The sequence below is a fragment of the Geodermatophilus sp. TF02-6 genome (assembly GCF_003319115.1).
Lineage (GTDB): Bacteria > Actinomycetota > Actinomycetes > Mycobacteriales > Geodermatophilaceae > Geodermatophilus.
In genome coordinates this window covers 56,434-113,623 of record NZ_QOHF01000001.1, presented here as the reverse complement: position 1 = coordinate 113,623, position 57,190 = coordinate 56,434, and the positions used below count along the sequence as shown (strand labels likewise).

The 57,190-nt window shown below is 74.5% G+C and carries 51 protein-coding genes and 1 pseudogene (2 of these 52 running past the window's edge); 22 read left to right on the top strand and 30 right to left on the bottom strand.

Features of this window, described 5'->3' with window-relative positions:
• Both DQ238_RS00550 and DQ238_RS00545 read left to right on the top strand, forming a co-directional pair.
• Positions 1–825, top strand: the 3' portion of a protein-coding gene (locus DQ238_RS00550; RefSeq protein WP_113779359.1) for a Gfo/Idh/MocA family protein. 198 nt of this gene lie to the left of the window's left edge; the window shows 825 of its 1,023 coding nt (coding positions 199–1,023); the start codon falls outside the window, past its left edge; it ends in the stop codon at positions 823–825.
• Positions 822–1,955 carry a Gfo/Idh/MocA family protein gene (locus DQ238_RS00545; protein ID WP_113779358.1) on the top strand — a complete coding sequence of 378 codons (1,134 nt, stop codon included), beginning with the start codon at positions 822–824 and terminating at the stop codon, positions 1,953–1,955. Before DQ238_RS00550 ends, DQ238_RS00545 begins: the two co-directional genes overlap by 4 nt.
• Here DQ238_RS00545 and DQ238_RS00540 read toward each other — a convergent pair.
• Both DQ238_RS00540 and DQ238_RS00535 read right to left on the bottom strand, forming a co-directional pair.
• A complete protein-coding gene (locus DQ238_RS00540) occupies positions 1,930–2,928 on the bottom strand; it encodes a sugar phosphate isomerase/epimerase (protein WP_113779357.1) in 999 nt (332 codons plus the stop codon). The genes DQ238_RS00545 and DQ238_RS00540 overlap by 26 nt on opposite strands.
• 22 nt (positions 2,929–2,950) lie before the next feature.
• Positions 2,951–4,138, bottom strand: a complete 1,188-nt coding sequence (locus tag DQ238_RS00535; RefSeq protein ID WP_113779356.1) for a Gfo/Idh/MocA family protein — start codon at positions 4,136–4,138, stop codon at positions 2,951–2,953.
• A 174-nt stretch (positions 4,139–4,312) separates the two neighbouring features.
• On the opposite strand from DQ238_RS00535, the gene DQ238_RS00530 reads away from it, so the two are divergent.
• Together DQ238_RS00530 and DQ238_RS00525 are read left to right on the top strand one after the other, a co-directional pair.
• Positions 4,313–5,332, top strand: coding sequence for a LacI family DNA-binding transcriptional regulator (locus tag DQ238_RS00530; protein ID WP_113779621.1), 1,020 nt, complete (start codon positions 4,313–4,315; stop codon positions 5,330–5,332).
• A 171-nt stretch (positions 5,333–5,503) separates the two neighbouring features.
• A complete protein-coding gene (locus DQ238_RS00525; protein WP_233495600.1) occupies positions 5,504–7,792 on the top strand; it encodes a cytochrome P450 in 2,289 nt (762 codons plus the stop codon).
• 124 nt (positions 7,793–7,916) lie between these two features.
• Here DQ238_RS00525 and DQ238_RS00520 read toward each other — a convergent pair whose 3' ends face one another.
• On the bottom strand, positions 7,917–8,918 hold the full coding sequence (locus DQ238_RS00520) for a LacI family DNA-binding transcriptional regulator (RefSeq protein WP_113779355.1): 1,002 nt from the start codon (positions 8,916–8,918) through the stop codon (positions 7,917–7,919).
• 113 nt (positions 8,919–9,031) lie between these two features.
• Between DQ238_RS00520 and DQ238_RS00515 the strand changes: the two genes are divergently transcribed.
• Both DQ238_RS00515 and DQ238_RS00510 read left to right on the top strand, forming a co-directional pair.
• Entirely contained in the window at positions 9,032–10,036 is a 1,005-nt protein-coding gene (locus DQ238_RS00515; protein WP_113779354.1) for a Gfo/Idh/MocA family oxidoreductase, read from the top strand.
• Positions 10,033–10,836 (top strand): TIM barrel protein, encoded by an 804-nt coding sequence (locus DQ238_RS00510; RefSeq protein WP_113779353.1) that lies wholly within the window; start codon positions 10,033–10,035, stop codon positions 10,834–10,836. The genes DQ238_RS00515 and DQ238_RS00510 overlap by 4 nt, the downstream gene beginning before the upstream one ends.
• A gap of 46 nt (positions 10,837–10,882) precedes the next feature.
• On the opposite strand, the gene DQ238_RS00505 is transcribed toward DQ238_RS00510, so the two are convergent.
• The 11 genes from DQ238_RS00505 to iolC form a co-directional block, all read right to left on the bottom strand.
• A complete protein-coding gene (locus DQ238_RS00505; protein WP_158550665.1) occupies positions 10,883–12,217 on the bottom strand; it encodes an aromatic acid exporter family protein in 1,335 nt (444 codons plus the stop codon).
• A 256-nt stretch (positions 12,218–12,473) separates the two neighbouring features.
• Entirely contained in the window at positions 12,474–13,892 is a 1,419-nt protein-coding gene (locus DQ238_RS00500) for a sugar porter family MFS transporter (protein WP_113779351.1), read from the bottom strand.
• A gap of 108 nt (positions 13,893–14,000) precedes the next feature.
• Entirely contained in the window at positions 14,001–14,210 is a 210-nt protein-coding gene (locus DQ238_RS22615; RefSeq protein WP_158550664.1) for a helix-turn-helix domain-containing protein, read from the bottom strand.
• Positions 14,211–14,693: 483 nt separating this feature from the next.
• On the bottom strand, positions 14,694–16,187 hold the full coding sequence (locus DQ238_RS00490; protein WP_113779349.1) for a CoA-acylating methylmalonate-semialdehyde dehydrogenase: 1,494 nt from the start codon (positions 16,185–16,187) through the stop codon (positions 14,694–14,696).
• Positions 16,188–16,198: 11 nt separating this feature from the next.
• Positions 16,199–17,074, bottom strand: a complete 876-nt coding sequence (locus DQ238_RS00485; protein ID WP_113779348.1) for a sugar phosphate isomerase/epimerase — start codon at positions 17,072–17,074, stop codon at positions 16,199–16,201.
• Complete coding sequence (locus DQ238_RS00480) at positions 17,071–18,144, bottom strand: Gfo/Idh/MocA family protein (RefSeq protein ID WP_199506040.1); 1,074 nt, start codon at positions 18,142–18,144, stop codon at positions 17,071–17,073. Before DQ238_RS00480 ends, DQ238_RS00485 begins: the two co-directional genes overlap by 4 nt.
• On the bottom strand, positions 18,141–19,142 hold the full coding sequence (locus tag DQ238_RS00475) for a sugar phosphate isomerase/epimerase (protein WP_113779347.1): 1,002 nt from the start codon (positions 19,140–19,142) through the stop codon (positions 18,141–18,143). The genes DQ238_RS00480 and DQ238_RS00475 overlap by 4 nt, the downstream gene beginning before the upstream one ends.
• Positions 19,143–19,166: 24 nt before the next feature.
• A complete protein-coding gene (gene iolD / locus DQ238_RS00470) occupies positions 19,167–21,095 on the bottom strand; it encodes a 3D-(3,5/4)-trihydroxycyclohexane-1,2-dione acylhydrolase (decyclizing) (RefSeq protein WP_113779346.1) in 1,929 nt (642 codons plus the stop codon).
• Entirely contained in the window at positions 21,092–21,970 is an 879-nt protein-coding gene (gene iolB, locus DQ238_RS00465) for a 5-deoxy-glucuronate isomerase (protein WP_255417998.1), read from the bottom strand. Before iolB ends, iolD begins: the two co-directional genes overlap by 4 nt.
• A 118-nt stretch (positions 21,971–22,088) precedes the next feature.
• A complete protein-coding gene (locus tag DQ238_RS00460; protein WP_113779344.1) occupies positions 22,089–23,003 on the bottom strand; it encodes a class I fructose-bisphosphate aldolase in 915 nt (304 codons plus the stop codon).
• On the bottom strand, positions 22,996–23,970 hold the full coding sequence (iolC, locus tag DQ238_RS00455; RefSeq protein WP_199506039.1) for a 5-dehydro-2-deoxygluconokinase: 975 nt from the start codon (positions 23,968–23,970) through the stop codon (positions 22,996–22,998). The genes DQ238_RS00460 and iolC overlap by 8 nt, the downstream gene beginning before the upstream one ends.
• A gap of 221 nt (positions 23,971–24,191) precedes the next feature.
• Here iolC and DQ238_RS00450 point away from each other — a divergent pair, with 221 nt between their 5' ends.
• Together DQ238_RS00450 and DQ238_RS00445 are read left to right on the top strand one after the other, a co-directional pair.
• Positions 24,192–24,929, top strand: a complete 738-nt coding sequence (locus DQ238_RS00450; RefSeq protein WP_305037547.1) for a GntR family transcriptional regulator — start codon at positions 24,192–24,194, stop codon at positions 24,927–24,929.
• 47 nt (positions 24,930–24,976) lie between these two features.
• Positions 24,977–25,219 carry a hypothetical protein gene (locus DQ238_RS00445; RefSeq protein WP_113779343.1) on the top strand — a complete coding sequence of 81 codons (243 nt, stop codon included), beginning with the start codon at positions 24,977–24,979 and terminating at the stop codon, positions 25,217–25,219.
• A gap of 138 nt (positions 25,220–25,357) precedes the next feature.
• Here the strand turns inward: DQ238_RS00445 and DQ238_RS00440 are convergent, their stop codons facing one another.
• A complete protein-coding gene (locus DQ238_RS00440) occupies positions 25,358–25,618 on the bottom strand; it encodes a hypothetical protein (protein ID WP_113779342.1) in 261 nt (86 codons plus the stop codon).
• A gap of 246 nt (positions 25,619–25,864) precedes the next feature.
• The gene (locus tag DQ238_RS00435) at positions 25,865–26,167 is read right to left on the bottom strand and encodes a helix-turn-helix domain-containing protein (RefSeq protein ID WP_113779341.1); all 303 of its coding nucleotides are present in this window, start codon (positions 26,165–26,167) and stop codon (positions 25,865–25,867) included.
• Between the two features lie 66 nt (positions 26,168–26,233).
• Between DQ238_RS00435 and map the strand changes: the two genes are divergently transcribed.
• The 3 genes and pseudogenes from map (at position 26,234) to DQ238_RS00420 (ending at position 28,346) form a co-directional block, all read left to right on the top strand.
• Complete coding sequence (map, locus tag DQ238_RS00430) at positions 26,234–27,016, top strand: type I methionyl aminopeptidase (protein ID WP_113779340.1); 783 nt, start codon at positions 26,234–26,236, stop codon at positions 27,014–27,016.
• Between the two features lie 70 nt (positions 27,017–27,086).
• Positions 27,087–27,188, top strand: a pseudogene (locus DQ238_RS00425) (IS481 family transposase); the annotation flags it as partial.
• Positions 27,189–27,296: 108 nt separating this feature from the next.
• Positions 27,297–28,346 carry an intradiol ring-cleavage dioxygenase gene (locus DQ238_RS00420; protein ID WP_113779616.1) on the top strand — a complete coding sequence of 350 codons (1,050 nt, stop codon included), beginning with the start codon at positions 27,297–27,299 and terminating at the stop codon, positions 28,344–28,346.
• A gap of 38 nt (positions 28,347–28,384) precedes the next feature.
• Here DQ238_RS00420 and DQ238_RS00415 read toward each other — a convergent pair whose 3' ends face one another.
• On the bottom strand, positions 28,385–29,587 hold the full coding sequence (locus DQ238_RS00415; RefSeq protein ID WP_113779339.1) for an acetate/propionate family kinase: 1,203 nt from the start codon (positions 29,585–29,587) through the stop codon (positions 28,385–28,387).
• A gap of 51 nt (positions 29,588–29,638) precedes the next feature.
• The gene (gene pta, locus DQ238_RS00410) at positions 29,639–31,702 is read right to left on the bottom strand and encodes a phosphate acetyltransferase (RefSeq protein WP_113779338.1); all 2,064 of its coding nucleotides are present in this window, start codon (positions 31,700–31,702) and stop codon (positions 29,639–29,641) included.
• A 211-nt stretch (positions 31,703–31,913) separates the two neighbouring features.
• Between pta and DQ238_RS00405 the strand changes: the two genes are divergently transcribed.
• Complete coding sequence (locus tag DQ238_RS00405; protein ID WP_113779337.1) at positions 31,914–32,327, top strand: ANTAR domain-containing protein; 414 nt, start codon at positions 31,914–31,916, stop codon at positions 32,325–32,327.
• 113 nt (positions 32,328–32,440) lie between these two features.
• Here DQ238_RS00405 and DQ238_RS00400 read toward each other — a convergent pair whose 3' ends face one another.
• The gene (locus DQ238_RS00400; RefSeq protein ID WP_113779336.1) at positions 32,441–35,353 is read right to left on the bottom strand and encodes an FAD-binding and (Fe-S)-binding domain-containing protein; all 2,913 of its coding nucleotides are present in this window, start codon (positions 35,351–35,353) and stop codon (positions 32,441–32,443) included.
• Between the two features lie 107 nt (positions 35,354–35,460).
• Here DQ238_RS00400 and DQ238_RS00395 point away from each other — a divergent pair, with 107 nt between their 5' ends.
• The gene (locus DQ238_RS00395; protein ID WP_113779335.1) at positions 35,461–35,913 is read left to right on the top strand and encodes a nuclear transport factor 2 family protein; all 453 of its coding nucleotides are present in this window, start codon (positions 35,461–35,463) and stop codon (positions 35,911–35,913) included.
• Between the two features lie 106 nt (positions 35,914–36,019).
• Here DQ238_RS00395 and DQ238_RS00390 read toward each other — a convergent pair whose 3' ends face one another.
• Entirely contained in the window at positions 36,020–37,651 is a 1,632-nt protein-coding gene (locus DQ238_RS00390; protein ID WP_113779334.1) for a glycoside hydrolase family 13 protein, read from the bottom strand.
• A 182-nt stretch (positions 37,652–37,833) separates the two neighbouring features.
• Here DQ238_RS00390 and DQ238_RS00385 point away from each other — a divergent pair, with 182 nt between their 5' ends.
• The 3 genes from DQ238_RS00385 (at position 37,834) to DQ238_RS00375 (ending at position 39,077) form a co-directional block, all read left to right on the top strand.
• Positions 37,834–38,295: a helix-turn-helix domain-containing protein gene (locus tag DQ238_RS00385; RefSeq protein WP_113779333.1), complete on the top strand. Its 462-nt coding sequence runs from the start codon at positions 37,834–37,836 to the stop codon at positions 38,293–38,295.
• A 77-nt stretch (positions 38,296–38,372) separates the two neighbouring features.
• Positions 38,373–38,699: a DUF86 domain-containing protein gene (locus DQ238_RS00380; RefSeq protein WP_199506038.1), complete on the top strand. Its 327-nt coding sequence runs from the start codon at positions 38,373–38,375 to the stop codon at positions 38,697–38,699.
• A gap of 156 nt (positions 38,700–38,855) precedes the next feature.
• Complete coding sequence (locus DQ238_RS00375) at positions 38,856–39,077, top strand: hypothetical protein (RefSeq protein ID WP_113779332.1); 222 nt, start codon at positions 38,856–38,858, stop codon at positions 39,075–39,077.
• A gap of 109 nt (positions 39,078–39,186) precedes the next feature.
• Here DQ238_RS00375 and DQ238_RS00370 read toward each other — a convergent pair whose 3' ends face one another.
• From DQ238_RS00370 to DQ238_RS00360, 3 genes are all read right to left on the bottom strand, one after another.
• Positions 39,187–39,942, bottom strand: a complete 756-nt coding sequence (locus DQ238_RS00370) for a succinate dehydrogenase/fumarate reductase iron-sulfur subunit (RefSeq protein WP_113779331.1) — start codon at positions 39,940–39,942, stop codon at positions 39,187–39,189.
• Positions 39,943–40,015: 73 nt separating this feature from the next.
• The gene (locus tag DQ238_RS00365; RefSeq protein WP_199506037.1) at positions 40,016–41,812 is read right to left on the bottom strand and encodes a fumarate reductase/succinate dehydrogenase flavoprotein subunit; all 1,797 of its coding nucleotides are present in this window, start codon (positions 41,810–41,812) and stop codon (positions 40,016–40,018) included.
• A 16-nt stretch (positions 41,813–41,828) separates the two neighbouring features.
• Positions 41,829–42,659 (bottom strand): hypothetical protein, encoded by an 831-nt coding sequence (locus DQ238_RS00360; protein WP_113779329.1) that lies wholly within the window; start codon positions 42,657–42,659, stop codon positions 41,829–41,831.
• A 207-nt stretch (positions 42,660–42,866) separates the two neighbouring features.
• Here DQ238_RS00360 and DQ238_RS00355 point away from each other — a divergent pair, with 207 nt between their 5' ends.
• The 5 genes from DQ238_RS00355 to nhaA all read left to right on the top strand — a co-directional run bounded on the left by DQ238_RS00355 (position 42,867) and on the right by nhaA (position 50,043).
• Positions 42,867–43,280: a TIGR03618 family F420-dependent PPOX class oxidoreductase gene (locus DQ238_RS00355; protein WP_113779328.1), complete on the top strand. Its 414-nt coding sequence runs from the start codon at positions 42,867–42,869 to the stop codon at positions 43,278–43,280.
• Positions 43,277–44,029 carry a glutamine amidotransferase gene (locus tag DQ238_RS00350; protein WP_113779327.1) on the top strand — a complete coding sequence of 251 codons (753 nt, stop codon included), beginning with the start codon at positions 43,277–43,279 and terminating at the stop codon, positions 44,027–44,029. The genes DQ238_RS00355 and DQ238_RS00350 overlap by 4 nt, the downstream gene beginning before the upstream one ends.
• A 271-nt stretch (positions 44,030–44,300) precedes the next feature.
• The gene (locus DQ238_RS00345) at positions 44,301–45,161 is read left to right on the top strand and encodes an NmrA family NAD(P)-binding protein (protein ID WP_113779326.1); all 861 of its coding nucleotides are present in this window, start codon (positions 44,301–44,303) and stop codon (positions 45,159–45,161) included.
• Between the two features lie 734 nt (positions 45,162–45,895).
• On the top strand, positions 45,896–47,413 hold the full coding sequence (locus DQ238_RS00335; RefSeq protein ID WP_113779324.1) for an MFS transporter: 1,518 nt from the start codon (positions 45,896–45,898) through the stop codon (positions 47,411–47,413).
• Positions 47,410–50,043, top strand: coding sequence for a Na+/H+ antiporter NhaA (gene nhaA, locus DQ238_RS00330; protein WP_113779323.1), 2,634 nt, complete (start codon positions 47,410–47,412; stop codon positions 50,041–50,043). Before DQ238_RS00335 ends, nhaA begins: the two co-directional genes overlap by 4 nt.
• A 256-nt stretch (positions 50,044–50,299) precedes the next feature.
• Here nhaA and DQ238_RS00325 read toward each other — a convergent pair whose 3' ends face one another.
• The 6 genes from DQ238_RS00325 to DQ238_RS00300 all read right to left on the bottom strand — a co-directional run bounded on the left by DQ238_RS00325 (position 50,300) and on the right by DQ238_RS00300 (position 56,649).
• Entirely contained in the window at positions 50,300–51,388 is a 1,089-nt protein-coding gene (locus tag DQ238_RS00325; protein WP_113779322.1) for a hypothetical protein, read from the bottom strand.
• Positions 51,385–52,074 carry an ABC transporter ATP-binding protein gene (locus DQ238_RS00320; RefSeq protein ID WP_113779321.1) on the bottom strand — a complete coding sequence of 230 codons (690 nt, stop codon included), beginning with the start codon at positions 52,072–52,074 and terminating at the stop codon, positions 51,385–51,387. The genes DQ238_RS00325 and DQ238_RS00320 overlap by 4 nt, the downstream gene beginning before the upstream one ends.
• Positions 52,075–52,199: 125 nt before the next feature.
• Positions 52,200–52,982: a triacylglycerol lipase gene (locus tag DQ238_RS00315; RefSeq protein WP_113779320.1), complete on the bottom strand. Its 783-nt coding sequence runs from the start codon at positions 52,980–52,982 to the stop codon at positions 52,200–52,202.
• A 70-nt stretch (positions 52,983–53,052) separates the two neighbouring features.
• Positions 53,053–54,075 (bottom strand): acetamidase/formamidase family protein, encoded by a 1,023-nt coding sequence (locus DQ238_RS00310; protein ID WP_113779319.1) that lies wholly within the window; start codon positions 54,073–54,075, stop codon positions 53,053–53,055.
• Positions 54,072–55,532, bottom strand: coding sequence for an APC family permease (locus DQ238_RS00305; RefSeq protein WP_113779318.1), 1,461 nt, complete (start codon positions 55,530–55,532; stop codon positions 54,072–54,074). Before DQ238_RS00305 ends, DQ238_RS00310 begins: the two co-directional genes overlap by 4 nt.
• Before the next feature lie 79 nt (positions 55,533–55,611).
• Entirely contained in the window at positions 55,612–56,649 is a 1,038-nt protein-coding gene (locus DQ238_RS00300) for an ABC transporter substrate-binding protein (RefSeq protein WP_113779317.1), read from the bottom strand.
• A gap of 20 nt (positions 56,650–56,669) precedes the next feature.
• On the opposite strand from DQ238_RS00300, the gene DQ238_RS00295 reads away from it, so the two are divergent.
• A complete protein-coding gene (locus tag DQ238_RS00295; protein WP_113779316.1) occupies positions 56,670–57,116 on the top strand; it encodes a MarR family winged helix-turn-helix transcriptional regulator in 447 nt (148 codons plus the stop codon).
• 3 nt (positions 57,117–57,119) lie between these two features.
• Here DQ238_RS00295 and DQ238_RS00290 read toward each other — a convergent pair whose 3' ends face one another.
• Positions 57,120–57,190, bottom strand: partial view of a hypothetical protein gene (locus DQ238_RS00290; protein ID WP_113779315.1) — the 3' portion only. It continues 238 nt past the right edge of the window; 71 of the gene's 309 nt are visible here — the last part of the coding sequence; its start codon lies beyond the right edge, outside the window — the gene reads right to left on this strand; it ends in the stop codon at positions 57,120–57,122.

Below are 57,190 nucleotides of genomic sequence, written 5' to 3'. Positions count from 1 at the left end.
GACGCGGTGGTCGTCACCTCCTGGGGACCGACGCACGAGCCGTACGTGCTGGCCGGCATCGCCGCCGGCAAGCCGGTGTTCTGCGAGAAGCCGCTGGCTCCCACGCAGGAGGCGTGCCGGCGGATCGTCGACGCCGAGGCGGCCGCCGGCCGCCGGCTGGTCCAGGTCGGCTTCAACCGCCGCTACGACCCCGCCCACCGGGCCCTCAAGCAGGCCGTGGACGGCGGCGCCATCGGCGTCCCGCTGCTCGTGCACTGCGCGCACCGCAACGCGTCCGTGCCGCCGCACTACACCCGCGACATGTCCATCGCCGACACCGCCGTCCACGAGATCGACGAGCTGCGCTGGCTGTTCGGCCAGGAGGTCGTCGCCGCGCAGGTCCTCACCCCCCGGAAGAGCAGCCGCGGCGGAGAACTGCAGGACCCGCTGCTCGTGCTGTTCGAGATGGCCGACGGCGTCCTCGTCGACGTCGAGGTGTCGGTCAACGTCCACTACGGCTACGAGATCCGCTGCGAGGTCTCCGGCGAGACCGGCACCGTCGAGCTGGCCGACCCCGCACCGGTGACCATCCGCCGGGAGGGGACCGTCGCCGGTCTCGTCCCGGCCGACTGGCGCGAGCGCTTCGCCCTCTCCTACGACGTCGAGCTGCGCGAGTGGGTCGAGGACGTCGTCGCGGGGCGGCCGCCGCGAGGCCCCGGCGCCTGGGACGGGTACGCCGCCCAGGTGGTGTCCGACGCGGCGCTGCGCTCGCTGCACGACGGCGGCCGGGTGGCGGTCGAGCTGCCGGAGCAGCCCGACCTGTACCGGACGGGCGGGCCGCGGTGACGAGCGGACCGCTGCGGATCGGGGTGCTCGGGGCGGCCCGCATCAGCGAGCGGGGGATCGTGGTCCCGGCGCGGACCACCGGCGCCCGGCTGGTCGCCGTCGCCGCCCGGGACCCCGCGCGCGCGGAGGAGTTCGCCCGCGCGCACGGCGTCGAGCGCGTGCTGCCCTCGTACGCGGACGTGCTGGCCGACCCGGAGGTGGAGGCGGTCTACGACCCGCTGCCCAACGCCCTGCACGGCCCCTGGAACCTGGCCGCCGTCGCCGCCGGCAAGCACGTGCTGTCCGAGAAGCCGTTCGCCGCCAACGCCGCGGAGGCCGCGGAGGTCCGCGACGCCGCGGAGCGCGCGGGCCTCGTGGTGATGGAGGGCTTCCACCACCTCTACCACCCGGTGGTGCGCCGTCTGCTGGAGCTGGTCGACTCGGGCGAACTGGGCGACGTCGTCCACGTGCAGGCGACCATCGCCATGCTGCCGCCGGACGACGACGACCCCCGCTGGTCGCTCGAGCTCGCCGGCGGCGCCCTGATGGACCTCGGCTGCTACGGGTTGCACGCCGCGCGCCACCTGGCGCCGTGGACCGGCGGCGAACCGGAGCCGGTCGCCGCGCGGGCCGGGGAGCGCGCCGGGGCCCCGGGCGTCGACGAGTGGCTCGACGTCGACCTGCGCTTCCCGTCCGGCGCCACGGCCACGGTGCGCTGCAGCATGGTGCACCCCGACCGGGACTTCTCGCTGCGCATCGTCGGTACCCGCGGGGAGGCGACGGCGCCGGCGTTCGTCGAGCCGAACCGGGACGACCGGGTGCTGGTGCGCACCCCGGCCGGCGCGCGGACCGAGCACCTGGGCACCCGCTCGTCGTACACGTACCAGCTGGAGGCGTTCACCGCCGCCGTCCGTCACCGGCCCCCTGCAGGGGCCCCGGCCGCCTCCCGGGTCCCGCCCCGAGCCTGCGAGGGGTGGGAAGGAAGCGGTCCTTCCCCGAACGGTGGGGGGACAGGGGGTCCTTCTACGGTGCCCACCGACGCGGACGACGCGGTCGCGACCATGACGCTGGTCGACCGGTGCTACGAGCTCGCCGGGCTGGCGCCCCGGCCGCGGCTGACCGTTCCTACAGCTTCTCCGCGGCTGCCCTGAGGTTCTCGGCGGCCAGGGCCAGGCCGTCGAGGCGGTCGTAGGCGGCGTCCTCGTGCTCGATGTTGACCGCCATGTCCGGGTCGACCTCGGCCAGCGCCCGGAGGAACCCGGTCCACCAGTCGACGTCGTGGCCGACGCCGACGGCCACGAACCGCCACGCCGGGTTCTCGGGCCAGGCGGTGCACCAGTAGCCGTAGCCGGTGGGCACCTTGTCCGGTGCGTCGGCGGGCACCCGGGTGAACGAGGTGTCCAGCACCCCGCGGACGTCGACCCCGGGGGTGATGGTCGCGTCCTTGGCCGCGGCGTGGAACACCAGCGGGCCGAGGTCGTGGATGCAGGCGACGACGTCCATGCCCTGCCACATCAGGTGCGACGGGTCCATCTCGGCGCCCACGTTCGTCGCGCCGATCGTCTCCACCAGCCGGCGCAGGGTGACGGGGGAGAACACCAGGTTGTGCGGGTGCATCTCGACGGCGACCCGGACGTCGGCGTCGCGGGCGCGCGCGTCGATCTCCGTCCAGAAGCCGGCCGCGACGTCCCACTGGTAGTCCAGGACGTCCAGGTACACGCCGTCCCACGGGTTGACCACCCAGGAGGGGTACTTGGCGTCGGGGTCCGAGCCGGGTGTGCCGGACATCGTGACCACGTTGCGCACGCCCAGCAGGCCGGCGAGCTCGATGGTGCGGCGCAGGTCGTCGGCGTGCTTCGGGCCGACGCCGGGGAGCGGGTTGAGCGGGTTGCCATTGCAGTTCAGCCCGGTCAGCTCCATCCCGCGCGAGGAGAACGTCTCCAGGTAGTCCCGGCGGGCCTGCTCGGAGGACAGCAGCAGGTCGACGTGGCAGTGCGGGGACGGGATGAACCCGCCGGTGTTGACCTCGACCGAGGTCAGGCCGTCGGCCTGCAGCACGTCGAGGGCCTCGGCCAGAGGGCGGTCGTGCAGGCAGGCGGTGTAGGCGCCGAGCTTGAGCGGCATCGCGGGGGACCTCCCGGTCGGATCACGCGGTGGGGACGGGGACGGCGGCCCCACCGGACTGGGCGGAGCGGACGACGGCCTGGATCAGTTCCATGGTGTGGAGGGCGTCGGCGAAGGTCGCGTTCGGCGGCAGCGGGTCGGGGCCGCCGGTGATCTGGTCGAGGAACGCCCGGCACTGGTAGACGAACATCTCCGCGTTGCCGCCGCCGACGCCGGGGGCCTGCATCGGGTAGCCGCCGGCGAAGTACGGCGTCTGCGGGCCGACGATCACCTGCCGGGCGCCGCGGGTGCGCGACTCGGGCTGCGCGTCGTCGAACAGGTACTCCGCCGGGCGGTGCCAGTCGAAGCCGGCGCGGCCACCCAGCCCGTACACGTCGAAGGCCAGCCCGTTGGGCATGCCGAACGCGGTGCGCGACACCGAGAACGAGCCGGTGAGGCCCGACTCGAAGCGGGCGGTGAACACGGCGGTGTCCTCGTTCTCGACCTCGCCGGTCTCGCTGCTCACCGGTGCCGCGGTGTGCCCGACCACCGCCCCGAGCGGCAGCGGCCGCTTGGCGACCTGGGTCGACAGGGCCGCGCCGGACACCGCCACGATCGGCCCGCAGAGGAACTGGGCGACGTCGATCACGTGCGCGCCGATGTCGGCGAGGGCGCCGCTGCCCGGCCCGCCCGTGTACCGCCAGCTGAGCGGGATGCGCGGGTCGCAGGCGTAGTCGCACCAGTAGCGGCCGTCGAACAGGGAGAGCTCGCCGAGCTCGCCGCCGCGCACGTGGTCGCGGACCGCCGCGATCGCCGGGGACCGCCGGTAGGTGTACCCGACGGCGGTGACGACGTCGGCGCCCTGCTCCGCCGCCACCATCGCGCGGGCGTCCTCGATCGAGCCGGCGAGCGGCTTCTCGCACAGCACGTGCTTGCCGGCCGCGATCGCCGCCTCGGCGATCGGCCGGTGCAGGGCGTTGCCGACGACGATGCTGATCGCGTCGATCGAGGGGTCGTCGACGACCTGCTCCCAGCTGGTCAGCGCCTGCTCGAACCCGTAGCGGCGGGCCGCGTCCCGGGCGAGCTCGGCGTCGGCGTCGGCGATCGCGGCCAGCCGGACCGGCGGGAGGCCCTCGCCGAAGACGGTGTTCACCGAGCGGTAGCCGGCGGCGTGGCTGCGGCCGGCCATCCCGGCACCGATCACCGCCACCGACAGTGGCTGCTGCGGCATCGCTGTTCTCCTCACGTGCGGTGGACGGGCCGCGGTGGGCAGGAGGCCGTCCCTGCGGACGTGGCACGCTCCGCGCGGCGGGCGGGGTGGGCCGAGCGCTCTTAAAGCGCTTTAATACTGGCGCCGATCACACCAGGGGTCGGCCGAGGTGTCAAGGGAGCGGGGTGGGCCGTGGTGAGCACGGAGGAGTCGGTGCGCCGGCCACGGCTGCAGGACGTGGCGACCGCGGCAGGGGTCTCGACGGCGTCGGCGTCCCTGGTGCTGCGCGGCGCCCCCGGCCCCGGCAGCGCCACCCGCGAGCGCGTGCTCGAGGCCGCGGCTCGCCTGGGCTACCGGCCCGACCGCGCCGCCAGCCTGCTGGCCCGCCGGCGCAGCCGGCTCATCGGCGTCCTGATGGACGTCCGCAGCACCTTCCACGCCCAGCTCGTCGAGGACGTCCACGAGGCGGCCGAGGGGCACGGTTACGACCTGGTGCTCAGCACGGTCACCCGCACCCGGGACGAGGCGCGCGCGGTCGAGACGCTGCTCGACTCGCGGTGCGAGGCGCTGGTCCTCCTCGGCCCGGAGGCCCCCGCCGCCCGGCTGACCGCCCTCGACCGGCAGCTGCCCGTGGTGGCCGTCGGGCGCCCGGTGCCCTCCGCCGGTGTGGACGTCGTCCGGGCCGCGGACGACGACGGTGTGGCCCTGGCCGTGGACCACCTGGTCGACCTCGGTCACCGCCGCATCGCCTACGTCGACGGCGGCGCGGGGGTCATCGCCGCCGGCCGGCGACGCGGCTACCAGCGGGCGATGCGCCGCCATCGGCTGGGAGCCCACCTGCAGGTGGTGCGCGGGAACCACACCGAGGAGTCCGGGGCGCGCGCGGCGCGGGCGCTGTTCGGGTCCGACCTGCCGCCCACGGCCGTCGCCACCTACAACGACCACTCCGCGGTGGGCCTGCTCGACGCGCTGCTGCGCAGCGGCATCGACGTCCCCGGCGCGGTCTCCGTCGTGGGCTACGACGACAGCCCGCTCGCGCGGCTGGCGCACATCGACCTGACCACGGTCAGCCAGGACTCCCCGCAGCTGGTGCGGCACGCGGTGGCCGCCGTGGTCGAGCGGCTCGACGGCGGGCGCACCGAGCACCGCGAGGTCGTCGTCCCCCCGCGCCTCGTGGTGCGGGGGACGACCGGCCCGGCAGCCGTCGAGGGCTGACCGTGCCGGGGGTCCGGGCGGTGCCGCCGCGTCGTCGTCTGCGATCCGACCCGGCGGGCGGTTGACAGTGAGCGGGGTCACGCCGGACGCTTGAAGCGCTTTAAGGACGGCGGGTCGCCACCGGCTCTGCCGGAGACCCCTGTCGCCGACCACGCGCCCGCGGAGACCGCCATGACCACGACCCCCGTCGCGATGGAGTACGACCCGTTCAGCCCGGAGTTCCAGGCCGACCCCTACCCGGTGTACCGGTGGATGCGGGAGGAGGCCCCGGTCTTCCACAGCGAGAAGTGGAACTGGTGGGCGCTGTCCCGGTTCGAGGACGTCCGCGCGGCGGCCACCGACCCGGACACCTTCGCCAGCTTCGAGGGCATCGACATCGACGACACCGCCAAGGACCAGAGCGGCCCCGGTTTCCTGCCCGACATCGACAACCCCCGCCACGACCAGGTGCGCGCGGTCATCCAGCCGCACTTCCTCCCGCGTCGCATCGCCGAGAAGGAGGCAGCCGTCCGCGACGTCGTCCGCGGGCTCGTGGCGCGGTGGCGGGACCGGGGGACCGTCGACAGGGGCATGGTGGACATCGCCCAGGAGCTGGCCTGGCCGATGCCCAACGAGGTCTTCTTCACGGTGCTCGGGCTGCCGAGCGCCGAGGAGGAGGGGCGCTCGCAGCTGGACCGCTGGGTGCACGAGCTCAAGGACCGCCGTCCCGACGACCCCCGGCTCACCCCGGTCGCCCGGGCCGCCACCGAGGGCATCCAGCGCTACTTCGTCGAGCTGCTCGAGGACCGCCGGGCGCACCCCCGGGACGACGTCGTCAGCGCCCTCGTCCAGGCCGAGATCGACGGCGTGCCCTTCGCCGACGAGCACCTCACCCCGGCCTCGGAGATCCTCGGCCTGATGATGGTGCTCTTCCTCGGCGGCGTGGAGAGCACCGCGGGGCTGACCGGCTCGCTGTTCAAGCTGCTCGCCGAGAACCCCGACCAGCGCGAGCTGCTGCGCCGGGACCCGTCGCTGATCCCGGCCGCCGTCGAGGAGACCGTCCGCCACTCGAGCCCGCTGCAGCTGGTGGGCCGCACGACCACCCGCGAGGTCACCCTGCACGGCGTGACCATCCCCGAGGGCGGCCGGGTGGTCCTGGTCTACGGCGCGGCCAACCGCGACGAGCGGCAGTACGCCGACCCCGACCGCTTCGACGTCACCCGCGGCATGACGCGCCACCTCGGGTTCGGGGAGGGACGGCACGGCTGCCTGGGCGCCCCGCTGGCCCGGCTCGAGGCCAAGGTGGCCCTCGAGGAGGCGCTCCCGGTGCTCGGCGACTACACCCTCGCCGGCCCTGCGGTGCGCTACAAGACCACGCCGAACATGTACGTGTGGGACTCCGTGCCGCTGTCCTTCCCCGTCGCCGGAGGGTCGGCGCGGGGTGCCGGCTCCCCGGTGCACGTCGAGACCGTGCAGCACCGGACGACGTCGATGACCGTGGTGACCAGCGAGTTCGAGGCCGACGTCCGCGTCGAGGACAAGCGCTCGGTGGCCGACGGAGTGGTCGGCCTGACGCTGCGGTCGGTCGGCGACACCCCGCTGCCGCCGTGGGAGCCGGGCGCGCACGTCGACCTGCTGCTCGACGACCCCGCGCTGGAGGGCGCGCCGACCCGGCAGTACTCGCTGTGCGGCGACCCGGCAGATCACCACGTCTGGCGGGTCGGCGTCCTGCGTGAGCCGGAGAGCCGGGGCACCTCCTCCTCCGTCCACGACCGGCTGCAGGCCGGCGACGTCGTCCGGGTCCGCGGTCCGCGCAACAACTTCCCGCTCGTCGACTCGCCCCGGTACCTGTTCGTCGCCGGCGGCATCGGCATCACGCCGATCCTGCCGATGATCGCCGCCGCCGAGGCCGCCGGCGCCGACTGGCGGCTGGTCTACGGCGGTCGCCGGCGGGCCTCGATGGCGTTCCTCGACGAGCTGACCCGCTACGGCGACCGGGTCACCGTCTGCCCGCAGGACGAGGTCGGGCTGCTCGACCTCGACACCCTGCTCGGCACGCCGCAGGAGGACACCCGGGTGTACTGCTGCGGGCCCGAGCCGCTGTTGGCCGCCGTCGAGCAGCGGTGCGCCCCTGGGCTGCCGGGAGGGTGGCCGGCCGGGTCCCTGCACGTCGAGCGGTTCTCGGCCCGACCGCTGACCGAGCCGGTGCGCAGCGAGGCCTTCGAGGTGGTGCTGCGGCAGAGCGAGCGCACGCTGACCGTGCCGCCGGACCGATCGATCCTGTCGGTGGTCGAGGAGGCCGGGGTCGGGGTCCTGTCCTCCTGCACGGAGGGCACCTGCGGCACCTGCGAGACCGCCGTCCTCGAGGGCGTGCCCGACCACCGGGACTCCGTCCTCAGCGACGAGGAGCGGCGGGCCGGCGACTGCATGATGATCTGCGTCTCCCGCAGCTGCACCGACCGCCTGGTGCTCGACCTGTGAAACCGGGCCTCCGTGTCCCCCCGGCCCTCGTGAGAGTTGGTCATGGGGTTGGAGCCGGCCTCGTCGGCGTGTCGGCGCGTGTCCCTGGCACGAACCCCATGATCGACACAGCGGGGTGCGAGCTTCAGCGGGGTGGGGCGGTGCTGCTCCGGACGACCAGGTGCGGGGGGACGACGAGCTCGCGCCGGCCGACGGGGCGGCCGTCGAGCCGGTCGAGGGCGCGCTGGACCGCCAGCGCGGTCAGCTGCTCGACGTCCTGGGCCACGGAGGTCAGGTCGACCGAGGACAGCCGCGCGATCCGGCTGTCGTCGTAGCCCACCACGCTCACCTCCTCCGGCACGCCGCGGCCCGCGCGCCGCAGCACGTCGAGCACCCCGAGGGCGCAGCGGTCGTTGAAGACGGTGACGGCGGTGGGCAGGGTCCTGACCAGGAGTGCCCGGGCGGCGGCGGCGCCGTCGTCCTCGCCGAGCCCGCCCGGCACGACCCGTGGCGTCAGGCCGCCGGCGCGCAGCGCCTCGCGATACCCCCGGCGCCGCTCCGCCGCGCCGGGCGCCTGGCCGCCGTCGACGTGGACGACGTCGCGGTGGCCGAGCCCCAGCAGGTGGTCGACGGCCAGGCGGATGCCCTCGTCGTCGGCGGTGCGGACGACGTCCACCGCGGCGGAGCGGACCGAGCGGGCGACCACGACCACCGGCAGGCGGGTCGCCAGGTCGGCCAGCGCGGCGGTGGGGGACGAGGGGCCGAGCAGCACCAGCGCCTCGCAGCGGTCCTGGAGCAGGGTGCCCACGGCGCGCCGCTCGTCCCGCCCCGGGGTGACGGCGGACAGCGCCAGCTCGTACCCGGCGCGCTCGGCCGCGGCGTACAGCCCGCTCACCAGGTCACCGTGGAACGTGTGCTGGACGCCGAACACCACGCCGAGCAGCCGGCTGCGGGAGCTGCGCAGCAGCCGGGCGCGGCTGTCCGGCCGGTAGCCGATCTCGTCGGCGGCCGCCCGCACCCGGTCCCGCGTGGCGGCGCTGGCCCCCGGGGCGTCGCGCATGACGATGGAGACCAGGGCGGTGGAGACCCCGGCGCGGACGGCGACGTCGGCCAGGGTCGGTCGCCTGACCGGGCCCGCAGGTGCCACCCGGCGACCCTAACCCGGCAGGCTTGAACGTTCTAGGCGGTTCCCCTTGACGGGGGGCATGGTGACCGTCACGCTGATACGGACCTAGAACGTTCTAGCGCCGAGGAGTCCGGATGCAGACCGTGGGTGTGGCCCTCGTCGGGTCGGGGCGCATGGGCGCCTTCCACGCGCAGACGCTGGCGCTGCGCCTGCCGCACGCCCGGCTGGCCGCCGTGGTCGACCCCGCGCCGGGCGCCGCCGAGCGGTTGGTCGGCGCGCTCGGGACCGGTCGGGCGTACACCGACGTGGCGCAGGCCTGGGACGACCCGGCGGTCCAGGCGGTCGTGATCGCGGCACCGGCCCGGTCGCACGCCGACCTGGTCGTCGCCGCCGCGGCCGCGGGCCGGCACGTGTTCTGCGAGAAGCCGATGGCGGTCACCCTGGCCGACGCCGACCGCGCGATCGACGCGGCGCGTACCGCCGGCGTCGTCCTGCAGGTCGGGTTCAACCGCCGGTTCGCCGCCGACTGGCGGGCCGCCCGGGCGCTGCTGGACGCCGGCACCCTCGGCACGCCTCGGCTGCTGCGCTCGCTGACCCGCGACCCCGGTGGCTTCGACCCGTCCCGGGTCCTGCCGGACACGATCTTCCTCGAGACGCTCATCCACGACTTCGACACCCTGCGCTTCCTCAACCCGGGTGCGACGGCCGTCGAGGTGTCCGCGATCGCCGACGCGCTGGTCGAGCCGGGCTGGCGGGACCGCGGGCTGCTGGACACCGCGGTGGTCACGATCCGGTTCGACAACGGCGCGATGGCCGTCGCCGAGGCCTGCTTCGAGGCCGCCTACGGCTACGACGTCCGCGGGGAGGTGCTCGGCTCCGGCGGCATGGCCGCCATGGGCGACGGCCGGCGCAGCGGGATGGCCTTCTCCGGGCCCGCCGGCCGGCTGGTCGAGACCGTCCGCGGGGACCAGGAGCTCTTCCCCGAGGCGTACACCGCCGAGCTGGCTGCGTTCGTCGACGCCGTCCGCGCGGGGGCGCCGGCCCCGGTGGCCGGTGAGGACGCCCGCGCGGCCCTGGCGATCGCGCTGGCCGCGGCGGAGTCGGTGCGCACCGGCCGCCCGGTGCGGGTGGAGAAGTGACGGCGTACCGGTTGGCCGCCTCGGCCGAGATGCTCTTCCTCGACCTGCCGTTCGCCGAGCGGGTACGGCGGATCGCCGACGCCGGCTTCGAGGTGGAGATCTGGGACTGGACGGCGAAGGACGTCGACGAGCTCACGAGGACCGGCGCGACGTTCTCCTCGATGACCGGTTACGTCACCGGGACGCTCGCCGACCGCGACGGCGCCGCGGAGCTGCTGCGCACCGCCGAGCAGTCCCTCGCCGTCGCCGGACGGCTGGACTGCCCGCGGCTGAACGTGCACGGCACCGGGCTCGACGGCCGCGGCCTGCCCGTGGTCCCCAGCGAGACGGTGACTCCCACGATGTGGCTGGCCGCCGCTCGCACGCTGGAGCGGCTGGCCGCGCTGGGCGAACGCGCCGGGCGGGTCTTCACCCTGGAGAACCTCAACACCGCCGTCGACCACCCGGGTACGCCGTTCGCCCGCGCCGCGGACACGATCGCCCTGGTGGAGGCCGTGGACAGCCCGCACCTACGGCTCAACCTCGACCTGTACCACGCGCAGATCGGGGAGGGGAACCTCGTCCAACTGGTCGAGCGGGCACTGCCGCTGGTCGGGGAGATCCAGGTGGCCGACGTCCCCGGCCGGTGCGAGCCGGGCACGGGGGAGATCTCCTACCCGGCGATCGCCGCCGCCCTGGACCGGCTCGGCTACGACGGCGTCGTCGCGCTCGAGGGTTGGGCGTCCGGCGATCCGGCCGAGGCGCTGGAGAGGTTCCGGGCCGCCTTCACCACCACCACCACCACCACGCCGGCCCGCTGACGATCCGGCAGCGCGGGTCGGCAGCCCGGGGCGGCAACGACGGGCGTCAGCGCGGGTCGTGGTCCGGCGCCGGTGGCGGGACGGCGGTGCTCCCGGCGGGGCCGGCGGGCAGGCGGCGCAGCACCCGCCGTCGCTCGGCCACCGAGCCGGCCGCGCGGCGGGCGCGTGCGGGCTCCGCGGGCGGCTGCGGCGCCCGGTTCCAGCCGGTCGGGTCGAGCTCGGCGAGCATGCGGTCGACCGTCGTCACCAGGGCGGAGTTGAGCTCCCACAGACCCGAGCGGCTGCGCGGGTCGTTCAGGAGCAGGTCCTGCACCAGGGTCCGCCCGCTGCGCAGCGCCTCCAGCGCCGCGGCCAGCCGCTGCCGCTCCCACCCCGCACCGGCGCCCACCTCGCGCAGGAGCAGGCCCCCGAACTCGCGCACGGCGGTGGCCATGCGCGCCAGCAGACTGGCGGTGGTCCGCTGCACCTCGGCGGCGTAGCCCGGGTCGGCGGCCACCCCCGTCCGCCCCCGGGTGGCGTCGTCGACCGCGCGGAACAGCGTCCGCAGCGACACCGAGGTGTGCTCGAGGGCGTCCAGGCCCCGTCGCATCCCCGGGCCGATCCGCGGCGTCCGCAGCGCTCGCACGTTGAGCCGGCGGCTCTCCTCGGCGTGCGCCAGTGCCCGGTCCACCCGCGGTGCGTGCCGGTTCAGCCGCCGGGAGTCCTCCAGCCAGCGCGTCGACTGCTCGGCGGGAACCGGCCCCGCGGCCAGCGCGGCGGCGGCGTCGTCGAGGAGACCGGCGATCTCGCCGGCGAACCGGTGCACGGCCCGCCCGGCGTACCGGGTCTGCACGGCGGGCGGGACGACGACGTTGACCAGCATGCCGACCGCCGCGCCGATCAGCGTCTCCACGACCCGGTTGACCGCGACCGACTCCGCGCCGGCCGAGCCGACGGCGAGGACCAGCATCGCGCTGATCGGCACCTCCACCAGGTGCGGACCCAACCGGAGCAGCTGGCCGACGACGATGGACGTCGCGACGAGGACCGCCAGGCTCCACCAGGTCAGCCCCACCGTGGCGGCGACCAACACCGCGAGGGCCACGCCGGCCACGACGCTGGCCACCCGCTGCACCCCGTTGAGCAGGGTGCTGGTCAGGGTGGCCTGCACCACGAGCAGCGCGGTCAGCGCGGCGATGATCGGCGGCGGCTCGCGCAGGCCCACGAGCTCGGCGACGAGGAAGGCGGCCACGGTGGCGCCGGTCAGCCGGGCCGCGCGGGAGGCCGCGGGCCGGCTCTGCGCCCGGACGCGGAGCGCCAGCCCGGCCGCCGTGCGCCGGGCGCGCGTCCCGGTCACCGCGCGCCGGGCGCGCGTCCCGGTCCCCGTGCTGCGACCGGTCACCTCGTCATCCTCCATCCCCGGACCGGGCCGCAGGCCGTCGGGGTCGGCGCACCTGGGCGAGCGAGCCGGTCGTGGCGGGACCGGGAGGAGGGCACGAGCGCTGCGAGGCAGCGCCGGAGCCCGGACCTGCTGGGGGGTCCCGGTGCGGGGGTCGACCGTCCGGGCGGGCCAGGACACGCGGGCGGCCGGCACACCCCGGAGGGCGCGCCGGCCGTCCCGGTCTCCTCGCTGCCGCGCGGGAGCGGGCGGGGAGCGACTAGCGGAAGTTCCCCGCCGAGAACGCCTCCTCCAGTTCCTCCAGGGAGCGCTTGCCGGTCTCGGGGAGCATCTTGTTGAGGAAGACGATCGCGATCAGTCCGAGGACGACGAAGACCAGGAACGCGCCCTGGATCTGGATGGTGGCGACCATCACCGGGAAGGTGAACGCGATGATCGCGTTGGCCACCCAGAGGCACAGCACGCTCACGCCCATCCCGAAGCCGCGCATGTCCAGCGGGAACAGTTCGGACAGCACGACCCACACCGGGACGTTGAGGGCGAGCTGCATGGAGAAGACGAAGCTCACCATGAAGATGAGGATCACGACAGCCTGCGTGGTGCCCTCCGGCAGCAGGTACGAGGAGATGACGATGAGCGCGTGAAACGTCGTGGTGGCGATGAAGCCGCCGACGATCAGCGTGCGGCGCGGCACCCGGTCCATCAGGACGAACAGACAGATGGCCGAACCGACGACAGCGAGAACGCCGTTCGCGACGTTCGCGATCAGCGCCGCGTCCTGCGAGAAGCCGGCCGTGTTCAGCACCTGGGTCCCGTAGTACATGATCGAGTTGATGCCAGTGCACTGCTGGGCGACGGCGAGGCCGATGCCGATGGTCATGAGGCGGCGGACCCAAGGGATCCTGAGCTCCCGCCAACCCCCCGTGTTCGCCTGTTCCTCTTCTTCGGCCAGAACCTCGACCTCGGCCATCTCGGCGCGGGCACGCGGTTCGTCCCGGACCTGCATGAGGACGGCAAGCGCCTCGTCGTGCCGGTCCTTCGAGATGAGCCAACGCGGAGACTCCGGCATCCGCATCATCCCGACGAACAGGGCGACCGCGGGGACGGCGGCGACCGCGAGCATGTAGCGCCACACCCCGGCGTGCTCACCCCAGACGCTGCCGATGATGGCGTTGATGATGAACGCCAGCATCTGGCCGACGACGATCGCCAGTTCGTTGCGACCAGCGAGGCTGCCCCGGCGCTCGGTGGGAGCCAACTCGGCCAGGTACACCGGCACGGTGACCGACGCACCGCCGACCGCCAAGCCGAGGACCGCCCGCGCCGGCATCATCACCCCGAGGTTCGGCGCGAACACACAGCCCAGGGTCCCGACGAAGAACAGGACGGCCAGGATGGTCAGCGTCTTCTTCCGGCCGATGGTGTCGTTGATGCGGCCGCCGACGACCGCGCCGATCGCAGCGCCGACCAGCAAACTGGCGGTGACCAGACCCTCGGTCACCGGGGTCAGCCCCAGGTCCTCCTTCATCGGCTCCAGCGCGCCGTTGATGACGCCGGTGTCGTAACCGAAGAGCAGGCCCCCGAAGGTCGCGACGACCGCGATCAGGTCGAGCCGTCGCTGGTGCGGACCTGCCGTGAGGGGTGGCAGCGTCACGCCGCCGGGCTTGCGGGTGTCCATGGCCTTCTCTCTCGTCAACGTCGGGTACTTCGACGAACGCGCTTGCCCGGCGGGCGAATCCGCGGCGCCATCACCGCGGCGCCCGGTGCGGTTCCGTCGTCCATGGGGTCATGACGGGTCGCCGGCTCCGGGCTGCGGCGCCGGCATCTCGGACAGTTCGTGCACGTACGTCTCGAGGTCGCTCACGCGGAAGCGGGCCGCGCGTTCGACGTGCACCAGGGGGAGCCGACCGGCCGCCACGAGACGCTCGATGGTCCTGACCGAGACGCTGAGTCGCTGCGCGGCCTCCCCCTTGGTCACCAGCAGGCGATCCGCCACGTGCCGAGAGTGCGCGGCGTCACTGCCGTCGTCCACCGGTGTCGTCCTCGGGCGCGTGCTGACGCACCGCGCCAGGAAGCCCGCCAGCTCCTCGACCTCGGCGGGCACGGCGACACCCGTCTGACGCAGGTCGCGGACGTGGCGGGACAGCGCGACCGCCAGGTGCCTGACCAGCTCAGGAGAGCGAGTGCCCACGTCCCCGGGAGCCACGGGATCGGCCGGCAGCTGGCAGCGGCCGTGAGTTCCGTACTCCGTCATGGCCCCCTCCGGGCGGCGTCGGCCGGCCTCGTGGCCGCCGGCCCCTCGCAGGACCCCGTCCCCCCTCGCCGGAGAAGGACCCTCCTGCCCCCCACCATGCGGAGAAGGACCCCGTCCTCCCCGCCCCTCGCAGGCTCGGGGCGGGACCCGGGACGGGGCCGGGGGCCCTGCAGGAGGGCCGGTGGCGAGCCGCTGGGGCGGGGCCACCTGGGACGGGGTCCTTCCTCAGGCGTTCTGCGGGAAGCCGAGGTTGAGGCCGCCGTGGCTGGGGTCGAGCCAGCGGCTGGTGACCACCTTGCCCCGGGTGAAGAAGTGCACGCCCTCGGCGCCGTGGGCGTGGGTGTCGCCGAAGAGGCTGTTCTTCCACCCGCCGAAGGAGTAGTAGGCCATCGGCACCGGGATCGGCACGTTGATGCCGATCATCCCGACCTCCACCTCGTGCTGGAACCGGCGGGCGGCGCCGCCGTCGTTGGTGAAGATCGCGGTGCCGTTGCCGTACTCGTTGCAGTTGATCAGCTCGACGGCGTGCTCGTAGCTGTCCACCCGCAGCACCGACAGCACCGGGCCGAAGATCTCGTCGGTGTAGACGCTCATGTCCGGCTCGACGTGGTCGACCAGCGTCGGGCCGAGCCAGAAGCCGTCCGCACCGCCGTCGGGCTGCACCCGGCGGCCGTCGACGACGAGCTTGGCGCCCTCCTTCTCGCCGGCCTCGACGTAGGAGGCGACGCGGTCGCGGTGCCGCTTGCTGATCAGCGGCCCCATGTCGCAGCCCTTGCGGCCGTCCCCGGTGCGCAGGGTGGCGGTGCGCTGGGCGATGCGCGCGACCAGGTCGTCGCCGACCCCGCCGACGGCGAGCACCGCGCTGATCGCCATGCAGCGCTCACCGGCCGAGCCGAACCCGGAGTTCACCGCGGCGTCGGCGGCCAGGTCCAGGTCGGCGTCGGGCAGGACGACCATGTGGTTCTTCGCGCCGCCGAGGGCCTGCACCCGCTTGCCGGTCCGCGTGCCGGTCTCGTACACGTAGCGGGCGATCGCGGTGGACCCGACGAAGGACACCGCCTTGATGTCGGGGTGCTCGAGCAGCCGGTCGACGGCGACCTTGTCGCCCTGGACGACGTTGAACACGCCGTCGGGCAGCCCGGCCTCCTTCCACAGCTCGGCCATCCACAGCGCTGCCGACGGGTCCTGCTCGCTGGGCTTGAGGACGACGGTGTTGCCCGTGGCGATCGCGATGGGGAAGAACCACATCGGCACCATCGCCGGGAAGTTGAACGGGCTGATGATGGCCACCGGGCCGAGCGGCTGGCGGATCGAGTGCACGTCGACGTTGGTGGAGGCGTTCTCGGTGAACCCGCCGCGCATCAGCGACGGGATGCCGCAGGCGTACTCCACGACCTCCTGGCCGCGGGAGACCTCACCGAGGGCGTCGTCGAGGACCTTGCCGTGCTCGGCGGTGATGATCGCGGCCAGCTCGGGCTTGCGGGCGTTGAGCAGCTCGCGGAAGCGGAAGAGCACCGCGGTCCGCCTGGTGAGCGACATGTCCCGCCAGGCGGGGAAGGCGGCGGTGGCGGCGGCGACCGCCGCGTCGACCTCCTCGGGAGAAGCCAGCGCGACCTCGCCGATGACCTCGCCGGTCGCCGAGTCGGTCACGTCGCCGGTGCGGCCGCTGGCACCCTCGCGCCGGGCGCCGTCGATCCAGTGCGGGATGTGGGCAGGCATGGGTGTCCTCCTCAGGTGAGGGTCGTGTCGGGGAAGTGCTTGGCGACCAGCTCGCGGATGGCCGCGAGCATGCGGGTGCCCGACTCGCGGGCCTGGTCGTCCCAGCCGAAGACGCAGGTGGTCAGGACGCCGTCGAAGCCGATCCCCGCCAGCGCGGCGAAGGCCTCGTCGAAGTCGACGTCCCCGCGGCCGATCTCCATGTGCTGGTGGACGCGGGTGGTGTTGCCCGGCGGGTTGGTGATGTAGCGCAGCCCGTCGGAGGCCCGGTGGTCCATCGAGTCGGCGACGTGCACGTGGGTGAGCAGGTCGCCGGCGTGCGCGATGATCCCCGGGGCGTCGTCGCCCTGGTGGAACGTGTGCGGCAGGCAGTACAGGAAGCTCACGTTCGGCGAGTCGATGCCGCGCACCATGTCGACCGCCGGGGAGCCGAGCTCGATGAAGTCGTCCGGGTGCGGCTCGAGGGCGAGCTTGACGCCCTCCCGCTCGAAGACCGGCAGCAGCTCCTCCATCGACCGCCAGAACATCGCCTCGGCCAGCTCCGGGGCCTCGGGGCGGCCGTTGAACTCCGAGTTCATCGTGTCCACGCCCAGCTCGGCGGTGATCTCGATGGCCCGCTTCCAGTAGCGGACGGCGGCCTCCCGCTCCGCCTCACCGGGGCCCGACCAGCGCATCACCGGCAGCACCGAGGTGACGCCGACGCCGGCGTCGGCCAGCTTCCCGCGGAACGCCCGCACGGTGGCCAGGTCGACCCGCGGGTGCTTGAAGAACGGGACGAAGTCCTCGCGCGGGGAGAGCTCGATCCACTCGTAGCCCATCCCGGCGACCACGTCGGGCAGCTCCAGCAGGGACGTGGTGCGCAGCATCTGCGGGTCGAGGGCGATCCTCACCGTGCCTCCATCCGGACCTCCGTGCGCTGCCCGGAGCGCAGCGCCTCCACACCGGCCGCGCAGACGGCCTGGGCGGCGTAGCCGTCCCACGCGCCCGGGCCGTCGACGGTGCCGCGGCGGGCGGCGTCGACCCACCGCTGCAGCTCGATGTCGTAGGCCCGGCCGAAGCGCTGGCGGAAGTCCGGCGCGATGCCCGTCGACCGGGTCGCCCCCGACGAGCCGCCGGCGGTGCGGACCAGGCCGGCGTCCAGGCCGATCATCGCGCTGCCGTCCTCGCCGACCACCTCGGTGCGCACCTCGTAGCCCACGCCGGTGCCGACGAAGCACTCGACGTCGACCACGCGGCCGCTCGTGGTCTCGAGCAGCACCAGCAGCGGGTCGGACCGCCCGGCCGCCGCGTGCCGGCTGGCCCGGGGCCGCAGCACGGTCACCGCAGCGATCTCCTCGTCGAGCAGGAACCGGGTGACGTCGACCTCGTGCACGACCGAGTCGCTGATCATCATCTCGGTGGTGAAGTGCGGGTGGACGCCGGCGTTGCGGTGCGCGCAGTGCACGACCAGCGGCTCGCCGATCCCCCCGGAGGCGATCAGCGCCTTGAGCTCGGCGTACTCGGGGTCGAAGCGCCGCATGAAGCCGACCTGCACGAGCCGGCGTCCGGTGCGGGCGGCGTGCTCCTCCTCGGCCCGCACGAGCCGCAGCGAGCTGTCCGCGTCCATGGTCAGCGGCTTCTCGCAGAGCACCGGCTTGCCCTGCTCGATGCAGGCGAGCACCTGCTGCTCGTGGAACTGCCCGGGCGTGGCGACGACGACGGCGTCGACCTCGTCGTCGGCGATCGCGGCCAGCGGGTCGGCGACCACCCGGCAGCCGGGCACCTCGGCGGCCACGGACGCGGCCTTGTCCTCGAACGCGTCGCTGACCGCGACGACCCGGGCGCCGGACGTGCGGCTGTACAGCCGGGCCACGTGGTCGGCGCCCATGAGCCCCACGCCCAGCACGGCGACGCGCAGCTCGGCGGCGGGTACCTCGGCCATCGCCGGGAGGACCCCGGCCTGTGTCTCGGTGGTGGTCACGCGCGGCCCTCCTCGGCGGTCGGGGTCCTCGGGATGCCGACCTGCAGCGACGGGAAGCCACAGGAGCCGATGTAGCGGTGGGTGCGCCGGGCGATGGGGAGGGGCACGTCGGGCGGGCACGGGTACAGGTCGTGCTCGACGATGGCGAAGACGTCCAGCCCGTGCTCCTCGATCGCCTCGAACAGCGGCGGGTAGGCCGGGACGCCGTTCGGCGGCTCGGTCATCGCGCCCATCCGCACCGCCTCGGGCCAGACGATGTCCTCCTCCAGGACGCGGTCGATGACGGCCGGGTCGACCTGCTTGAGGTGCAGGTAGCCGATCCGCTCCGGGTAGCGGTTGATCAGCTCGAGGTTGTCCCCGCGGTAGTAGCTGACGTGCCCGGTGTCCAGGCACAGCGGCACGTACTGCGGGTCGGTGTCGGCGAGGAACCGCTCGATGTCGCGCTGCCAGCCCACGTGCGTCTCGGCGTGCGGGTGGAAGGCGATGGACAGCCCGTACTCCTCCTGCACCGCCTTCCCGAGCCGGGTCACGCCGGTGGTCTTGGCCTGCCACTGCTCGGGGGTCAGGTCGCGGGACTCGACGTCGGCCCCGGTCTTCTGGTCGCGGAAGGTGTCGGGGATGACGACGACGTGGGTGCCGCCCATGGCCTGGGTCAGCGCGGCGACGTCCTTGACCTGGCTCCACACGGCGTCCCAGGAGTCGGGTCGGTGGAGGTGCTCGAAGACGGTGCCGGCCGACACCTGCAGACCGCGGGCGGTGAGCTCGTCGGACAGCCGGGAAGGGTCGGTGGGCAGGTAGCCGTAGGGGCCGAGTTCGATCCACTCGTAGCCGCAGGCGCTGACCTCGTCGAGGAAGCGCTGCCAGGGCACCTGTGCCGGGTCGTCGGGGAACCAGACGCCCCACGAGTCGGGTGCCGACCCGACCCGGATCCGGCTGCGGCTCGGGGTGTGGCCGGTCTCCTGCTGCGGTGTAGGCGCCACCTGGCTGTCCGCGCTCATGCATTCCTCCTCTGGGACGGTGGGTCAGGGCTGGGACGGGTTCAGGAAGGGACGCTGGACGGCCTTCCAGCGGTCGTAGACGGCGCGGGCCTCCTGCGTGCTCTCCAGCGTGGAGACCTCGCCGACCGGCACGTCCCACCACGACTCGCTCGACGGCGCGTCGACGAGCGGGTCGGTCTCGACGTGCACCACCGTCGTCCGGTCGCCGGCCTTGGCCTTGCGCAGGGCGGCCTCGAAGCTGGGCCCGTCCTGGGCGACGAGGACGTCGACGCCGAGGCTGGCCGCGTTGGCGGCCAGGTCGACCGGGAGCACGTCGCCCTCGAGCCGGCCGTTGGCCGCGCGGTACCGGTAGCGGGTGCCGAAGCGCTGCGAGCCGAGCATCTCGGACAGCGCGCCGATGGAGGCGAACCCGTGGTTCTGCACCAGGACGACGACGATCTTGACGCCCTCCTGGACGGCGGTGACCAGCTCGGTCGGCATCATCAGGTACGAGCCGTCGCCGATCATGACGAAGACGTCGCGGTCGGGGGCGGCCATCCGGATGCCGATGCCGCCGGGGATCTCGTAGCCCATGCACGAGTAGCCGTACTCGACGTGGTAGCCCTTGGGGTCGCGGACCCGCCACATCTTGTGCAGGTCGCCGGGCATCGACCCGGCGGCGCAGACCACCACGTCGCGGGGCGCGGAGACGGCGTTGACGATGCCGATGACCTCGTTCTGGGTGAGCCCGCCTTCGCCGGCGCTGGGCACCTCGGGGTGGTAGGCGGCCTCGACGGTGGCCTCCCAGGCGTCTCTCAGCTCGGCGGTGCGCTGCCGGTGGGCGTCGTCGACCGACCAGCCGGCGAGCGCGTCGGTCAGCGCGGTCAGCGTCTCGCGGGCGTCGGCCTGCACCATGACGCCGGCGTGCTTGACCGCGTCCATCGCGGCGACGTTGACGTTGACGAACCGCACGTCCGGGTCGTTGAACGCGGTGCGCGAGGCGGTGGTGAAGTCCTGGTAGCGGGTGCCGATGCCGATGACCACGTCGGCCTGGCGGGCCAGCGCGTTGGCCGCCGTCGTCCCGGTCGAGCCGATGGCGCCCACCGACTGCGGGTGGTCGTAGGCCAGGGCCCCCTTGCCGGCCTGGGTCTGCCCGACCGGGATGCCGGTGGCCGAGACGAAGGCGTCCAGCGCCTCGGTGGCGTGCGAGTAGATCACCCCGCCGCCGGCGACGACCAGCGGCCGGCGGGCGGAGCGGATGACCTCGACCGCGCGGGCCAGCGCGGCGGGCTCGGGCACGGGGCGGGCCACGTGCCAGGTGCGCTCGGCGAACAGCTCGACCGGCCAGTCGAACGCCTCGGCCTGCACGTCCTGCGGCAGGCAGACGGTGACCGCGCCGGTCTCGGCCGGGTCGGTGAGCACCCGCATCGCCGAGAGCAGCGCGCCGGGCAGCTCCTCGGGCCGGTGCACCCGGTCGAAGTAGCGCGACACCGGGCGGAAGGCGTCGTTGACGCTGACGTCGCCGGAGTCGGGGCGCTCCAGCTCCTGCAGCAGCGCCCCGGCGCTGCGCGTGGCGAAGGTGTCGGCGGGCAGCAGCAGGACCGGCAGCCGGTTGACCGTGGCCAGCGCGGCGCCCGTGACCATGTTGGTCGAGCCCGGCCCGATGCTGGTGGACACCGCCCAGGTCTGCAGCCGGTCCTTGGTCCGCGCGTAGGCGACCGCGGTGTGCACCATGGCCTGCTCGTTGCGGCCCAGCACGTACGGGAGCGCGCCGGGGTCTTCCAGCTCGGCCTGCAGCAGCGCCTGGCCCAGGCCGGCGACGTTGCCGTGGCCGAAGATGCCCAGGCAGCCGGCGAACAGCCGCTGCCGCTGTCCGTCGCGCTCGGTGTACTGCGCGGCGAGGAAGCGGACGACGGCCTGGGAGACAGTCAGCCGCACGGTCTCAGGAGCTGCCGGCGGCGGGTACTCGCTCACGGTCGGGGCCCTCCGTTCGGGTTGACAGGGGCGTGCAGGGGCAGGCGCGGGTCGACGTCCTCGGCCGCCCAGGTGCCGCGGATCCACGCGTGCTCGGGGTCGTCGACGATCCGCCAGGCGCGCTCGGGCCCGGGGCCGGCCATGACGTTGAGGTAGTAGAGGTCGTGGCCGGGGGCGGCGATCGACGGGCCGTGCCACCCGTGGGGGATGAGGACGACGTCGCGGTCGCGCACCTCGGCCAGCACGTCGATCGGCCGCTCGGGAGTCCCGTAGACCCGCTGGTAGGCCATACCGGGCTGGCCCTGCGGCCCGGGCGCGACCTCGAAGTAGTAGATCTCCTCGAGCTCGGTCTCGGTCTCGGAGGTCTCGTCGTGCTTGTGCGGCGGGTAGGACGACCAGTTGCCGCCGGGGGTGATGACCTCGCAGGCGATGAGCGCGTCGGCCGCGAAGACGTCGGCGGTGGCGAAGTTGTTCACCTGGCGGCTGCACCGGCCGGCGCCGCGCAGCTCGACCGGGACGTCCGCGGCGGGACCGTAGCGCACCGGCAGCCGCCGGCGGGCGCGGGCGCCGCAGAGCGCGAAGCGCCCGCCGTCCCGGCTGGACAGCGTCGCCGTGGCCCCGAGGGGCAGGTAGGCGAAGTCGGTGGGGCCGGCGAAGACGCCGCTGCGCCCGGCGAGGGTCAACACCTCCCCGTCGCACTCGACGGTCAGGCCGCCCTCCAGCGGGACGACGACGACCTCGTCGGGGCCGGTGTCCAGGGTGTGCTCCCCGCCGGCGGGCAGGTCGAGCACGCGCAGGCTCGAGTGCCCCCAGCCGGCGGACTCCGGTGTCACCTCGAGGGCGTACGGGCCGGCGGCGGCGGTGCCGGCGGGCAGGTGCAGCGTTGAAGGACCCCCTTGCCCCCCCAGAAGGACCCCGTCCTCCTCATCCCTCGCAAGCTCGCGGCGGGCCCCTGCAAGGGGGCCGTCGGCCCGTGCCTTCATCGACGGCTCCTCAATGCACGAGGGCGACGGCGGTGTCCACGGCGCCCGCGACGTCGCCGTCCGGCGGGTAGAGGAGCGTGCGGCCGACGACGAGGCCGCGCACGGCCGGCAGGGCGAGGGCCTCGCGCCAGCTGGCGTAGGTCTCCTCGGGCCGGCGGGAGGGGTCTCCACCCAGCAGCAGCGTGGGCAGGGTGGTGGCGTCCATGACCCGCTCCATCTCGGCGACCACCGGCAGCTTCAGCCAGGTGTAGGCCGAGGTGGCCCCGAGCCCCTGCGCGATGTGCACGGACTTGATGACCGCGTCGGGGGACAGGTCGTTGGTGACCCGGCCGTCGACCCGCCGGGACAGGAACGGCTCGAGCATCGCCACGACCCCGGCGCGGGCCAGGTCGGTGACCGCCCGGCCGGAGCGCTCCAGCATCCCGACCGTGCCCGGGTCGTCGAGGTCGATCCGGTTGAGCATCTTGGCCGCGTCGAAGCGGGCCTCCACCACGCCGGCGACGTCGTAGCCGGTCATGCGGTCGTCCAGCTCGAAGCTGGCACCGGCCAGCCCGCCGCGGTTCATCGAGGCGACCACGACCTTGTCCTCGAGCGCGCCCAGGAGCAGCAGGTCCTCGGCGATGTCGGCGGTGGCCAGCAGGCCGTCGACGCCGGGGCGGGCCAGGGCGGTCTGCAGCCGGTCGAGCATGTCGGTGCGGCTGTTCATCGCGGTCGGCCGTCCCTGGGCCGACAGCGCCCCGCGGGCGGGGTGGTCGGCGGCGACGAGCATCAGCCGTCCGTCCTCGGGGAGGAAGGCCGGCCGGCGTCGGCGGGCGGCCAGTGCACGACCGATGGCCTCCGGGTGCCGGCTGCGCAGCTCGGTGACCTCGGCACAGGTCGTGCACAGCGGGCGGACCGGGGCGGGGGACAGGACGGTGTCAGACACGGGTGCTCTCCAGGGAGGCGGCGACGGAGGCCTTGACATGGGCGTCGATCTCGGCCGTGGTCGGCATGGCGGTGGAGCACTCCAGCCGGGAGGCGACGATGGCGCCGGCGGCGTTGGCGTTGCGCAGGAGGTGCTCCAGCGGGAGGCCGGCGAGCAGCCCGTGGCACAGCGACCCGCCGAAGGCGTCGCCGGCGCCGAGGCCGTTGACCACCTCGACCGGCGTGGGCGGGACGACGACCCGCTCGGTGCGGGTCCGGCCGAGGACGCCCCGGGGCCCCTGCTTGACGACGGCCAGCTCCACCCCGGCATCGAGCAGCGCGTCGGCGGCCCGGTCGGGGTCGGTCTCGCCGACGGCGACCTCGCACTCCTCGCGGTTGCCGACGGCGACGGTCACGTACGGGAGGGCCGCGCGGACCTGGGCGGTCGCCTCCTCGCGCGAGACCCAGAACATCGGCCGGTAGTCCAGGTCGAGCACGGTGTGCCGGCGTCGACCCCGGGCCTCCCACGCGGCGTGGTGCGCCGAGCGGCTCGGCTCCTCGGACAGGCCGGTCACCGTCGCCCAGAACAGGCCGGCGTCCCGGGCCGCGTCCAGGTCGAGGTCCTCCGGGTGCAGCTGCAGGTCCGGCGCGGTGGGCCGGCGGTAGAAGTACAGCGGGAAGTCGTCGGGCGGGAAGACCTCGCAGAAGGTGACCGGCGTCGGGTGGGCGGGGTCGACCACGACGTGGCGGTCGTCGACGCCGAGGTCGCGCAGCGCCCGGCGCACGAACCGGCCGAAGGGGTCGTCGCCGACCCCGGTGACCAGGGCGGTGCGACGCCCGAGGCGCGCGGCCGCGACCGCCACGTTGGCGGCGCTGCCGCCGAGGAACTTGCCGAACGTCTCGACGTCCTCGAGCCCGACGCCGATCTGCAGGGGGTAGACGTCCACCCCGCTGCGCCCCATCACCAGCACGTCGACGGCGTGTGCCACGGCGCTCCCGTCCTCCCGCTCGTCGTGCACGTCCGAGAGAACTGTGCTCCCCGACACAGGAGAGTGTCAATACTTTGTCAGGACATAAAGGCATACGGACGTACTCATGTCGGCTTACCCCGATGAGGTGAGGACAAGAGGGGCGCAAGAGGTGCGATCATGACGCCGCGGGCGACGAGTCGGGCCGAGCCCGCGCGGCGCCGGCAGCCGAGGAGGGATCCGTGACACCCGTGCTCACCTTCGACATCGACCGCTCCAGCCCGACGCCGCTGTACTTCCAGCTCGCCCAGGCCATCGAAGGAGCCATCGCCGGCGGCGCACTGCCCGCGGGCTCCCGGCTGGAGAACGAGATCCTGCTCGCCCAGCGCTACGGGTTGTCCCGGCCGACGGTGCGGCGGGCGGTCCAGGAGCTGGTCGACAAGGGGCTGCTGGTCCGCAAGCGCGGGGTCGGCACCCAGGTGATCCAGCCCCACGTGCGGCGCTCGGTCGAGCTGACCAGCCTCTACGACGACCTGTCCCGTGCCGGGGAGGCGCCGACGACCGAGGTGCTGTCGCTGGAGCGGGTGCCCGCCCCCGCCGACGTCGCCGCGGAGCTCGACCTGACCGAGGGCGACGAGATCGTGGTGGTGCGCCGGCTGCGGCGCTCACGCGGCGAGCCGCTGGCGCTGCTGACCAACCACCTGCCCGGCCGCTTCGACCCGACCGTCGAGGAGCTGACCGAGCGGGGGCTCTACCAGCACCTGCGAGCCCAGGGGGTGCACCTGCGGGTCGCCCACCAACGCATCGGCGCACGACTGGCGCGGGCGGAGGAGGCGCGGCTGCTCGACGAGCCGCCGCGCGCGGCCCTGCTCACCATGCAGCGGACCGCCTTCGACGACCAGGGCGTCGCCGTCGAATACGGCCGGCACGTCTACCGCGCCTCCCGCTACGACTTCGAGACGACGCTCGTCGGGCGCTGAGGAGCCGGAGCCCGTCGCCGCGGACGCGGGCTCGGCACGATCCAGCCATGCAGGGCACCGGGTTCGCCATCGCCGCCACCACCCCCGACCTGGGCCTCCCGGCTGCGCTGCGCCGTCGCCTCGTGCAGCGGCGCGCCCGCCGCGTCCTCGAGCGCGAACTCGCCGACTACGCGACCGCCGCCGACCGTGACGACCTCGTCGCCCTGATCACCGACCGCGCCCCGACCGGGAGCGACGCGGCCGCCATCCTCGACCGGCAGACCCGCCGAGAGCTCTTCCGCCTCGGTTGAGGGAGGACCCCTCTGCCCCCCACTGCTCGCAGGCTCGCAGCGGGACCCTGCAGAGGGGCCGGCGGAAGCCGGGAGGGGGCCTCGGGACGGGGCGACCCTGCAGGAGACCTGGGGTCCGCACCGGCGAGCCGTCCTCGCTCACGCGAAGGGGTTCTCCCCGGCCTCGATCTGCTCGGCGAACTCCTGCAGCGCCGCCCGGTCCGGCGTCCCCCCGGCGGCGCGAACCGTGGCGTCCAGCGCCGCCAGCACCTCCTGCGCGGGGCGGCCGGCCAGGTCCCGGCCCACCTCGGCCAGTGCCGGGGCGATCCGCTCACTGAGCAACCGGGCCCGCCGGGGCGCGGGCGGCTGCAGGAACCGCAGCAGCTCCTCCTGCAGGCCGGAGCGCGCTCGCCGCGCCATCCCGCACCTCCTCGTCCCGAGACCGCCGCCCTGGTGTGCCCATCCCGCAGCGGCCAGCACGCCGCTCGGGGCCGCGGGTCATCCTGCACCCGCCGGCTCTCCAGCGGAGGCCCGCACGGACCCCGCTCACGTGCTCGCCGGCGCGGTGGCGATCGAGCTGGCTCTACTGACCGAGGACGTCGATGGAGAGCCGCGTCCCCGCGTTCCCCTTCGTCGACGCCTCCAACGCACCTGCGGGTTCGAGACTCACGAGGCCAACCGTGCACGTGCGTTGCGACCAGAGCCGGTCGGTTCAGCACCACGTTCGGGTTGGTTGATCTCGGCCCACACTGCATCGAGGGAGAGGCCGAGGACATCGGCGATTGCCGCGATGGTCGGGAAGGCAGGGGTGGCTACGCGACCAGACTCGATCTTCCGAAGGGTCTCCGGCGAGACACCTGCATCGAGCGCGGTGTCGAGCATCGAGCGTTCCCCCCTGGCGCGACGCAGCAGGGCACCGAGGCGCTGCCCGCGCTCGACCTCTGCGGGAGTGAGCGGCAACCTGACCATGGCTCCGATTCTAGTACCGGGATACCATTACCGGGATAGTTGTTTGTTGTGCGAGGAGGGCGCCAGATGATCGAGATCCTGAACCCCGCCGACCTGCCACGGGCGAAGGACGCAGGCGCCCTGGTCGCCGACATCTTGCAGACCCTGAAGAGCCGCAGCGCGGTTGGCACGAACCTCCAAGACATCGACCGGTGGGCCGAGGCCATGATCGCCGAGGCCGGAGCGCTGTCCTGCTACGTCGACTACGAGCCATCCTTCGGACGCGGGCCATTCGGTCACTACATCTGCACGTCCGTCAACGACGCCGTGCTCCACGGGCTGCCACACGACTACACGCTTGCCGACGGCGACCTGCTGTCACTCGACCTCGCCGTCTCCACAGGCGGAGTCGTCGCGGACTCTGCCATCAGCTTCATCGTGGGCGACTCGAAGCCCTCGGAGAGCGTTGCGATGATCAGCGCGACCGAACGCGCATTGCACGCGGGGATCGCTGCTGCCGGGCCTGGAGCTCGCATCGGTGACATCTCCCATGCCATCGGCTCGGTCCTGAGCGAAGCGGGGTACCCGATCAACACCGAGTTCGGCGGTCATGGCGTCGGATCGACGATGCACCAGGACCCGCACGTCCCAAATGCTGGGAGGCCCGGTCGTGGATACAAACTGCGCCCTGGGCTGCTGCTGGCACTGGAGCCGTGGGTCATGGCGGACACCGCCGAACTCGTCACCGATGCCGATGGCTGGACGCTCCGAAGCGCGACCGGCTGCCGGACAGCCCACAGTGAACACACGATCGCCATCACCTGCGACGGAGCCGAGATCCTCACCTTGCCGAAGCAGGCGCACCCGTGAGGCCGGAGCCACGTGCGCCCTTCTCTTCCGGCGCTTCACCGCAACTCGCCGGTGGAGAGGGAGGTTGCCGATGTCCCACGTCAACGCTGCTCTGACTCCTCGACACCGTCTCGCCGCCGCTCGTCCCGTCGTCGACGACGGGTGGCCGATCAATGAGGTCGCGGCTCGCTTCGGGCGCCGCCGGCCGCACAGGGAACTCCCAGGTGGCGCTCACCGGCGTCCCCCGCTGGGCTGCCTACCGTCGGGCTCCGACAGCGTCCCCGCGACCCCCGGAGATCCCGTGCACCAGCCCGCCCACCAGGACCGGACCCCGACCTACGAGGGCCGCCCCCTCGCCCGGCCCGACGAGGAGCTCGTCGACCAGGGTCTGGGCTTCGACGTCGGCACCCTGCTGAGCCGGCGGAGGCTGCTGCAGGTGCTCGGCCTGGGTGCCGCGACCGTGGGCCTGGCGGCCTGCGGGTCCGACTCGTCGTCCCCGTCGGCGTCGTCCTCATCGGCGTCGTCCTCATCGGCGTCGTCCTCGTCGGCTGCGTCGTCGGCGTCGTCCTCGGTGGCGGCGACCGCGGCGTCCGGGGAGATCCCCGACGAGACGGCCGGGCCCTACCCGGGGGACGGGTCCAACGGGCCGGACGTGCTCGAGCAGAGCGGCATCGTGCGCAGCGACATCCGGTCCAGCTTCGGCGGGTCGAGCGGCACGGCCGAGGGCGTCCCCATGACCCTCGAGCTCACGATCTCCGACCTCGCGGGCGGCGGCGTCCCGTTCCAGGGAGTGGCCGTCTACGTGTGGCACTGCAACCGCGAGGGCGGGTACTCGATGTACTCGCAGGGCATCACCGACCAGAACTACCTGCGCGGCGTGCAGGTCGCCGACGCGGCCGGACAGGTGCGCTTCACCAGCATCTTCCCGGCCTGCTACAGCGGGCGCTGGCCGCACGTCCACTTCGAGGTGTACTCCGACCAGGCCAGCACCACCGATTCCACCAACGCCATCGCCACCTCGCAGGTCGCCCTGCCGCAGGACGCCTGCGACGCGGTGTACGCCACGAGCGGCTACGAGGCGTCGGTCGCCAACCTGGCGAAGATCAGCCTGGCCAGCGACAACGTGTTCGGGGACGACGGCGGCGCCTCCCAACTGGCCACCGTGACCGGCGACGTCACGAACGGCTACACCGTCTCCCTCGCCGTCGGCGTCGACACCACGACCACCCCGACCGGCGGGCAGCTCGCCGGCGACGGCGCGCCGTCCGGCGCACCCGGCGGTGCGCCGCCCTCCGGCGGGCCGGGCGGCACGCCGCCGAGCGGCCCGCCGCCCGCCGCCCCCGGAGCCTGACCGGCGGCGTGCTGCCGGGCGCCGACGACCGACCGGGGTCAGGCCCCGCCGTCGAGCAGGTCGAGCGCCTGCCGGGCCATCTCCAGCTCCTCGTCGGTGGGGACGACGAGGACCGCGACCGGGCTGTCGTCGGCGGAGATCCGGCGGGCGTCGTCCGACCGCTGCGCGTTGCGCCGCTCGTCGAGCACGATGCCCAGGCGCTCCAGCCCGGCCAGCGTCTTCTGCCGGACCACCGCGTCGTTCTCCCCGATCCCGGCGGTGAAGGCGATGGCGTCGGTGCGGCCGAGCACCGCCAGGTACGCGCCGACGTACTTGCGCACCCGGTGGCAGAAGACCTCCAGCGCCAGCGCGGCCCGCTCGTCGCCGTCGGCCACCCGGCGGTGCACCTCGCGCAGGTCGCTGTGCCCGGCCAGCGCCAGCATCCCGCTCGAGGAGTTCAGCGCCCGGTCGACGGCGTCGGGGTCGAGGCCGGCGGTGCGGCGCAGGTGCGCGACGATCGCCGGGTCGACGTCCCCGGACCGGGTGCCCATCACCAGGCCCTCCAGCGGGGTGAGCCCCATCGAGGTCTCCACGCTGCGCCCGCCGGCCACGGCGGTCGCGCTGGCGCCGTTGCCCAGGTGCAGCACGATGGTGTTGACCTCCTCGACCGGACGCCCGAGCAGCTCGGCGACCCGGCGCGAGACGTAGGCGTGGGAGGTCCCGTGGAAGCCGTAGCGGCGCACCCCGTGGTCGCGTGCCCACTGCGGCGGCACCGCGTAGGTGTAGGCGTGCGGCGGCAGCGTCTGGTGGAAGGCCGTGTCGAACACCGCCACGTGCGGCAGGTCGGGGAAGGCGCGCCGGGCGACCTCGATGCCCTCCGCGTTCACCGGGTTGTGCAGCGGGGCGAGCGCGGAGAGGTCCCGGATGGCGGCCAGGACGTCGTCGTCGACGAGCACCGGGGCGGAGAACCGCTCGCCGCCGTGGACGACGCGGTGCGCCACCGCGGTCAGGCCGACGTCGGTCAGCTGCGGCCCGCAGGAGTCGAAGGCCGCGAGGACGGCGGCCAGCGCGGCCCCGTGGTCGGGCAGCGGCCGCTCGACGACGTGCTGCTCGCCGTCCGGGCTGCGGTGGGTCAGCCTCCCTGCGGGCTGGCCGATGCGCTCGGCCAGGCCCGAGGCGACCGACGTCCCCGAGTCGACGTCGACCACCCGGTACTTCAGCGACGAGGAGCCGCAGTTGACCACCAGGACCCGGCCGCTCACGACATCACCTCTTCGCCACCGCCCGGCGGAGCCGGTCGACGACAGAGCCGCTCACCGCGCCCCCCCGCCCTGCGCCTGGACCGCCGTGATCGCCACGGTGTTGACGATGTCCTGCACGGTCGCGCCGCGGGAGAGGTCGTTGACCGGCTGGCGCAGCCCCTGCAGCACCGGGCCCACCGCGACCGCGCCCGCGCTGCGCTGCACCGCCTTGTAGGTGTTGTTGCCGGTGTTGAGGTCGGGGAAGACGAACACCGTCGCCCGGCCGGCCACCTCGCTGTCGGGCAGCTTGGTGCGCGCGACGCTGACGTCCACGGCGGCGTCGTACTGGATCGGCCCCTCCACGGACACCGACGGCGCCCGCTCGCGCACCATCTCCGTCGCCGCGCGCACCCGCTCGACCTCCTCGCCGCTGCCCGACCGGCCGGTCGAGTACGACAGCATCGCCACCCGCGGGTCGACGCCGAAGCGGGCGGCCGTGCCGGCCGAGGAGATCGCGATCTCGGCCAGCTGCTCGGCGGTCGGGTGCACGTTGACCGCGCAGTCGCCGTACACCAGCACCCGGTCGGCCAGGCACATGAAGAAGACGCTGGAGACGATCGACACCCCGTCGACGGTCCTGATCAGCTCGAGGGCCGGCCGGATCGTCTGCGCCGTGGTGTGCGTGGCGCCGGAGACCATGCCGTCGGCCATGCCGAGCGCCACCATCAGCGTGCCGGCGTAGGACACGTCGACGACCAGGTCACGGGCGGCGTCCATGGTCACGCCGCGGTGCGCCCGCCGCCGGGCGTACTCGACGGCGAACCGCTCCCGCAGCTCCTCGTCGAACGGGTCGAGCAGGCACGCGCCGGCGACGTCCACGCCGGCGCGGGCGGCCGCGGCCCGGATCTCGTCGGCGTCCCCGAGCAGCGTCAGGTCGACCATGCCGCGCCGCAGCAGCCGCTCGGCCGCGTGCAGCACGCGCTCGTCGGTCCCCTCGGGCAGCACGATGGAGCGCCGGTCGGCGCGCGCCCGGTCGAGCAGCTCGTACTCGAACATCAGCGGCGTGGTGACCCGCGGGTGCGCCACCGCGGCCCGGTCCAGCAGCTGCTCGCCGTCGACGTGGGCCTCGACCAGCGCGAGCGCGGTGTCGATCTTCCGGGAGGCGTCCGGGGTGATCCGTCCCGACACCGAGTCGGCCTCGGTCGTGGTCGCGTACGTGTCGTGCTCGGTCAGCACCACGGGGACGACGGTGGGCAGCCGCTGCACCAGCTCGAGCAGCTTGGGCGCCGGCTCGATGCCGCCGGTGAGGACCAGCCCCGCGGGCGCCGGCAGGCCGCCGGCCAGGTGAGCGGCGAGCACGCCCAGGACGACGTCGGCGCGGTCGCCGGGCGTGATCACGACCGCGTCGTCGACCAGCCGGTCGAGCAGGTTGGGGATCGTCATGGCGGCCACCAGGACCCCGGTCGTCTCCCGGCCGAGGGTCGCGGCGTCGCCGGCCAGCACGCGCCCGTCGCAGGCGCCGGCGACCTCGGCCATCGTCGGGGCGGTGAGCACCGGGGCCTCCGGCAGCGCGAATACGGGGACGTCGCCGTCGTGCGCCCGCACCGCGGCGAGGTCGCGCTCGGCCACGCGGTTGGCGACGACGGCGACCACCTCGCACCCCGCGGCGCGCATCGCGGCGGTGCCGACGTCGACGGCGGTCCGGACGCCGCCGGCGTCCCGGTCGTGCCCGGAGACGACGCACAGGACGGGCAGCCCCAGGTTGACGGCGATGCGGGCGTTGAGCGTGAGCTCCCGGGCGGCGCCGGCCTCGGTGAAGTCGGTGCCGACCACCAGCACCCGCTCGCAGCGGGCCGCCAGCGCCCGGTAGCGGGCCACGATCTCCGACAGCGCGCGCTCCTCGTCGTCGAGCACCTCGGCGTACGCCACCCCGAGGCACGCCTCGTAGGGCTGCGGCTCCGGAGCGCGGGGGAGCAGCAGGTCGACGACCGGGTCGGTGCCGTCCCGCGTCTGCACGACCGGCCGGAAGACGCCCAGGCGGCCGACCCGCCGGGCGAGCAGGTCGAAGATGCCGAGCGCGACCGCGGACTTGCCGGTGGCCGGCTCGCAGCCGGTCACGTACAACCCGTCGGACACGACAGTCCTCCCGTCGTACCCGCCTCGGCAGTCCGGGCGGTGGGTGCGACCCTAACCACCGTCGGGGCCCGGCGGGCACCCGCAGCGGTCGACCCGCCCGGGTGCCGGGGCGCGCCGCGCCGCAACGGCTGGTGGCCGACCCGGTCCGGTGGTTCGATCACGATCCTCGGCGGATCAGCGGGCCGTCCGTGGCGACACGGGGTGGGAGGCGATGGCCGTGGCGAGGGTCGAGGACCAGGTCCGGCCGGACGTCGGCGGCCGGGCCGGTGCCCTCTGCGACCGGTCGAGTTCCGGCCGGGCCCGTGCGCAGCTGCTGCGGCAGCGGGCCGCCACCGCGATGGCACGGGCGACCGACCTGCAGCTGGCCCTCCGGCCGGCGCTGGCCACCTGTAGGCGGAACGTGGCGGCGCTGTGCCGGCGGCTGTCCGCCGCCGAGCAGCGGGCCGTGCACCTCGAGCGGGCGCTGCGCAGCAACCGCCGCATCGGCATGGCCATGGGCATCCTGATGGCGCGCCACGGCTACACCGAGGACCAGGCGTTCGCCGCCCTCCGCCAGGAGAGCTCCTGGCGCAACCGCAAGCTGCGCGACGTCGCCGAGCAGGTGGTGCACATCGGCCGGCTGTAGCGCCGCCGGTTCCGGCCCGCCCGCCGGTGTCGCACGATCAGCTGAGCTCACCCTGACGCGTCCTGGCTCACCTCCGACGGTGAGCCAGGACGTCGCACGACCAGCTCAGCTGATCACGCGAGGGCTGCCCGAGCGGCGGGACGGTCCGTCCGGGTCCGGCCCGCGGCGGCCAGCAGCTGCGCCAGGTGCAGGCCGCGGCGGCCGGCCAGCTGGTCGAGCTGGGTGCGGCAGGAGAAGCCGTCGGCGAGCACGACGGCGTCCGGCCCGGCGGCGCGGACGGCGGGCAGCAGCTGCTGCTCGGCGATGGCGACCGACACGTCGTGGTGGCCGCGTTCCACGCCCCAGTTGCCGGCCAGGCCGCAGCAGCCGCCGACCCGCGTGACGGTGGCGCCGGCGTCGCGCAGCAGCCGCTCGTCGGTCGCCCAGCCCAGGACGGCGTGGTGGTGGCAGTGCGGCTGGGCGACCACCTCCACCCCGGCGAGGGACGGCGGCGTCCAGCCGGGGGTCTGCCGCAGCACCTCGGCGAGGGTTCGGGTGGCCGCGGCGACGCGCTCGGCGGCCGGCCCGCCCACGAGCTCCAGGGCCTCCCCGCGCAGCACCGCGGTGCACGAGGGCTCGACCCCGACCACCGGGATGCCGGCGTCGGCCAGCGGCGCGAGCAGCTCGACGGTGCGCCCGAGGGTGCGCCGGGCGGCGTCGAGCTGGCCGGTGGTGATCCAGGTCAGCCCGCAGCAGGCCTCCGCGGGCGGCACCTGCACCCGGTAGCCGGCGTCCTCGAGCACGGCGGCGGCGGCCTCGGCGACCTCGGGGGCGAAGTGGTCGGTGAACGAGTCCACCCACAGCGCGAGCGGCCGGCCGCCTCGGCTCTCGGGTCGTGCAGCCCACCGCTGGCGAAAGGTGCTCGTCGCGAACGGCGGCAGGTCGCGGCGCAGGTCGACCCCGGCGGTGAACCTGGCCAGCCGGCCGCCCAGCCGGGAGGTCGTGACCGCGTTGACCACCCGGGGCGCGCGGGCGGCCAGGTCGGCCCAGCGCGGCAGCCGGCCCAGCGTGTAGTGCGAGCGGGGCCGGATGCGCCGCCGGTAGGACTGGTGCAGCACCTCGGCCTTGTAGGCGGCCATGTCCACCCCGGTCGGGCAGTCGCGCGAGCAGCCCTTGCAGGACAGGCACAGGTCGAGGGCGTCGTGCACCTCCGGTGAGCGCCAGTCGCGCACCGGCCCGCCCGGCGCCAGCAGCTCCTGCAGCACCCGGGCCCGGCCGCGGGTGGTGTCCTTCTCCTCCCGGGTCGCCGGCCAGGACGGGCACATCACCGCCCCGCTCGCCGGCAGGTCGGCCCGGCACTTGCCGACGCCGGTGCAGCGGTGCACCGCGGCGGAGAAGTCGCCGCCGTCGTGCCGGTAGGCCAGCGCCAGGCCGGCGGTCCGGCGCGGCGCGGCGGCCACCCGGACGTCGTCCTCGACCCGCGCCGGGCGCACCAGCACCCCGGGGTTGAGCACGTCGTCCGGGTCGAACACCCCCTTGACCCGCTCGAACAGCCCCAGCACCTCGGGGGAGTACATGTGCGCGAGCAGCTCGCTGCGGGCCCGCCCGTCCCCGTGCTCGCCGGACATCGACCCGCCGAAGCGGGCCACCAGCGCGGCGGCGTCGGTCACGAAGGCGCGGTAGGCGGCCCGGCCCCGGTCGGGGTGGGTGGGGGAACGGTCGTCGGGTCCGTGCCCGAACGGGAAGTCGATGCGCACGTGCACGCAGCCGTCGCCGAAGTGACCGTAGGGCACCCCCTGCAGCCCGTGCCCGGCCAGCAGCGCCTCGAATCCGCGCAGGTAGGCGCCCAGCTGCTCGGCCGGCACCGCCGCGTCCTCCCAGCCGGCGTGCGCGGGGCGTCCGTCGGAGGTGCGGGCGGCCAGGCCCGCGCCGTCCTCGCGGATCCGCCAGATCGCCGCCGTGTGGGCGGGGTCGGTGACCACCAGGGAGTCCAGCGCGCCGGCGTCGGCGAGCACGCCGGCCGCCTTCGACTCGACCTCGGCGACGGTGTCGCCGGTGAGTTCGACGATCAGCCAGCCCTCGCCGCGGGGCAGGTCGGGTACGACCGCGGCCGGGACGTCGCGCAGCCGCTGCACGATGCGGCTGTCCAGCCCCTCGACGGCGGTCGGCTCGTGGCGCAGCAGGCCCGGGGTGGCGTCGGCGGCCTCGGCCATCGACGGGTAGCCGAGCACCACCAGCCCCCGGTACGGCGCGTCGGCGACCAGCCGCACGGTGGCGCCGAGCACCAGGGCGAGGGTGCCCTCGCTGCCGACCAGCGCGCGGGCGACGTCGAAGCCGCGCTCGGGCAGCAGGTGCTCCAGCGAGTAGCCCGACACCTGCCGGCCGAAGCGGCCGAGCTCGGTGCGGATCGCCGCCAGCTCGCCGTCCACCAGCCGGCGCAGTCCACCCAGCACCCCGCCGTCGGCGGGGGCCCTCGTGGCCACGAAGGCCCCCGGGGAGGCGAGCCGCAGCCGCTCGCCGCCGCCGGTGACCACGTCGAGGCCGACCACGTTGTCCGACGTCCGGCCGTAGCCCAGGGCGCGGGAGCCGCAGGCGTTGTTGCCGATCATCCCGCCGATCGTGCAGCGGTTGTGGGTGCTCGGGTCGGGGCCGAAGCGCAGCCCGTGCGGCCGGGCCGCCGTCTGCAGCGCCGCCTGCACCACGCCGGGGTCGACGCTTGCCGTCCGGGCCTCGGGGTCGACGGCGTGCACCCGGGACAGGTACCGGCTGGTGTCCACGACGACGCCGGGGCCGACGGCGTTGCCGGCGATCGAGGTGCCGGCGCCGCGGGCGGTCAGCGGCACGCCCGACTCCCGGCAGACGGCGAGGGCGGCCTCGATCTCGTCGGGGTGCCGTGGCCGCACCACCGCCCGCGGCAGCACCCGGTAGAGCGAGCCGTCGGAGGAGTACAGCGCCCGCGCCAGGCCCGAGTCGTCGACGTCGCCCACGCCCGCCCGGCGCAGCGCGGCCAGGAGGTCGGCGTCGGTGTCGGTTGCCTGGGGGGCCATCTCGCTCCTCGTTCGGGGCCGGCGTGCGGCGACTCCCTTCTACACCCTCCTCCCCGGCGGGCCGTCCGCCCCTGTCCGGGCCGGGCGGGTGCGTCCAGCATGGGGAGATGCCCTTCGACGTCGAGCGGCTGCTGCGGCTGTGGACCGACGCCCTGCCCGAGGACGACGACGCGGCCGCGGCGGCCTTCCGCGAGCTCTACACCGATCCGGTGACGGTCAACGGCACCCCGCTGGCCGTGGCCGACCTGGTGGTCCGCGCCCGCGCGGTGCAGTCCACCTTCCACCCGCTGGAGCGGGAGGTGGTGTCCGTGGTCGACGGCGGGGACCGGGTCGCCGTCGCCTTCCGGATGGGCGGGCCGCAGGTGGGCACCTGGACGACGTCCGCCGGGCCGGTGCCGCCCACCGGCCGCGGAGTCGTGCTGCGCGTGGTCGACGTGCTGACCCTCGCCGGTGACGGCCGGATCGCCGACATCGTCATGGTCGCCGACGAGCTCGGCGCGCTGCTCGCCGTCGACGCCGTCCGCCTGCGGACCCCGGCCGCCGCGGTGGCGGGCGGCTGACCGGCCGGCTCGCCGCTCGATCAGGTTCCCGCAGGGACGCCTGCGGCGGCACGGTGCGGCGCACCTGCCCGGGGCGCGGTCAGCGGCGTGAGGACGGGGTCCTTCCTCAGTCCTCCAGCACCCAGACCGCGCTGTCCGGCGGCAGGGCGAGCGTGGCGCCGGTGCGGCGGAGCCGCGCGGTCGAGGCCAGCAGCACCGAGCCCGGGCAGCCGACCAGCACCGTCTCGCCGCCCATGTTGACCACGCAGCGGACGGCCTCGCCCCCGCCGACGGAGCGGACGGTCAGGACGTCGCCGCGGGTGGTCACCGTCGCCTCGCCGGAGCCGAACGCCGGATGCGCCTTGCGCAGCGCCAGCGCCCGCCGGTGCAGGGTGAGCACCGAGCCGCCCTGCCCGGCCTGCACCGACACCGCGTACCGGCCCCAGTCCGCCGGGATCGGCAGCCAGGGCTCGGCAGCGCCGTCGGGGGAGAAGCCGACGCCGGGCGTGGTGTTCCACGGCACCGGGACGCGGCAGCCGTCGCGGCCGGCGCGGGCGCCGCCGCTGCGGTGGAAGATCGGGTCGCGCCTGGCCTGGTCGGGAACGTGTGCCTGGGGCAGGCCGAGCTCGTCCCCGGCGTAGAGGTAGGCCGAGCCCGGCAGCCCGAGCACGAGCAGGGCCGCGGCGCGGGCGCGGGCGGCGCCCACGGCCCCGCCGCCGAAGCGGGTCACCTGCCGCTCCTTGTCGTGGTTGCCGAGCACCCACGACACCGGCGCCCCCACCCGGCCGAAGGCGCCGAGCGCGCCGGTGATGGCCTCGGCGAACGACCCGGCGTCCCACGGTGACTTCAGCAGCCGGAACGACAGCGACTGGTGCAGCTCGTCGGGCCGCGAGTAGAGCGCCACCTGGCCCAGGTCGGCCAGGCAGACCTCGCCGACCAGCAGGGTGTCGGGGTACTCGTCGCAGACCGCCCGCCAGCGGCGCCACACGTCGTGCACCTCGGGCTGGTTCCAGGTCATGGCCTGCTCGGGCCCGTGGCCGAACAGGGTGGGGGAGTAGGAGCCCGGGTTGTCCCGCAGCCCGGCGTCCTTGAACAGCCCGTAGGCGACGTCGACCCGGAAGCCGGCCACGCCCCGGTCCAGCCAGAACCGCAGGGTCCGCTCGAAGTCCTCCGCCACGGTGGGGTCCCGCCAGTTCAGGTCGGGCTGCTCCGGGGCGAACAGGTGCAGGTACCAGCGCCCGTCCGGGGTGCGTGACCATGCCGGCCCGCCGAACAGCGAGCGCCAGTTGTTCGGCGGCTCCTCCGACGGCGGGGCGAAGTGGTAGCGGGCGGCCTCGGGGGAGTCGGGGTCGGCCAGCGCCCTCCGGAACCAGGGGTGCCGGTCGGAGGTGTGGTTGGGGACGACGTCGAGCACGACCTTGAGCCCGAGCCGGCGGGCGTCGTCCACCAGCGCCTCGAGGTCGGCCACGTCGCCGTAGTCGGGGTCGACCGCGCGGTAGTCGACGACGTCGTAGCCGCCGTCGGCGCCGCCCGAGGGGTAGTGCGGGTTGATCCACACCGCGTCGACGCCGAGCCAGGCCAGGTAGGGCAGCCGCTGCCGCAGGCCGCGCAGGTCGCCGATGCCGTCGCCGTCGCTGTCGGCGAACGAGCGCAGGTAGACCTGGTAGACGACCGCGTCCCGCCACCAGGGGGACGGCGCGGGTGCGGGAGCGACCCCGTGCTGGGGCTGGGTCCTCGCGGTGGAGAGCCGGCGTGCCATGGAGGCTCCATCGGCAGGCGGACGCCGCGACTGTCGTGGCGTGGGTCACCAACTCCCCCGTCCGGGGATGGCGATCCTCGACGAACGGCTCGCGGCCGCGCGGGTGGTGACCCATCGGTCCTGACCGCGACAGCCGATCTCAGGCCGATCAACCTGATAGCAGGAGCGTTATCGTGCCTGGTGTGGACGGAGACTTCGGACGCTTCTTGCGTAACGCGCGACGACGACGTGGCATGACCCAGCGTGCACTCGCTCAACTGTCCGGCGTCCATCAACCGACGATCGCGGCGATCGAGACCGGCCGACGCCGGCCGACCGAGACGGTGCGGTCGGCCTTGGTGGCCGCCGTCCGCCTGCGACCTTCGGAGGCGCTGCACATCCACCGGGACCAGGTGCGTGCCGTGATCGAGCGCCATCGGGGCGCTGATCCCATGGTCTTCGGGTCCGTCGCGCGTGGTGAGGACACCGTGGAATCCGACCTCGACCTCATGGTGACGTTCGAACCGGGCACCACCGATCTGGCCGATCTGCTGGAGCTGGTCGAGGAACTGGAGGAGATCACCGGAGTCCGGGTGGAGGTCATCTCCGGCCGCGCCGGAGGTCCGGTCGTGGAGCGGGCCCGGCACGAGGCGGTGCCGTTGTGAACGGCGGAGATCGGGACGTCCGCCGTCAGGAGCCGAACCGGGCTCCGGTGAGGCCGACCGGTGGAGCCGACGAACGGGTGGTGCGCCGCCTGGCCGACCTCGTGGAGATGGCCCGGCTCGCCGACGCCCTCGTCGCCCGGGGTCTGGAGGCCTACCTCGCCGAGGACTTCGCCGGACAGACCCTGCGCTTGGCTGGTCGAGCGCTGGTCCTCCAGGTCGCCACCGTGGTGGAGAAGCTCCCCGAGTCGTTCAAGGCGCAGTACCCCGACGTCGAGTGGGCCAAGATCCAACGGATGCGCAACATCATCGCCCATCACTACGACCGGGTGCTCGACGAGTTCGTCTGGGAGTCGTTGCGCTCTCGCGTCCCCGAGCTGGTCGCCAGCCTCGACCTGGTGGACTGACCGCGGGTGTCCCGACCGGCCAGCCGGTGTGCGCCAGGTCGCGAACGGCGCCGTGCGGTGGTGGCACTCCTCGATGAACGGCGGTGTCTGGGGGTGACAGCCGCCCGGCGCCGTGGTCCCCTGGGATGCCCCGACCCGTCGACGCGGAGGACGACCATGCAGCCCGATCCCCGGCCCGGTGAGGACGACGTCGACCGCGACGACGCGCAGGCGCTGACGCGGGCGAGCGGTGGCGGCGGCAGCGACGCCCCGGACGCGGTGGCCACGACGGGCACCGGCGAGTCCGGCGAGTTCGTCGGGCGGGTGGCCGGCCAGGACGTCGGCTACGCCGGGGAGACCGGCGCCGAGCGACGGGCCGCCGCCCAGCAGGACGACTGAACAAGGACCCCCTTGCCCCTCGGCCCCGTCCAGGGCACCGCCCCGAGCTCGTGAGGGGCGGGGAGGACGGGGTCCTTCTACCTGCAGAGAGGCCGGAGGGGACGCTGCTTCAGTCCCGCGGGCGCCGCCGGATCTTGGACCCGAGCCAGGTGATCGGGTCGTAACGGCGGTCGACCACCCGCTCCTTGAGCGGGATGATCCCGTTGTCGGTGAGGTGGATGCCCTCGGGGCACACCTCGGAGCAGCACTTGGTGATGTTGCAGTAGCCGAGCCCGAACTCCTCCTGCGCGGCGTCGCGGCGGTCGCGCACGTCCAGCGGGTGCATGTCCAGCTCGGCCAGCCGGATGAGGAAGCGGGGCCCGGCGAAGGCCCGCTTGTTCTCGTCGTGGTCGCGGATGACGTGGCAGGTGTCCTGGCACAGCCAGCACTCGATGCACTTGCGGAACTCCTGCGGCCGCTCGACGTCGACCTGCTGCATCCGGTGGTTGCCGTCGGCGTCACGCGGCCGCGGCGTGAACGCCGGGATCTGCGCGGCCTTCTGGTAGTTGTAGGACACGTCGGTGACCAGGTCGCGGACGACTGGGAAGGTGCGCAGCGGGGTGACCGTCACCGTCTCGTCCTCGGTGAAGGTGTTCATCCGGGTCAGGCACATCAACCGCGGGCGCCCGTTGACCTCCGCGCTGCACGAGCCGCACTTGCCGGCCTTGCAGTTCCACCGGACGGCGAGGTCGCCGGCCTGGGTCGCCTGCAGCCGGTGGATGACGTCGAGCACGACCTCGCCCTCGTTCACCGGCACCGTGTAGGTCTGCAGGTCGCCGCCCGAGGCGTCGCCGCGCCACACCCGGAACGTCGCGTCGTAGCTCACCGGTCCTCCTCGCTCGCGATCGTCGGCCGCGGTCGCGCACCTGCCGTGCCCCCGGGTGAGCTCGCGAGGCCGCTCACGGTGCCTCCGCGAAGATCTCGGCGAGCTCCGGCGGCATCTGGGGCAGCGGCTGGCGGGACAGGGTCACCCCGCCGTCGGCCGCTCGCGTGCAGACGAGGGTGATGTGGCCCCACTCCGGGTCGGTGGCCGGGAAGTCGTCGCGGGTGTGCCCGCCCCGGCTCTCCTCTCGGGCGAGCGCGGCGCGGGCGATGCACTCGCTGACCAGCAGCACGTGCGGCAGGTCCAGCGCCAGGTGCCAGCCGGGGTTGTACTGCCGGTGGCCCTCCACGGAGAGGGCGGCCACCCGCCGGCGCAGCACGGCGATGCGCTCCAGCGCCCGCTCCAGCTCCGGGGCGGTCCGGATGATGCCGACCAGTTCCTGCATCGTCTGCTGCAGGTCCGACTGCACCGCGTACGGGTTCTCGCCGCCCTCCCGTTCGAACGGGGCGAGCGCCGCCGTCCGCGCGTCGGCCAGCGCCTGCTCGGCCAGCTCCACCAGCCCGGCGCGCTTCTCGGCGTGCTCGGCGGCGGCCGCGCCCGCGCGCCGGCCGAAGACCAGCAGGTCCGACAGCGAGTTGCCGCCCAGCCGGTTGGACCCGTGCATGCCGCCGGCGACCTCGCCCGCGGCGAACAGGCCCGGCACCCGGGCGGCGGCGGTGTCCGGGTCGACCTCGACCCCGCCCATCACGTAGTGGCAGGTGGGGCCGACCTCCATCGGCTCGGCGGTGATGTCGACGTCGGCCAGCTCCTTGAACTGGTGGTACATCGACGGCAGCCGCCGGCGGATGTAGTCGGCCGGACGGCGGGAGGCGATGTCGAGGAAGACGCCGCCGTGCGGGGAGCCGCGCCCGGCCTTGACCTCGCTGTTGATCGCCCGGGCCACCTCGTCGCGGGGCAGCAGCTCCGGCGGGCGCCGGTTGTTCTTCTTGTCGGTGTACCAGCGGTCGGCCTCGTCCTCGGTCTCCGCGGTCTCCTTGCGGAAGAAGTCGGGGATGTAGTCGAACATGAACCGGTTGCCGGCCGAGTTGCGCAGCACGCCGCCGTCCCCGCGGACGCTCTCGGTCACCAGGATCCCGCGCACCGACGGCGGCCACACCATCCCGGTGGGGTGGAACTGGACGAACTCCATGTTCACCAGCCCGGCGCCGGCCTGCAGGGCCAGCGAGTGCCCGTCGCCGGTGTACTCCCACGAGTTCGAGGTGACCTTGTACGCCTTGCCGATCCCGCCGGTGGCCAGCACGACCGACGGCGCCTGCCAGGCCACGAACCGGCCGGACTCGCGCCAGTAGCCGAACGCGCCGGTGATCCCCTCGGCGTCGGTGAGCAGCCGGGTGACCGTGCACTCCATGAACACGTCGACGCCGAGGGCGACGGTGCGCTGCTGCAGGGTGCGGATCAGTTCCAGCCCGGTGCGGTCGCCGACGTGCGCCAGCCGGGCGAACCGGTGGCCGCCGAAGTCGCGCTGGCTGATCAGCCCGTCGGGGGTGCGGTCGAACAGCGCGCCCCAGTCCTCGAGCTCGCGGACCCGGTCCGGCGCCTCCTGGGCGTGCAGCTGGGCCATCCGCCAGTGGTTGAGCATCTTCCCGCCGCGCATGGTGTCCCGGAAGTGCACCTGCCAGTTGTCCTCCGGGTAGAGGTTGGCCATCGCCGCGGCGATGCCGCCCTCGGCCATGACGGTGTGCGCCTTGCCGAGCAGCGACTTGCAGACGACGGCCGTGCGGGCTCCGGCCTCGTGGGCGGCGATCGCGGCCCGCAGGCCGGCGCCGCCGGCTCCCACGACGACGACGTCGTAGGTGTGCCTCTCGAGCTCCATCAGAAGAACTCCGTGATCAGAAGAACCGGGGGTCGGTGAGTGTGCCGGTGGCCAGCAGGAGGACGTAGAGGTCGGCGAACGCGACGCCGAACAGCGAGATCCAGGCCCACCGCATGTGGTGGGCGTTCAGCCGCGAGACGACGGTCCAGTACCGGTACCGCAGCGGGTGCCGGGAGAAGGAGTTGAGCCGGCCGCCGACGATGTGCCGGCAGGAGTGGCAGGACAGCGAGTACAGCCACAGCAGGACGGCGTTGGCCAGCAGCACCAGGGTGCCCAGGCCCATGTGCCCCCACCGGCCCTCCCCGTCGCGGAAGGCGAGGACGGCGTCGTAGGTCAGGATGACGTTGAAGACCAGGCCCAGGTAGAAGAAGTAGCGGTGCGCGTTCTGCAGGATGAGCGGGAACCGGGTCTCGCCGGTGTAGCGCCGGTGCGGTTCGGCGACCGCGCACGCCGGGGGCGAGAGCCAGAACGACCGGTAGTAGGCCTTGCGGTAGTAGTAGCAGGTCAGCCGGAAGCCCAGCGGCACCAGGAGGATGTAGATGGCCGGCGAGATCCACGCCGGCCCGGTGAACAGCTCCGGGAAGGTGTCGCCCTCGCACGCCGTGGTGAGGCACGGCGAGTAGAACGGCGAGATGTAGGGCTCGGAGAAGTAGTGGGCGTTCTGGAAGGCGCGCAACGACGAGTAGGCGACGAACGCCACCAGCACGACGACGGTGATCAGCGGGGCGACCCACCACCGGTCGGTGCGCAGCGTCCGGGCTGCGATCGCCGCCCGGCCCGGGGCGGCCTCGCCCTTCCCGCGTCCCGCGCTGACCGCGCCGGAGCCTCGGGATGCGGTCGTGGTCACGACGTCACGGGGGCCGGGCCGATACCGGGTCGCCGGGCGGCCGCGTGCGCCGCTCCGTGCTGCTCCAGGGACATCGCTGCCTCCAGGTGCTGGCGCCGCCGGCGCGGCGGAGGTGCGCAGTCGACCACGGACTCCGGGCTGGGGGAAGGGGCTTGCGGCGGCGGTGCCGTGTGCGTACCGGCGTCGTCCCCCGGGTAGCGCGTCACAGTGGCAGACACCAAGGACGGTCCCGAGCTGCACCCGGTCACCCGCGAGCTGGCCGGCGGCCCCAACTACGCCGCCATCAGCACCCTGTTGCCCAGCGGGCGCATCCAGACGCAGTACATCTGGGTCGGCGTCGACGGCGACCGGTTGTTCGTCAACACCGAGGCGCACCGCCGCAAGTTCCAGGACATGCAGCGCGACGGCCGGGTGACGCTGGCGATCCGGGACGAGCAGAACCCCTACCACTACGCGGAGGTCCGGGGCCGCGTCGTCGGCACCGAGGGCGGCCAGCGGGCCCGCGACCAGATCGACGAGCTGTCCCAGAAGTACGACGGCCGCCCCTACCCGCCGGAGAGCATCAAGACCGAGCGCGTCACCGTGTACATCGAGCCGGAGCGCCAGACCATCATGGGATGACGCTTGCGGGCACCGGACGAGGACGGCCGTTCCTGCTGTTGGCCACCCGAGGCGAGGACACGGCCGCGGACGACGAGTACGTGGCGTTCCTGCGGGCGACCGGGCTGGAGGAGCGGCGGCTGCGGCGCATCCGCGTGGAGGCCGCGCCGCTGCCGGAGTTGGACCTCGACGACTACGCGGGGGTCCTCCTCGGCGGCGGGCCGTTCACCTCCAGCGATCCGCCGCAGAGCAAGTCGTCGGTGCAGCGCCGGGTCGAGGCGGAGCTGTCCGCGCTGCTGGACGAGGTGGTGGCCCGCGACCACCCCTTCTTCGGGGCCTGCTACGGCATCGGCACCCTCGGCGTGCACCAGGGTGGGGTGGTCGACCGGACCCACGGCGAGCCGATCTCCTGCGTGCCGGTCCGGCTGACCCGGGCCGGCCGGGCCGACCCCGTCCTCGCCGGTCTGCCCGAGGTGTTCGACGCGCTCGTCGGCCACAAGGAGGCCTGCCGCGTGCTCCCGCCCTCGGCGGTGCTGCTGGCCACCTCCGCGGCCTGCCCGGTGCAGATGTTCCGGGTCGGGCGCAACGTCTACGCGACCCAGTTCCACCCGGAGCTCGACGTGGCCGGAGTGGTGACCCGCGTGCGGGTGTACCGGCACGCCGGCTACTTCCCGCCCGACGAGCTGGAGGAGCTGATCGCCCGGATGTCGCTCGCCGTGGTCACCGAGCCGAGCCGGATGCTGGCCAACTTCGCCGCCCGGTACGGGTGATCACATCGTCGTCCTGCCGGACGACACCGCGGCCAGGAGCTGTCCCCGGCTGGCGTTGAGCCGTTGCCCGTGTCCCGGCCGTCGTCCCAGGTCGGCCCTCCTCGTGCAGCAGTCGCGTCGCCGCTTGCACGATGCGCATCCGCAGTCGCGTCAGCCGGCCCTCCGCGGCCCAACCTCGATCGTGTTGCCAATGATAGCGCCATGCCGTTAGCGTCTGGTTTCCACCGTTACTACGTACATCGATTCGATGGTAACAAGGGAGCTCCCACTGATGATCGTCGTCACCGGCGCGACCGGCCGGCTCGGTTCGCAGATCGTCCAGCGACTGCTCGAGCGGATCCCGGCCGACCAGGTCGCCGTCAGCGTCCGCGACCTCGACCGCGCCGCCGAGCTGAGCACCCGCGGGGTACGGGTGCGGCGCGGGGACTTCGCCGATCCGGGCAGCCTGGCCTCGGCGTTCGAGGGCGCCGAGCAGGTGCTCGTCGTCTCGGTCGACCGGCTCGGCGAGGAGGCCGTCCGGCAGCACCAGAGCGCCATCGACGCCGCCTACCGCGCCGGCGCGCGGCGAGTGTTCTACACCAGCCACCAGGCGGCCAACCCGGACTCGGTGTTCGCGCCGGCGCGCGACCACGCCGCCACCGAGGCGTACCTGGCCGCCTCCGGCCGGCCGTTCACCGCGCTTCGCGACGGCTTCCACGCCGCGACCGTCCCCAACCTCCTCGGGCAGGCTCTCGAGACCGGCGAGCTCGTCGCCCCGGCCGACGGGCCGGTGTCATGGACCACCCACGCCGACCTCGCCGAGGCCGCCGCGGTCGTCCTCACCGACGCCAGCCGGCCCGACGACGACCACCTGACCCTCACCGCAGCCGAGGCCGTCGACCTGCACGGCGTCGCCGACCTCCTCTCGGAGCTGACCGGCCGCACCATCCGCCGTGTGGTGGTCGACGACGACGACTACGTCGCCGCTCAGGTCGGCCGTGGGGTGCCCGAACACGCCGCGCGCCTGTTCCTCACCATGTTCCACGCCGCCCGTCAGGGCGAGTTCGCGGTCACCGACCCGGCCCTCCAGACACTCCTCGGTCGCGCGCCGCAGCCGATCCGCTCGACCCTGCAGGCCGCCACGGCGCAGTGAGGACGCACGAGCGACTCGCACGACCCGGGCACGCGACCCAGTCGTCTCGTCCTCTTCGGTGACGGCAGGAGGTGACCGTCAACGACGTGGCCGCCGAGCTGGCCCTCGACCAGTCCCGGAGCGTCGCGGATGATCGCGCACGCCGTCGACCACGGCTTGCTCACGACCCGTCCGTCGCCGTCCGATGCCCGTCGACGGCTCGTTCGCCTGACCCCCGCCGGCCTGGCCCTGCTCGAGGCCGCGCACCAGTGGCAGGACGCGATCTTCACGGCCCTCACCCAGGACTGGACGGCCAGCGAGCGGAGTCCACCGTGCCATGACCCGGCTGCTCACGAACTCCTCCGACCTGACGCCGGACAGCTGAGCGGGGCTGCCACCGCGCGCACTCGCGCACCGTCGCAGGTCGCCGCCGGCCTGCTGGACCTGGCGCCCACTCGGGACACCCGGCTGCTGGTCGAGCGGCGCCGGGCCGATCCGCCGGGGACCGATCTCGTGCTCACCGGCGAGCAGGAGCGGGCCCACGCCGGGGATCGGTTCCCGGGCTCGGTGCTCCGGCGGGGTCGGGCGGGCCGCAGCCCGGTCGCCGTCCGGCCCGGGATGTCGACCGCGGCAACAGGCGGGCGCCCGGAAGCAGGTGTCGGCGTCGGTGAGGGTGCCGGCCGGGCGGTCTCCCTTCTCCGGACGCCCGCGGGGGGAGCAGACTCGCAGGCGCGCAGGCGACGGTGGGAGGCGCGATGGCCCGAGCGGAGGTCGCCGCCGACGGAGGCCTGCGGATGGGCACGCCCCGCGCGCGGTGGGTGCTGCTGACCACCGTGCTGGGCTCGAGCCTGGCGATGCTCGACGCGACCGTCGTCAACGTGGCCCTGGAGCGGATCGGCACCGACCTGGACGCCGGATTCTCCGACCTGCAGTGGACGGTCAACGCCTACACGCTGACGCTGGCCTCGCTGATCCTCATGGGCGGCTCCCTGGGCGACCGGTTCGGCCGGCGGCGGGTGTTCCTGATCGGCGTGGTCTGGTTCGCCGTGGCGTCCCTGCTGTGCGGCCTGGCGCCCGACGTCGGCACGCTGATCGCCGCCCGCGCGCTGCAGGGCGTCGGCGGCGCGCTGCTGACGCCGGGCAGCCTGGCGATCATCTCGGCGTCCTTCCACGGGTCAGACCGGGCCGCGGCGGTCGGTGCGTGGTCGGGGCTGGGCGGCGTGGCCGGGGCGGTCGGGCCGTTCGTCGGCGGCTGGCTGGTGCAGTGGAACTGGCGCACCGTGTTCCTGCTCAACCTGCCGCTGGCCGCGGTGGTCGTGGCCGTGGCGGTGCGGTACGTGCCCGAGTCGCGCAACCCGCAGGCGGCGTCCCGGCTGGACTGGCCGGGGACGCTGCTCGTCGTCGTCGGCCTGGGCTGCCTGACCTACGCGCTGACCGCGGCGGGCGAGCCCGGCCGCGGTCCGGCGGTGCTGGTCTGGGGCGCCGCCGGGGTGGTGGCGCTGGCCGCCTTCGCCGTCGTGCAGCGGCGCTCGACGCACCCGCTGGTGCCGCCGGCGCTGTTCGCGTCCGGGCAGTTCAGCGCCGCCAACGTGGTGACCCTGCTGGTCTACGCCGCGCTGGGTGTGGTGTTCGTGCTGCTCGTGCTGCACCTGCAGATCGTCGCGGGCTTCACCCCGCTGCTGGCCGGCACCGCCCTGCTGCCGGTGACCGTGCTCATGCTGCTGTTCTCCTCCCGCGTCGGCGCGCTGGCCCAGCGGATCGGCCCGCGGCCGCTGCTGACCGCCGGTCCGCTGGTCGCCGCCGGCGGGGTGCTGCTCATGCTGCGGATCGGCCCGGACGCCTCCTACGTCGTCGACGTGCTGCCCGCGGCCACCGTGTTCGGGGCCGGGCTGACGCTGCTGGTGGCGCCCTTGACCGCGACGGTCCTCGACTCGGCCGCCGACCGCTACGCCGGCATCGCCTCCGGGGTGAACAACGCCGTCGCGCGGGCCGCCGGGCTGCTCGCGGTGGCCGTGGTGCCGGTCGCGGCCGGCCTGGGCGGCAGCGACTACACCGACCCGGCGGCCTTCGGGGCTGGCTTCCGGACGGCGGTGCTCATCTGCGCCGGGCTGCTGGTCGCCGGGGCGCTGGTGGCCGCCGTCCTCGTCCGCCGTCCGCTGGACGCCGGAGAGGCCGAGCCGGCTCCCCGCCTCGCGCTCGAGCGCTGCGCCCACTGCGGGGTGACCGGACCCCAGGTGCACCCCCGGCAGCCCGCGGCGGAGGCGTCGCGGTGAGCGCGAGCGTCGCGCGGCAGACCCCGGCCGGCGGGCGCGGCCTGCTCGCCCGGGTGGCCCCGCTGCGCCGGCGGCTGCGCAGCGAGGCGGGCAGCGCCGGGCTGCTGCTGCTGGCCACCGTGGCCGCGCTGCTGTGGGCCAACTCCCCGTTCGGGGACAGCTACGACACCTTCTGGCACACCGAGTTCGCCGTCCGGCTGGGCGACGCCGAGCTCTCCCTGAACCTGCAGCACTGGGTCAACGACGGCCTGATGGTGTTCTTCTTCTTCGTCGTCGGGCTGGAGATCAAGCGCGAGCTGGTCATGGGCGAGCTCACCGACCGGCGGCGGGCCGCGGTGCCGGCGGTCGCCGCGCTCACCGGCCTGGCCGTGCCCGCGCTGGTCTACGCGGCGTTCAATCTCGGCACCGAGGCGGTGTCGGCGTGGGGCGTGGTCATCTCCACCGACACCGCCTTCCTGCTGGGCGTGCTGGCGCTGGTCGGGCCGGCCTGCCCCGCGCAGCTGCGGCTGTTCCTGCTCACCCTGGCCATCGCCGACGACGTCGGCGCGCTCAGCGTCATCGCGCTCTTCTACACCGAGGACCTCGCGGTGGGCCCGCTCGCGCTGGCGCTGCTCGGGCTGGCGCTGATGCTCGGCCTGCGCTACCTCAACGTCTGGCGCGGCCCGGCCTACCTGGTCCTGGGCATCGCGGTGTGGGTGGCGGCCTACGAGTCCGGCGTGCACCCGACCCTCGCGGGGGTGGTGATGGCCCTGTTCACCCCGGCCTACCCGGCGCGCCGGGAGGAGGTGGAGGTGGCCGCCCGACGGACCCGGGCCTACCAGCAGTCGCCCAACCCCGAGTTCGCCCGCGCGGCGCGGCTGTCCATCGACCGGTCGGTGTCGGCCAGCGAGCGGCTGCAGCAGCTGTGGCAGCCGTGGACCAGCTTCGTGATCGTGCCGGTGTTCGCCCTGGCCAACGCCGGTGTCGCGCTCACCGGCGACACCCTGCGCACCGCGGCGACCTCGCCGGTGACGCTCGGCGTGGTCGCCGGGCTGGTCCTCGGCAAGCTGGCCGGCATCCTGCTCGGCACCGGGCTGGCCGTGCGGCTGCGCCTCGGCGCGCTCGCCCCCGGCCTGGGCGGCCTGCAGCTGGCCGGCGGCGCCGCGCTGTCGGGCATCGGGTTCACCATCGCGCTGTTCATCGTCGATCTCGCTCTCGGCGGCGACGAGCGCACCGCCGACCAGGCCCGGGTCGGCGTCCTGGCCGCCTCGGTGCTGGCCGCCCTGCTCGGCTGGGCGCTGTTCCGGCTGGCCGACCACCGCCGCCCGCCCGGTACCGGTGGGCGGCCGGTGCTGCTCGACCCGCCGGTCGACCCGGCCCGCGACCACGTCCGCGGCCCGGCCGACGCGCCGCTGACGCTGGTCGAGTACGGCGACTTCGAGTGCCCGTTCTGCGGCCGGGCCACCGGGACGGTCGAGGAGCTGCGCGCCCGGTTTGGCGACCGGCTGCGCTACGTCTTCCGGCACGTCCCGCTGGTCGACGTCCACCCGCACGCCGAGCTGGCCGCCGAGGCCAGCGAGGCGGCCGCGGCCCAGGACCGGTTCTGGGACATGCACGACCGGCTCTTCGACACGCAGGACCGGCTGACCGCCTCCGACCTGCTCGACTCCGCCGCCGCCATCGGCCTCGACGTCCAGCGCTTCGCCCGCGACCTCGGGTCCGGCCGCTACGCCCGCCGGGTGCAGGAGGACGTGGCCTCCGCCGAGGCCAGCGGGGTCGCCGGCACGCCCACCTTCTTCGTCGGCGGACGGCGGCACACCGGCCCGTACGACACCGACACCCTCGCCGCCGAGCTGCTCGCCGCCGCGGGGGAGGACGGCGCCGCGGCACCTGCGGACGACGGCGCGGCCGGGCTGGCGCTGCCGGTCCTGGGGCCGCGGCGCGGCGAGGACCGGCGGGCGGCGGCGGACGACGCGGTGACGGTGCCCGAGGACCTGCCCGAGACCCCGGACCGGGACGGCGCCTTCCCGCGGTTGGACGACGCCCAGCTGGCCCTGCTGGAACGCTCCGGGACCCGTCGACGCCACGAGCCCGGCGACACCCTGTTCCGCGAGGGCGACCCCGGCTACGACTTCCACGTCGTGCTCTCCGGCGCGGTCGCGATCGTCGAAGACCACGGGCGCGCCGACCAGCGGGTGCTCTCCGTGCACGGACCCCGACGGTTCCTCGGCGAGCTGGACCTGTTCGGCGGCCAGCCGGTGTCGTTGACCGCGCTGGTGCTGCGGCCGGCCGAGACGCTCCTGCTCGACCACGACCGGATGCGCCGGGTGTTCGCCGCCGACCCGGCGCTGAAGGAACTGGTGCTGCGGGCCTTCCTCGTGCGCCGGTCCATGCTGCTCGAGGCCGCCGCCGACCTGCGCATCGTCGGGCGGGCCGGGTCGCCGGACAGCCGCCGGCTGCAGGACTACGCCCGCGCCCGCCGGCTGGCGGCCACGTTCGTCGACCTCGACACCACCGGTGACGGCGCCGCGCTGCTGGCCGAGCTGGGCGTCTCGGAGGAGGACCTGCCGGTGGTGGTCGGCCGGCGCGGTCAGGTGCTGCGCAACCCGACCGACGCCGAGGTGGACGCCGCGGTGGACGCGGCCGACTGAGAAGAGGGCCCTCCTGCCCCTCACCACTCGGAGAAGGACCCCTCGAAGGACCCCTCGCCCCACCGCTCACGAGCTCGCGGCGGGCCCCTGCGAGGGGCCGCCTCGCAGGCCCACGGCGTCACCGGCAGGCGGCGGCCACGGCGTCGACGAGGCCGTCTCGGAGGAGCGGAGCCGGGCGAGGGCCGCCGGTCGCCGGCTCACCGGTGGATCGCCGTCGACCCGGCCGGTGCCGCCGCCCGGGCCCGGACCGGCGACGTCAGACAGCCCCGGGCGACCGCGCCGCCTGGTCCACCAGCCGCCGGCTGGCCACGGTCCCACCCACCACCAGGGAGCACCCCGCGCCCACCGAGCCGAGGAAGAGCACCGTCCCGGACGGCGCCCGCAGCAGGACCTGGACGAACAGGGTGATGAGCAGCAGCGCGGCCAGCGAGGCCCCGCCGACGCAGGCTCCGAGCGGGATCCACGTCTCGCGCAGGCGGGCGGCATGCAGCACGCCCACCTCGGTACCGGCCAGGTGGAGGCTGCGGTACTCGGCGGCCTGGTCGAGCACCCGCGCGGCCTGGGTCACCCCGGTGGAGACGGCCGCGAGCAGCGAGGCGATCACCAGGGTGACCGTCGTCCCGGTGGCGATGTCGGTGCCCAGCTGCCCCGCTCCCTCCCCGGCCGCGGCCATCCCCGGGCTGACGCAGAGCACACCGGCGACGAAGGCGACCAGCGCCACCCCGCCGACGCTGCGCCACACGCTCTTGGGGTCGGCGAGCATGCGCCGGCCGGCCAGCAGGGTCGGCACGGTGCGCGCGGCGCGGACGACGCGTCGGCCGAGCACCGAGACCAGGGCCACCAGCGGGCCCGCCGGGAGCGCCGCCAGCCCCTGCGCCCCCAGCCACAGCTCCGAGACGCCGAAGGCCCTGCCCTGGAAGTGCAGCAGGGCGACGAGCGGCAGGGTCGCGCCGTACAGAGCCGCTCCGGCGAGGGCTCCGGCGACCGCCTGGGCCAGTGCGTCGGCCACCGCCAGGCTCGCCACCTGGCCGGTGGTCGCGCCGGTCAGCCGCAGGGCGGCCAGGCGGGCGTGGCGCCGGGCCACCGCCAACCGGGCCGCCGCGCCACCCAGGGTCACCACCGGCACGAGGACCAAGGCCGCGGCGGTCACGGCGAGCACCGCGTAGACCCCGCCGTCCTCGCTGCCCGCGGCGTCGCTGCGCAGGAGGAAGGCCCGGACCCCGCCCAGGACGGTCAGCAGCACCCAGGTCGCCACGGTGAAGGCGAGAACGGCCAGACCGGTGGTCAGCCGGTCGGGCCCCTGCCGGCGGGCGAACAGCCACCACAGCCGCAGCGCCGCGGTCACCGGGCACCGCCGCCCGGGAACGCGGCGGACGCCGGACGGTAGGAGCGTTCGGCGACCAGCCGGCCGTCGCCCATGGTGAGGACCCGCCCGCACCAGCGGGCCACGTCCTCGTCGTGGGTCACCACGACCAGCGCCGCACCCGCTGTCCAGGTGGCGCCGACCAGCACGCCCATGACCTCGGCGCTGGTCGCGGCGTCCAGGGCACCGGTGGGTTCGTCGGCGAAGACCACGCCGGGTGTCGCGACCAGCGCGCGAGCGATGGCCACCCGCTGGCCCTGCCCGCCGGACAGCTCGCCGGGCCGGCGCTGCTCCAGGCCGCCCAGACCGAGGTGGTCCAGCCATCCAGCGGCCCGCGCGGTCGCCGTCCGCCGGTCCACGCCGGCGAGCATCAGCGGCAGGGCGACGTTCTCCACGGCCGGCAGCTCGGGCAACAGCTGGCCGGACTGGAAGACGAAGCCGAAGTCGGAGCGGCGCAGCACGGTGCGGCGGGCGTCGGAGAGCCCCGTGAGGTCTCGGCCCCGCCAGGTGACCGAGCCCGACGTCGGGGGGACGATCCCGGCCAGGCAGTGCAGCAGGGTCGTCTTGCCCGATCCGGACGGGCCCATGACGGCCAGCGCCTCGACGCCCAGGTCGAGGTCGACCCCCGCCAGGGCGTGCGTGGCGGTCGGGCCGCCGCCGTAGGTCATCCGGAGGCCCGGGCGGAGAGGGTCACGGTCACGTCCCGATCGTGGGCCGGTCCCCGTGCCCGACGCGTCGACTCCGGGGCTGATCCTCGCCGGCCGCGTCCTCCGGCGGTCGTACGACCGCGGGATCAGCCGCTGCGCGGGAACAGCCGGCCGAGGCCCCAGCGGGTCGGCGCGGTGAACGGCCGCCACCCCTCCCGGGTCTGCGCCAGCCGGTCGGCCACCACCCACAGGACGGCGGGGTCGTGGCCCATGCCCAGGTGGCTGGCGTGGACCTCGACGTTCTCGCTGCGCGGACCCTGCTCCTGCAGGCAGGCCCGCCAGTCGACGACGCCGTCCCACCGCGAGTAGACCGAGGTGCTCGGCACCGGCAGCGGCCGGGCGCCCTCACCCCGTGCCGAGGAGATCCGCGTGCCGCCGTGCAGGGGGCGGTAGCGCCGGTACACCCGCGCGCCCGGGCTGTCGTCCGGCCGGTCCACGAGCCGGAACGGCGAGCCCAGGGTGACCACCTGGCGGACCTGCTGCGGCACGCGCAGCGCCAGCCGGCGGGCGAAGATGCCCCCCAGGCTCTGCCCGACGACGCTCACCGGCGTCCCGTGCTGGTCGGCCAGCCGCTCGACCAGGCCCGGCAGCGCCCCGACGACCTGCGGCGTCGGACCGCGGTTGCGGCCCAGCTCCCAGCCGACGACCGGGTAACCGAGCCCGCGCAGCCAGCGGCGCAGCGTCGTCGTCGAGGCGTCCGAGGCCAGCAGGCCGGGCAGCACCAGCACCGGGTGCGGCTCGCCGCGCGGGGCCAGCCGCAGCAGCGGCAGGGCGGCGGCGAGCGCACCGGCGCTGGCCACCGCGCGGGCCGGCTCGGTGGCGGCGAGCAGCCGCCGGCGTCGGGCGGACGACGGATTCGGACGGGCCATGCCAGCAATGTCGCCCGGACGTCGTCGCGGCGCCACCTGCGGGCAGCCCGGCCGGGCTCCCCGCAGGTCGTCAGCGCCGGGCGAGGTAGGCGGCGGCGGTGGCCCGCAGCCGGTCGTGGACGCCGTCGACCGCGACGGCGCCACCGAGGTACCGCTTGGCCAGCTTGGCGACCATCGTGTAGTTGGTGTCCACGACGTTGCCGGCCGGCGCCAGACCGGCCTGGCTGACCAGCTGGTAGGCGTCGAGGAGGTCCCAGCCGGTCAGCTGCGCGGCCCAGGTCACCAGGTCGTGCTGGCTGATCCGGAAGGCGTCCTCCAGGGGCCGGACCGACCCGGTGGACACGAGGAACTCGTCGGTCTCCAGCCGCGGCCACGCGGGGGCGTCCTCCTTCACCAGGTCGAGGACGACGACCGTGCGCATGGCCGCCTCGACGGCGGTGCCGCAGACCTCGCCCTCGCCCTGCCGGCAGTGCCCGTCGCCGAGCGACAGCAGCCCGCCGGGCACGTTGACCCCGAAGTACGCCGTGACACCCGCGCGCACCTCGGGGGTGTCCATGTTCCCGCCGTGCGCGCCGGGGGTGATGCTGGCGAAGACCTCGCCGCCGGCCGGCGCGACGCCGATCGTGCCGTGCATCGGGTCCAGCGGGAGCTCGACCTCGGGGCCGCCGCGGCGGGGACGGAACCGGCAGGTGCTCCGCTCGCGGTCGACCTCGTAGAGCCAGACCAGCTCCTCGAGCGCCTCGTGCAACATCGCCGTCGAGTGGGTGGCGGTCAGCGCCCCGAAGTGGGGGAACGTCGTCGACACCGCCCAGTCGCGCACCGGCGCGATCGCCACCAGGTGCACGGCGAGGGTGTCGCCGGGCTCGGCGCCCTCGACCGCGATCGGCCCGGTGACCGGGTTGAGGTACGGGAACTGGCAGACCCGGCTCGGCAGGTCGTCGACGCCGCGCACCCGGCCGCCGAAGCAGTCCTCCGTGGTCAGCTCGACCACGGTGCCCGGCGCCACGGTGACCAGCGGCTCGGCGCCGCCGAAGCTGTAGCGCAGCTGGTCGGCCGTCGGCTCGACGGTCACGACCTCCAGGGACGTCGTCACAGGGTCTCCTCCGCGCGGATCTCGGGCCGGCGGCCGGTGGCCACCAGGAAGAGCAGCAGGGCGACGCCGACGGCGAACCACACGAACCCCAGCCGCTGCGCCGCCACCTGGGCGTTGACCACCACGAAGACCAGGATCGCGAACCCGATCACCGGCACCGCCAGGTGCAGCCACCAGTTCCGGCTCTTCTGCCGGACCACGTAGTGCACGACCACCGAGACGTGCAGCAGCAGGAACGCCGACAGGGCGCCGAAGTTGACCAGCGTGGACAGCAGCGAGATGCCGTCCTCCCGGCTGGCCGTGTAGAGCCCGAGGACGAGGGAGACCACGGCGACCAGCAGGGTGGCGTTCACCGGCACCCGCCGGGTCGGGTGCACCTTGCGCAGGAAGCCGGGCAGCTGCCGGTCGCGGGCCATCGCGAACAGCAGCCGGGACGTCGCCGCCTGGGCGACCAGCGAGTTGGCGAAGCCCCACGCGATCGCCGTGGCGACCGCGGTCAGCGTCGCCAGCCACGGCCCGCCGGCGACCTCGGCCGCGTCGTAGAACGCCGTCCCCGCGGCGTCGCCCTGGCTGATGAGGGTGTCGGGGTCGGGCACGAGCAGGGCGGCGACCCAGGTCTGGACGATGAACAGCGCCCCGGCCAGGGCGAGCGCGGCGATCATCGCCCTGCCGATCGAGCGGGCGGAGTCGCGGTTCTCCTCGGCCAGCGTGGAGATGCCGTCGAAGCCGAGGAAGCTCAGGACCGCGATCGACACCGCGCCGAACACCAGCCCCAGCGAGAAGGTGTCGCTGTCGTAGACCGGCGAGAGGTCGAACCCGCGCCCCTCGCCGGAGGCCAGCGCGACGACGCCGATGACGAGGAAGACCGCCAGCACGACCAGCTCGGCGACCAGCATGACCTTGTTCACGCGTGCGGTGAACTCGATGCCGAAGTAGTTGACGACGGTGTTGAGGACGACGAAGCCGACCAGCCACACCCAGACCGGCACCGAGGCCCAGATCGAGTTCATCGCCACCGCGGCGATGAGGTAGAGCAGACCGGGGACGAGCACGTAGTCGAGCAGGATCATCCAGCCGGCGATGAACCCGACCGGCTGGGCGATGCCGCGCCCGGCGTAGGTGTAGACCGAGCCGGCCATCGGGAAGGCCCGCGACATCTGCGAGTAGGACGCCGCGGTGAACGCCATGGCCAGCCCGCCGATGGCGTAGGCCAGCGCGATCATCCCGCCGGAGGCCTGGAAGACGCTGCCGAAGATGCCGAACGGCGCGATCGGCACCATGAAGATCAGGCCGTAGACCAGCAGGTCGGTGAAGGTCAGCGAGCGCTTGAGCTCCTGGCGGTAGCCGAAGGCCTCGACGCCGGGGTCGCCGGTCGCGGGGACCGGCCCCGGGGCGGCGCCCGGGAGCGGGCCGGCGGGGTCGCCGGCCCGGGACGGGGTGGTGCGGGGGTCGCTCACGGCTCCTCCTCTCCTCCGGCTCGGGGCCGGGCGGGATGAGAGTAGGCCGGGTTTGCTTCCAGGTGGAAGCAAGTGTGCGTCAGGGGGTGGACACCTCGCGGAAGGCGAGCCCGTCGGCCCGGGCCAGCCGCGGCAGGGGAGAGGTCGGCCGCGGCGGGACGCCTCCTCCGGCCAGGGAGACGGCGAGCCGGACGCCGTCGTAGACCCCGCGGGCGTAGGCGCACACGACCGGTGCGGAGGGTCCGGCCCGCCGTGCGTGCCGCTCCTGCAGGGCCAGTTGGCCCTCGTCCGTGGCGCCGTCGGTCGCGGCGAACGAGGGCATGCAGGCGAACAGCTCGCCGGTGGAGTCGCCGCCGACCGCGTAGAGCCCGTTCTCCTCCAGCGCCCCGGACAGCCGCACCACGCGGCGGTCGAGCCCGGCCCGGGCGAACTCGCGGTTGACCGTCACCAGGTCCCGTCCCACCAGGCTGAGCAGGACGGCGTCGGCGCGGGTGCGGCGGACCAGGTCGAGCATCGCCCCCGGGTCGTCGACGCCGAGGGGCACGAGCAGCTCGCCGACGACGTCGGCACCCAGCCTGCGCAGCACCTCCGCCGCCGCCCGGTGCACCGCCTGCGGCCACACGTAGTCGTTGCCGAGCAGCGCCCAGCGCCGGGCCCGGCGGCGACGGACCAACCAGGCCAGCGCGGCGGCGTGCTGGTCCCGGGGCGACGAGCCGATCCGCAGCACGCCCGGCCGGCGCCGACCCCCCTCGTGCGGCGGGGTGAAGACGTAGCGCAGCCGCCCGCCGAGGGCGGCCTCCACCGCGCGGTGCACGTCGCTGGTGTGGAAACCGACGAGGATGTCGATCGCGCCGGCCCCGTGCAGCGCGGCCGCCTCGGCGGCGACCGTCGACGGCGGCCGGCCGGAGTCGACGGTCACCAGCTCGACGGCCCGGCCGAGCACCCCGCCGTCGGCGTTGGCCTCGTCCGCGGCGAGGCCGGCCAGGTCCAGCGCCGACGGGCCGGTCAGCGCCAGCGGCCCGGACAGCGGGACGGCCAGCCCGACGCGGACGACGTCCGGACGGCGGGGCAGCAGGGCGGCCGCCCACGCGTCCAGCGCGACGGTCGGCTCGGGCACCGTCTGAGTATGGTGCGGCCATGGCGGTCGAGCAGCAGGCGGACCGGCCGGCGGTCCCCGACGCCTCCCTGGTGGAACTGCTCACGGTCACCCAGCGGCGGGTGGCCCGCGGCGTGGCCGCGGTGCTCGCCGAGGACGGCGCCACGCTCGACAGCTACCGGGTGATGCGCTGCCTGGCCGCCGGGCCGGGCCGGTCGATGGGCGAGCTGGTGGCGGCGCTGTCGCTGCCGCCGCCCACCCTCACCCGGCTGGTCGACGGCCTGGTCGACACCGCCGAGGCCCACCGCCTGCCCGACCCGGCCGACGGACGGCGGGTCCGGGTGCACCTGTCGGCCCGCGGGCGGACCCGCCTGACCCGGCTGGAGGGGCTGGTGCGCGCGCACGAGGCCGCGTTCGCGGCGACGCTGGGCTCCGAGCGGGTCGATGCGCTGGTCCGGGCGCTGGCCGGCCTGGAGGCCGGGGACTGACCCTCAGTCGGTGGACGGCGGCAGCAGCCGGGGCATGAACACCTCATCGATCGGACGGGGGCCCACGTACTGCC

Bases quoted from the DNA above. Each gene is read 5' to 3' on its own strand.
- DQ238_RS00525 (WP_233495600.1), top strand. From the start codon at position 5,504: ATGACCACGACCCCCGTCGCGATGGAGTACGACCCGTTCAGCCCGGAG.
- DQ238_RS00490 (WP_113779349.1), bottom strand. From the start codon at position 16,187: ATGCCTGCCCACATCCCGCACTGGATCGACGGCGCCCGGCGCGAGGGT.
- DQ238_RS00400 (WP_113779336.1), bottom strand. From the start codon at position 35,353: ATGGCCCCCCAGGCAACCGACACCGACGCCGACCTCCTGGCCGCGCTG.
- DQ238_RS00375 (WP_113779332.1), top strand. From the start codon at position 38,856: ATGCAGCCCGATCCCCGGCCCGGTGAGGACGACGTCGACCGCGACGAC.
- DQ238_RS00320 (WP_113779321.1), bottom strand. From the start codon at position 52,074: ATGACCTACGGCGGCGGCCCGACCGCCACGCACGCCCTGGCGGGGGTC.
- DQ238_RS00440 (WP_113779342.1), bottom strand. From the start codon at position 25,618: ATGGCGCGGCGAGCGCGCTCCGGCCTGCAGGAGGAGCTGCTGCGGTTC.
- map (WP_113779340.1), top strand. From the start codon at position 26,234: ATGATCGAGATCCTGAACCCCGCCGACCTGCCACGGGCGAAGGACGCA.
- DQ238_RS00395 (WP_113779335.1), top strand. From the start codon at position 35,461: ATGCCCTTCGACGTCGAGCGGCTGCTGCGGCTGTGGACCGACGCCCTG.
- DQ238_RS00475 (WP_113779347.1), bottom strand. From the start codon at position 19,142: ATGAGCGCGGACAGCCAGGTGGCGCCTACACCGCAGCAGGAGACCGGC.
- DQ238_RS00445 (WP_113779343.1), top strand. From the start codon at position 24,977: ATGCAGGGCACCGGGTTCGCCATCGCCGCCACCACCCCCGACCTGGGC.
- DQ238_RS00405 (WP_113779337.1), top strand. From the start codon at position 31,914: ATGGCCGTGGCGAGGGTCGAGGACCAGGTCCGGCCGGACGTCGGCGGC.
- DQ238_RS00335 (WP_113779324.1), top strand. From the start codon at position 45,896: ATGGCCCGAGCGGAGGTCGCCGCCGACGGAGGCCTGCGGATGGGCACG.
- DQ238_RS00350 (WP_113779327.1), top strand. From the start codon at position 43,277: ATGACGCTTGCGGGCACCGGACGAGGACGGCCGTTCCTGCTGTTGGCC.
- DQ238_RS00295 (WP_113779316.1), top strand. From the start codon at position 56,670: ATGGCGGTCGAGCAGCAGGCGGACCGGCCGGCGGTCCCCGACGCCTCC.
- DQ238_RS00435 (WP_113779341.1), bottom strand. From the start codon at position 26,167: ATGGTCAGGTTGCCGCTCACTCCCGCAGAGGTCGAGCGCGGGCAGCGC.
- DQ238_RS00315 (WP_113779320.1), bottom strand. From the start codon at position 52,982: ATGGCCCGTCCGAATCCGTCGTCCGCCCGACGCCGGCGGCTGCTCGCC.
- DQ238_RS00365 (WP_199506037.1), bottom strand. From the start codon at position 41,812: ATGGAGCTCGAGAGGCACACCTACGACGTCGTCGTCGTGGGAGCCGGC.
- DQ238_RS00540 (WP_113779357.1), bottom strand. From the start codon at position 2,928: ATGCCGCTCAAGCTCGGCGCCTACACCGCCTGCCTGCACGACCGCCCT.
- DQ238_RS00535 (WP_113779356.1), bottom strand. From the start codon at position 4,138: ATGCCGCAGCAGCCACTGTCGGTGGCGGTGATCGGTGCCGGGATGGCC.
- DQ238_RS00390 (WP_113779334.1), bottom strand. From the start codon at position 37,651: ATGGCACGCCGGCTCTCCACCGCGAGGACCCAGCCCCAGCACGGGGTC.
- DQ238_RS00515 (WP_113779354.1), top strand. From the start codon at position 9,032: ATGCAGACCGTGGGTGTGGCCCTCGTCGGGTCGGGGCGCATGGGCGCC.
- DQ238_RS00500 (WP_113779351.1), bottom strand. From the start codon at position 13,892: ATGGACACCCGCAAGCCCGGCGGCGTGACGCTGCCACCCCTCACGGCA.
- DQ238_RS00345 (WP_113779326.1), top strand. From the start codon at position 44,301: ATGATCGTCGTCACCGGCGCGACCGGCCGGCTCGGTTCGCAGATCGTC.